This is a genomic window from Olsenella uli (assembly GCF_901212655.1).
In the GTDB taxonomy this organism is placed as follows: Bacteria; Actinomycetota; Coriobacteriia; order Coriobacteriales; family Atopobiaceae; genus Parolsenella; species Parolsenella uli_A.
Genome location: NZ_CAAKON010000022.1, coordinates 7 through 57677 on the forward strand (window position 1 = coordinate 7; position 57671 = coordinate 57677).

Genomic DNA, 57671 nt, shown 5'->3' on the forward strand with positions numbered 1-57671 from the left:
TTCCAGACCAGGAACGCCCGTCTCGATATCAGGCGCGCGGCGTCAGACCCGGAGCGCCCGCCTCGGCGTGAAACGCGCGCTCCGCCCAGAGCCTACTTAGACGTGGAGAGGGCGATGGCCTCGAGGTACTTGCCGTACTCGGTCTTCTGAATCTTCGACGCCAGGCTCAGCAGCTGAGCGCGGCCAATCCAGCCCTTCTTGTAGGCAATCTCCTCGATAGAGGCAATCTTGGTGCCCGTGGACTGCTGCACCACGCGCACGAACTCGCCGGCGTGGAACAGGTCATCGACCGTGCGCGGGCTGAACCAGGCGAAGCCCTCGGGCAGCGTGGTGGCAAAGAGCTTCTTGTGGTCGAGATACATCTGGTTGAGGTCCGTGATCTCGAGTTCGCCGCGGGCAGACGGGCGCAGCTTCTTGGCGTACTCGACCACGTTCTCGTCGTAGACGTAGAGGCCGGTAGCCACGTAGTTGGTGCGGGCCTCCTCGGGCTTCTCCTCGATGTAGGTGACCTTCTTGTCGTCACCAAAGTCCACCACGGCGTAGTTCTCCGGGTGGCGCACCTGGTAGGCAAAGACCGTGGCGCCCTTCTTGCGGTTGATGGCCTCGGAGAGGTTGGCGTCAAAGCCGGAGCCGTAGAAGATGCTGTCGGCGAGCACGAGGGCCACGCGGTCGCCGTCGATGAAGTCCTCGCCCAACAGGAACGCCTGGGCAATGCCGTCGCGACTCTCCTGCGCCTTGTACTGGATGTTCATGCCAAGCTGGGAGCCATCGCCGAAGTGAGCCTCGAAGGAGGGCAGGTCCTGCGGGTTGGTGATGAACAGGACATCGCGGATGTCGGCGCGCATGAGGGTGGAAAGCGCGTAGTACACCAGGGGCTTGTCGTAGATGGGCAGCAGGTGCTTGGAGCCCGAGAACGTCATGGGATAGAGGTGAGTGCCGAAACCGCCGGCAAGGACGATGCCTTTCACAGGGAGAGCCTCCTCGGTCGTGACCAATCACTTCGGCTAAGTATACCCGTGCCAAGCACCATCCGGTCATGTGCCGCGCCTCGGGCACCCACGCGCGAAGCAAAACGCTCAGCGACACTGGCTTCGTTTGCTCGCTCAACGTGCCTCGAGCACCCACGCGCGAAACGAAACCGTTTCAGGAGTCCCTCAGGAATCGGGACACAACCGAAAAGGGCTACCACGTGCTCGAGCCGGGCACCGGCAACGACGAGGTGGCCATCTCCAAGGGCTCCAAGTGGCTCTATGACATCCTGGGCACCACGTCGCTTCCTGAGGTGGCCGGCGCGCACCACCAGGCGGTTGACCCCGAGCAGCTCGGAAGCGGCCTCACGGTGGTTGCCCGCTCATCCGACGGCGTCGTGGAGGCGGTCGAGTACCAGGCGGCCTCCTTTGCCCTGGGCCTACAGTGGCACCCCGAGCGTGACGCGCCCAAGGACACCCACGACGTCGACGTTGACCAGGACCAGTGCAATGCCTTCCTGCGCATGCTGGTGAAGCACGCGGCGGCCAAGATGGACGAGGGCGGCTCCGAGACCCCGGGTGGCGGCGAGGGCGAGCCCGCGATCCCGACCACGCCGGACGTGCCCGAGACCGAGCCCGTCACGCCGGACACCCCCGCGACGACCCCCGACATGCCCGAGACCGCACCGGGAGCGCGGCGCCCGCCGGCCGCACCGGGGGCGCAGCGCCCATCAGCCGAATCAGGCTCTCGGCCCCATCAGGAACGCAGCGCCAGCCAGCGGCGCCGCGAGAGCTTACGCCTCGCCTACCGCGCGGGCGATGGCCCTGCGGTCCACCTTCCCGTTGGGCGTCTGGGGCATCTCGTCCTCCACCACGATGCGGCGCGGCACCATGTAGCCGGGCAGCACATGCCCCAGCCGCTCGCGCAGGGCCTTGCCCCAGGCGTAGGCGTCTGCCGGGCGCTCGCCCACGAGCTGCACGTGGGCCTCGAGGCGGTCGGCCACGCCGTGGCGCGTGCGCACGATCACGGCCACGAGCTCAACTTCGGGCTCGCGCTGGATGGCGCTCTCCACCTCGCCAAGCTCGATCCTGAAGCCGTGGACCTTCACCTGGTCGTCCGTGCGGCCGCTCACCCAGAGCATGCCGTCCTTGTCGACGAACCCGAGGTCACCGGTGCGATACGTACGCACGATGCGACCCTCCAGCTCGCGCTCGCCAAAGACGGCGGCCGTCTTGTCCGGGCGTCCCAGGTAGTCCTTGGCCACGGTGTCGCCGCAGATGAGCACCTCCCCCTTGGCACCGGCGGCCAGCGGCTCGCCGGTCTCGCGGTCGAGCACGAGCAGCGTGGTGCCCTCACGCGGCACGCCCACGGGCAGCGCGCCCTCGCCCGAGAAGCCCTCCACGCGCGTAGCCGTCACGGCCACCGTGGACTCGGTGGGGCCGTAGGCGTTGATGATCGCGGCCTCCGGGAAGCGCTCGTGCAGCGCGCGCACCACGTCTGCGCGCAGCGGCTCACCACAGAAGAAAAAGTGCGTGAGACGCGGCATGAGCTCGGCGGTAAAGCTCGGCTCTGCCAGGCACACCGAGGCAAACGTGGGCGTGGACACCCAGCACGTGGCCTCGGAGGCGTCCAGCTGGGCGTAGAGCTCGCGAGCGTCCTCCATGACGTCCGAGGTAAGGGCCACGACGCGCCCGCCCGTGGTGAGCGCTCCCACGAGCTCGGTCACCGAAAGGTCAAAGGACAGCAGCGCCTGGTTGAGAAAGACGTGCGGCACGGCGGCGTCGGCAAAGAGGCCCTGGTCCCAAGGCATGAAGTTCGCCACGTCCGCGGCCGTCACCTCGACGCCCTTGGGCGCGCCGGTGGAGCCGGACGTGAAGATGATGTACTGCGTGTCGTCGCCGGAGACCTCCCAGGCGGGGTCCGGACGGCGTACCTCGCCCGCACGGGCATGCGCGAGGCAGCCAAGCACCTCGAGCGGGCCCACGGTCTCAACCTCGCGCCCCAGGTCGCGAAGCTCCGGCAGCTCGCCCGTGGCGACCACCGGGGCCTCCGGCAGCTGCGAGAGGATGTTGGTGACGCGGCCCGCCGGCACGTGGACGTCGCAGGGAACGTAGGCGTGCCCGCTCTTGAGGCAGGCGAGGAAGCTCACGGGCATGAGCGGCGACTTGTGGCCGTAGACCAGCAGCGGCGCGTCCTCGGGCGCACGCTCGCGCAAGAGGCAGGCAAGGTCGTCCGACGCGTCCCAGAGCTCGCCGTACGTTATCGAGCGGCCAGAGGTGGCACGCCAGCACTCGCGCTCGGGGTGGGCCTCCACCTGAGCGCGCACCGCCGCGAGAAAGCCGTTCTTGTCCTCCATGGGGATCCCTCCTTGGTAGCGGGGCACCTGCCCCAAGTTGCACTTTCATGGCAGGTTGGCACGCGAGCCCGTGCGGGCGGCCAGGCTCAGACGGCCCCAAGACGCAGGCAGACCGTCGGAGCAGCCCGGCTCGTCCGGCCACGGCCAACTCCGCCCGCCCAAACCCGAGAAGCCGGCCTAGTACTGGGCATACACGAACCCGGCGGGGGCGTTCATGCCGGAGCTGAACACGAACCACCACACGGCAAATGCGGCAACAATCACGACAATCGCCGCCACGGCAACACGGTCAAGGTCCGACATGGCTCACTCCCCCATCGCAAACTCGTAGATGGCGCGGTCGACGGCAAGCCACCCCAGCCAGCCGAGGTGGGTGCCGTCGTTGATGAAGTAGCGCGTGTACTCCTGGTCCGAGAAGTCCGCGAGCTTGAAGCCGTGGTTGGCCACGCACTGGCGAATGAGCTCGTAGCGCTGCTCGCGGTCCTCGCGCGCGAGGCCCTCGTAGTCCGTCCAGTCGCCCGGGAAGGGCTGGAGCACGCAGAGCAGGTCGACTCCGCAGTCGTTGGCCACGCCCAGGCAGCAGTCCAGGTCGGCGTCCTCGGCGGGCGCATTCAGGAGCGTGCGGTTGCGATAGAAGTCCTTGAGCTTGCCGGCGTCGTAGTCGCCCTTGATGTGGTCAAGCCAGATGGAGTCCAGAAAGCCGTAGTCGTTGGTCGTGGTCTGTGCCTCGGCCTCAGCCGTGGCCTCCGCCACGAGGCGGTCCCAGTCGGGCGCGCCGTTCTCGGCCTCGAGTACGCGCTTGGCGAAGGGCATCGTGTCGCCCAGCTCGCGCACGTGAATGAGGTCGCGGCGCAGCTGGTAGCTCTCGGCAAAGCCAAAGGCGAGGTCGTTCAGGGTATCTGGCAGGGTGGCGCGGCGCGCGGCATCGACTTTCTTGGCGTCGATGCCCGCGTTCTTGAGACGCCTGGCCAGGTAGTCCACGCGCGCGGGGTCCACGTGCTCGTTTTGGCACAGGCCCTGCCAAAGCTCGTAGCCAAACTGCGTCTGCGTGGCGTTGTTGGGCACGCCGCCCTCGAAGAACCACTGCGGGGAGATGACGAACACCATCTTGTTGGAGGTGCGCGCGTCAAAGACGCCGTCTGCGAGCGCGCTCGTGGGAGCGTCCGCCTCCTCGATGGCGCGAGCGTAGGCGCCAATGGCGATGGCGTGCCAGAGGCCCTGGTTGTAGCCCTCACCCACCGTCCAGCAGTCCAGGCCGTAGTCGTTCCAGCCAAAGACCGCGTGCGGAACCTGGCGGCAATCCTCCGGCAGAAAGGAGAGCTCGGAGGAGCCAAAGACGGGGATGGAGTCTGCAAGGCGGTTGGCCACCATGAACGAGGGACTCCGGAACTTGGTGCGATTGGTGAGGTAGTCGTACATGTTGCCGCCGCGGGTCCACTCGTTGGGGACCGAGCGGTTGTGCTGCCACGCGGCGCCAGCCGCCACGAGGCCGCCCACCGCAACGCCGGTAAGCCTGAGCGCGGCCCTACGGGAGACCACGGGGCCACCCGGGCGAGCGGAGCCGTCGTCTGGGTCGTTGGCCGTGAGGCCCTCAATGGCATCGCCCAGCCGCGAGGCACCATGGGCAAACGCAGACGCGCCGGCGCCCACGGCAAGCCCCGGCCCCGCCGCTACACCGGACTTCGACGAGCCGGCCTCGGCGGCGCGAGCCCTTGCGGCGCGAGCCTCGACAGTGCCGCCCCCGGCCGAACCCACTCCGGCCGCGCCGGGCGCCTCGGCCTCGGCACCAGTGCCAGGGACAGTCGCCCCGTCCTTGTCCGTCTTGGCAGCCATGTCCTAAAGCCTCTTCAGCACCTGGGCAACGATCTTGTTCACGGTGTTCATCTCGTCGCGCGGCACGGCCGTGGGGGCGATGGAGACGCCAAAGTCGTCCTCGATGGCCACGAGCAGCTCGATGGCGGCCATGGAGTCCAGCAGTCCCTCCTCGAACAGGTCGATGTCGCGCTTATCGCGCACGATGTCGTCGCCGCAGATGTCGGCGATGGTGTCGACGAGGCGGTCCTCGACCTCGGCGTTGTTGTCACTAGCCATGAATGCCTCCAAAGAACGTGAACAGCTGACCAGAGAAGATGGAAAGGCCCAAAACCACGACCTGCAGGGTGACGAACCAGCTCACGAAGCGCACCGGCGCGGTGCCCTTGTGCTTGCGCCAGAACTTCCAGTGGCGGTGCACGTGCTGCTCGACGGCGAGCAGCACGCCGTGGTAGAGGCCGTAGGTGATGTAGGCGGGCGTGACGCCGTGCCAGAATCCCATGAGGAGCATGTTGGCGATGAGGCCCACGCTGGCGCGCACGTCGCGGCTCTTGGGCTTGCGGTGGCGGGCCATGGTGCGCTCGAGCCGCATGAAGACGAAGTCACGCAGCCAGTGGGAGAGCGTGATGTTCCAGCGGTCCCAGAACTCCTGGAGCGAGCAGGAGACGAACGGTAGGTTGAAGTTGCGCGGCACGTCAACGCCAAGGGCCAGGCCTACGCCCTGCGCCATGAGCGAGTAGCCCGCAAAGTCGAAGTAGAGATACGCCGCATAGGCATAGCTCACGCGAACCGCATCAACGAGCTGCTGCCCCAAGGGGCGGGAGAGGTCGAGCGCGGCCGGCGTATCGTATTTCTTGAAGATGGCAGCAAGCACCATCTGCATCACCAGGCCAAGGGCGAACATGAGGGCGCCGCGGCCCAGCCGGTCCACGTACTCCCACCTGGGCAGCCGGCGCTCCACGTCCGCGAAGAACCGACGCGAGCGGTCAATGGGACCAGAGGTGAACGTGGGAAAGAAGGCCAGGAAGTACAGGTAGTCCACGAAGGGAAGTCTGCCGATGAGGCCGTCTGTGACCTCGAGCAGCACCTGGGTGGCGCGGAAGGTGATGTAGGAGATGCCCACGAAGCCCAGAAGGCCGTTGCCGGCGGCAACCGTGACCTTGTAGGTGACGAGCGAAAGCAGGCAGACCACGAGCGCAAGCAGGCGCAGGGCAACGGGCGCCGGGGCCTTCACCGTACCGGCGCCATCGGAATCCGTGCGGGCCAGCACGAGCCGCGTGCATGCGTACGTGGCGAGCATGTAGCCCACGGCAAGGGCAAGCTGTGCCCACGAGCCCATGAAGAGGAAGCCGAGGAACACAGCGGACACCACAAGGCCATAGAGCCTGATGCGGCGCTCGAGCAGCCCCAGGACAATGGCAGGGACGAGTGCCACGCCAAGCGTCATGAAGAAGCTTGGATCTTGGTAGAACTCCATGTCCCTCCCCATCCGACGCATTCCGACAGATAACTATCGCTCAGCGTGGAATTATTGACCTTTGCCCGACCGCATGTCTTTCAAAGGCCTTACAACGCGGCCATATGAACAGAAGGGACAAGACGAATAAAGGTTCCTGAAAACCCTCAGGAACCCTTTGGGAACGGACGCCGCTCTTTGCCGAGCGTGTCCATTCGTCATATCGAAGAGGGAGGATTGGGCGCTGCGCACAACGGACGGGCCCGCTAGACGCTCGCCGCCAGGGCAGCAAGGTCGAGGGCCGCGGAGTTCTCGCCCCGCACGCCCAGCATCAGGAACTCGTGGTTGCCCTTGGCGCCCGTGATGGGGCTGGCGCACGCACCAACCACACCGAGACCGGCCTCGCCCATGGCGGCGTACACGCGCTCAAGGGCAGCCTGGCGCACAGACGCACGGCGCACCACACCGCCCTCGCCCACGTCCTCGCGCGCCGCCTCGAACTGTGGCTTCACAAGCGTGAGAAAGCGGCCCTCGGGCCCAAGGAGCTCGCACACGGCAGGCAGCACCATGAGCACCGAGGTGAACGAGACGTCGCAGACGGCAAGGTCAATGGTGCCGGCGCGCTCGGGCGTGGGAACGTCCACGATGTTCGTGCGTTCGAGCAGCGTCACGCGCGAATCCTGACGCAGCGACCAGTCGAACTGGGCATACCCCACATCCACGGAGAGGACGCTCGCGGCGCCTCGGGACAGCAGGCAGTCAGTAAATCCACCGGTGGAGCACCCAACGTCGAGGCAGGCAAGCCCCGCGGGATCGACGAGGAACTCATCGAGGCCGCGCTCAAGCTTGAGGCCTCCGCGGCTCACATAGGGAAGCGAGCCACGAACGTGCAGCTCGCAGCCGGGCTTCACCTGCGTGCCCGGCGAGTTGTAACGCATGGAGGGGCCGGATACGTCCCCGGCCATGACGGCACGCATCGCGTCATCGCGCGAGCGAAAATAGCCCTGAGCCACGAGCTCGTCGTCGAGCCTGCGTCGGGCCATGCTAGTTCTTGGAATCGGAGGAGGGCGCGACACCCTCGGCAGACGCATCCCCAGCGGGCGCAGCCGTGCCGGAAGCCTCAGCGGCCTCCTCGGCGCCCTTGCCAGACGCCTCCGGCCCCTCGACCATGCGCTCGCGCTCCTCGGGCGAGAAGGCGGCCTTGTCCACGAGGTCAACCGCCTTGGTTCCCAGGGCGATAGCCTCGTCGAACAGGTCGAGGGAGCGCTCGAGGGACGTGTCCTTGTTGCGAACCGCGGAGATGATCTCGTCCAAGCGGCTCGTCACGTCCGAGAAGCGCTCGTATCCGGAGACATCGGGCTTCTTGGCCATGCGCTACTCGTCCTCCCCGAGCGGCGCGTCCTCGGCGGGAGCGGCGTCAGCGGAAGCCTCGGCCATGTCGGCGTCATCGGCAACCGGCTCGGCACCATCCTGCTCGGCACCATCCTGCTCGAAGCCCTGCTCGTAGCGGGCAGCCTCCTCGGCATCCAGCTTGTGGGCGCGCGCGACGATGTCCACGCCCTCGGCGACGTCCGCCGCGATGCGGCCCAGGACGCCGTTCACGAAACGCGAGGACTCGTCGGAGCTGCCAAAGGCCTTGGCCAGCTCAACGCACTCGGAGATGCACACGGCCGTGTCAACCTCGTCCACATAGAGCATCTCGTAGAGCGCGATGCGGAGCAGGTTGCGATCCGTGACGGACATGCGCGAGAGGCTCCAGTTGCGGGCGGAGCGGGACAGGACCGCGTCGAGGTCGGCGATGTGGTCGTAGGCACCACGGGCGACGCGCTCGGCATACTCGTCCAGCGGACCCTCCGAGAGCACATACTCGCCAGCGAGGACGTCGGGCACGGAGCGGTCCGAGACCTCTGCCTGGAACAGCAGCTGGAGGGCCTGGCAACGGGCGAGGGTACGGCCTACGAGGCGACGGGAAGAGGACACGCGCTACTCCTTGGGGAAGACGAGCTCGTCGATGCAGACGTCGATCTGGGAGACGCGAACGCCGATCTGGGCGTCAACCGCGCCGGCGACAGCCTCGCGAACGTCTGCGGCGAGCTTGGTGAACGGGTAGCCGAAGAAGACGGCGAGGTGCACGGTGATGACGAGCTTGTCGTCATCGGAGACCTCGCACTCCACGGCATTGGTGGTGGGCTGCGGCTTGGACGTGAGCATGGCGATGATGCCGCTCGCGATGTCCTGGCCGTAGATGGAGGCCACACCCTCGACTTTCTCGGCGGCGGCCGCCACGATGGTGGAGACGACGCTATGCGACACGCCCATCCCGGCGATTCTCAGCTCGTTGCTCATGAGGTGTACCTCCTGCCTTGGCCGTGCCTGGCACGGCCTGTCGAAAAGGCCGCGCATCACCAGGATGCGCGGCCACACGTAGCGAAGCTAGACGCGGGCGACGAACTTGCCCTCGCGGGTGTCGACACGAATGGTCTCGCCCTCGTTGAGGTACATCGGCACCTGCACCACGGCGCCCGTCTCGACCGTGGCCGGCTTGGAGCCGCCCTGGACCGTGTCGCCCTTGAAGCCGGGGTCGGTCTCGGTGATCTTGACCTCAATGAACATCGGCGGCTGGACCGTCAGCAGGTCGTCGTCGGCGTACATGAGCTGGCAGGTGTCGTTCTCCTTGAGCCACTTGGCGTTGTCGCCGATGAAGTCGGCGGGAACGGGAGTCTGCTCGTAGGTCTCCATGTCCATGAAGTAGTAGTGGTCACCGTCGTTGTAGAGGTACTGCATCTCCTTGGTGGAGAGCATGACGGAGTCGAACTTGGAGCCGGCGTTGCAGGTCTGGTCGCCAATGACGCGGCCGGAGCGCAGGTCCTTGATCTTGTAGCGAACGAAGGCGCCGCCCTTGCCCGGCTTGACGTGCTGGAACTCGACGAGGGTATAGATCTTGTCCTTGATCTTGAGGCCCATGCCGTTCTTGAACTCGGCGGTGCTGATCTGCTGCATCGGTGCTACTCGCTTCCCTGTTAGGCCCCGCGCTCGGGGCTCATACGTTCATGCAGCCTTGTATGATAGCACGCCCGTCAAGCGCCCTAAAAAGACGCACAAGCCGAGGGGTACAGACGAGTGCGACGTGTCGCGTCGCGCAGGGAGGATGAGCCAAATGGGGCGGCCGGGTGACTCACAATCGAAGACGGCGACGGCACCGCGACGCGCCTGCGAGGTCAACGACGCGTCTCACTTGCCGCGCCGGAAGAGCGCGCCCACAAGGCCGGGAACGCTCTTGACGCCAGCAATGAACACATCCTTGAAATCGGGCGAGCGAAGCAACTTGTCCTCCCCCACGTGCTCGCGAATGGCGCGCAGGGTCTGCTTGTTGTCGCGCGTGGAGAAGGTGAAGTGCCCGTTGCCCTTGGTGTATATGGCAAAGCGGGGAATGTGCTTGCCCGCAACCACCGAGGCGGAGACGTGGTCAATCTCGTCCCAGGGAATCTGAACGAAGTCATCGGTATTGCGCTCGTTGTAGAACTCGAACGCCTTGTTGCCCACCATGACGTTGCCCTCGCTCGTGAGACCCATGAGGTTGGTTCCCTTGATGGTGAGCTCCACCTTGCTGTTCTGCGATTGGGCCATGAGATACCTCCGAAGGTAGGAGCGACTGGGATGGGTGGCCATCACCATACCGGGCCGCGCTCGGCATGGGGGCGGTCGCCCGAACGAAAACGGGCCGCACCCATGTAGGATGCGGCCCGCGCAGGCACGCGCCTGGAGCCAAGACCTCGACTTACATGAAGTTGAGGACGCGGCCGATGATGCCGAAGGCAAAGAGGCCCAGGATGATGACGATCGGGCTGACCTTGTTCTTCAGCAGCTTGCAGCAGAGCAGCGTGAGGCCCACGGCGGCAAGGCCGGGAATGAGCTGGTCGAGGTTCTGCTGGAGCGTGGTGACCTTGACCTGGTCGAGGGCGGTGGCGCCGATGGAGCTGTACTGCGTCAGCGCCTCCTTGACGCCCTCAGAGCCGGAGGGAAGGCTGTTCCAGTCGATGTAGGCACCCTCGGACTGCGTGATCTTGGAGACGACCGGGGTGAAGGAAATCGACACCCAGCGCTCGACCAGCGCGCCGATGATGAACATGCCGAGGATGGAAGCGCCCTCGGTGACCTTGCCGAGCAGACCGCCGGAGAGGTCCTTGGCGATGTTGCTACCAACCTTGTAGCCAAACTCCTGCGTGTACCACAGGAACGCCCAACGGATGACGTTCCAGGCCACGAAGAACAGGATGGGGCCCATGATGGAGCCGCTCATAGCGAGCGATGCGCCAAGCGCGCCGAGAATCGGGCGCACGGTGAACCAGAAGGCCGGGTCGCCGACGCCGGCGAGCGGGCCCATCATGCCAACCTTGACGCCCTGGATGGCGGTGTCGTCAATCTGGGCACCGTTGGCCTTGTCCTCCTCGAGGGCCAAAACGACGCCGAGGACGGGGGCGGTCAGGTAGGGGTGCGTGTTGTAGAACTCGAGGTGACGCTTGAGGGCCGCAGCCTGGTCTTCCTTGTTGGTGTAGAGCTTCTTGATCGCGGGGATCATGGCGAAGCAGAAACCACCGTTCTGCATACGCTCGTAGTTCCAGGAGCCCTGGGTGTACTGGTTGCGGAAGCAGACGTCCAGGCGGTCCTTCTTGGAGAGGGTAATCCTATCTGCCATAGTGTTTCTCCTCCTTTACGGCCTAGTAGTTGTTCAGGATGTCGCCGAGCGGGTCGCCGGAGCCGCCGCCGTTGCCGCCACCCTGCTTGGCCAGGTCCTTGAGGCCAAGGTAGATGAGAGCGAAGGCGATTCCGAGCAGGCCGAGGGCGATGAGCGTGAGCTTGGAGATGGCAGCGACCACGAAGCCGATGATGAAGAACGGCCAGACCTCGGGGGTCTCCATCATGTTGATGACCATGGCGTAGCCCACGGCAGCGACCATGCCGCCGCCGACGGCCATGCCGCCGGAGAGCCATGCGGGCATGGCGTTGAGCGCGGCCGTAACGGCCTCAGCGGGGATGAAGCACAGGGCAACAGCCGGAATCATGATGCGGACGCCCTGCATGAGGATGGCGATGATCTGCCAACGGTCGATGGCCGCGAAGTCAGCCTTCTCGGCCGCAGCGTCCATGATGTGGACGATGGGGATGGCGATGGTGCGGCAGACCATGGTCAGGAAGAGGCCAGCGACGGACAGCGGCACGGCCACGGCGATGGACGTGGAGATGGCGGTGGAGGTGTCCGTGGTGCCGCCGTTGAGGGCGAGCACCATGATGATCGCGGAGGCGACGGAGGCCAGGGCCGCGTCAGGGGCGACGGCTGCGCCGATGTTGGCCCAACCAAGGGCCATCATCTGGAGCGAGCCGCCCAGGACGATGCCCTCCTGCAGGTGACCGGTCACGAGACCGATGAGCGTGCAGGCCACCAGCGGCTGGTGGAACTCGAATTCATCGAGGATGCCCTCCATGCCTGCCAGCAGGGCAACGATGGCGACGAGCACAATGGTAATACCTGACATACAGTCCCTCCTCCTTATGCCTTGGCAAGCTCAGCCTTGGCCTTGCTGAGCAGGCTCTCGATGGTGTCCGTGGAATCGGACGGAACCTTGCGGTTCGTGAACTTGACACCCTTGTCGACGAGCTTCTGGAGCGTCTCGACGTCATCCTTGCCCATGGCGATGGCGTTGGTGACGACGACCTTGCCCACGGAGTGGGCCATGGAGCCGATGTTGACGTCCTTGATGTCAACGCCGCCCTCGATGCAGGCGAGCAGGTCCTCCGGGTTCTCGAAGATGACGAACGCCTTGGTGGCGCCGAAGCGCGTGTCGTTGACGACCTCGCACATCTTGGAGATGGGAACCACGTTGGCCGGCACTCCTGGAGGCGCGGCCTGCTCGATCATGGTCTTGCGCAGGTTGTCATGCGCAACGCCGTCGGAGACGACGATGATGCGGTTCGGCTGGAGCTGCTTGGTCCAGGCGGTGGCCACCTGGCCGTGGAGCAGACGGCTGTCGATGCGCACGCCAGCGAACTTGATGTGGCCGTCACCAAGCACCGTCCCCGGCGGGATCGCGCCTGCGGGCGCGGGCGCGGCCGCGGCCGGCTTCTCGTCCTCGGGCTCGAGGCTCTCCGGCTTAACGCGGACGCCGTTCTTGCCCTCGGTCACGAGGTGCGTGGCGATTTCCTGCGCCGTCTTGGATGCGTCGAAGCGCGCGGAGTACGCCTCGATGAGCATCGGCAGGTTGAGGCCCGTGACGATGGCCCAAGTGTCGTGGCCGTCGATGAAGGCGCTCGACTGGTTGAAGGGCGTGCCGCCCCACAGGTCAACGAGGAACAGAACCTGCTCCTGGTCGTCCAGAGTGGCAACGGCCTTCTCGAGCTCGGCCCTGAACTGATCGGGGCCCATGCTCGGCTGCAAGCTCACGACGGCAACATTTGGCTGGTCACCAAAGACCATCGAGCCGGTCTGCTTGATGCCGGCTGCCAAATCGCCATGGCTTGCAAGGACGATTCCTACCATTCCCTACCTCCCATTACTTTCCGAAACTGAACAGAGATTGCATTGTTGGCCTAATCAATCTCCAATCTCTGCGCTTACCAACCACTCCCGATATGGGAGAAGTCCATTGGCGAGTCGTGGACCATTCACGGAGTTGATGGGAACGATTATCAGGCCATGCAAAAGGGCGAGAAAGAATCTCCCTCGCCCGCCTGGTCTTCCGTGTCGTTCGCTCGCTCCACGTGCTCCCTGATTCGCTATGTCATACGTTAACATTCCGAGCACTTAATTTCGCTATTTTTTCGGTTGAATGGTGGATTTTTCTGTTTGAGTTGTATTGAGTTCAATGTTGGTGTTATGATACTAATTTATTTGTTTACTCGGCTTGACTATCATTCTTTAGACAGGTTTCTATAGATAAACGCTTTACCTTCCACTTACAGAGCCAGTTGTATCCTCGCGAGGTAACCACTCACCGATTACCAACGGTTTGTGCCGCACAAGGGACGCCGCAACGCCTACTCGGCGCCCCTTATGCTCGACGCCGCAACGCCAGCCAGACGCCCCGTGCGCCCGGCGCCGCAATGCCTACTTGGCGCCTCTAACAGGGAATCGCCACGAGGTCGTGCGTAGACTCGGTGAACGGCTCGTAGCCCTCCTCCGTCACCAGGCCAAAGTCTTCGAGACGCACGCCAAACTTGCCCGGCAGGTAGATGCCGGGCTCGATGGTGATGACCGCGCCCGCGGGTACCGGCTCGGTGTTCGCGCGATTGAAGTTGGGCTGCTCGTGAATCTCCACGCCCACGCCGTGCCCAAGGCCATGCTTGTAGAAGTCTCCGTAGCCGGCTTCCGAGATGACCTTGACGGAATGGTCGTAGACGTCCTTGCCTACGACGCCCGCCCTCGCCATCGCCGCGCACTCCTCATGCGCCTGGCGAACGACGTCGTAGACGTGGCGTTGCTCCTCGCTCGGCTCGCCGAGGCAGACCGTGCGCGTCATGTCGGAGTGGTAGTCGGACACCACGCAGCCGTAATCCATGACGATCATGTCGCCCCTCTGAACCTTGCGCGGGCCGGGCTGCGCGTGCGGGTTGGCGCCGTTGGGGCCGCTCGCGATGATGGTGCCAAAGGAGAGGCCTTCGCCACCATGCGAGAGCATGTAGTTCTCAAGCTCGGCGCGAATCTCCTGCTCCGTCATGCCCGGCTTGATGTAGCCGCACATGTGTGTGAAGGCCTCGTCGGTGACTTTCTGGGCGGCCCGCATGAGCGCGACCTCCTCTGAGTCCTTGACGGCGCGGAGCTTCACGAGGTCCCCGTGAAGGCGCGGGGTGAGCACGGCTGCGGAGCGCGCGGCGAGGGCGGTCTGGAAGTCATCATAGAAGCCGAGCGTACAGGTGTCCTCGAGGGCCACCACGCGAGCACGGGCGTCACGGGCGCGGTCCGCCGCCCACGCGGCGGCGTCGACAATCTGCTGGTCGATCTCCCACGCCGTGTTTGGCCCAAGGCGTTCGCAGAACGTGTTGTAGTAGCGCGAGTCCGTGTGCAGGAACTGGTGCCTGGCCGTAACAAACGCCGTGTGCGCCACCTCGTCGTCGAAGGTACGCTCGGCGCCAGTGAGCCAGCGCAGGTCGGGGTTGTTGCGCAGGATCACAGCGTCGTAGCCGCGATCTGCCATGATCTTGCGAAGGCGCTCGACGCGCCCGGCACAAGCCGTCTCGTTTGCCATAAACGTGGTCCTTTCTCATTTTTTTGTCACCACGCGAAGCGTGCGCGATACCCCTACCTGTGTTGATTGCCCTCAGGTCTGGGGAGGGGGAGATATATCAGTGCCACCAGCACCATCATTCTAAAGGTACATTCCAGCGACATCCTCGGAAGGGCCATTCGTCGGAGATCCCCGACCACGCAAGCCCGAGCTTCGTCGCCGGCCACAGGCACATTCGCTACATCGGGGACGCCGCCGGAGGCTATTTGCGGCGGATTAGGCGGCCAAGGGCGATGAAGGCGATGCCAGCGGCAAGGGCCAGGGCGATCGTGCCCATAACGAGGTAGTCGCCGGTTTGGGGCATGAAGCCGCGCGAATGGCTGCTTGCGGGGGGTTTCGCGGTGTCATCGTTGCCGGCCTCGTCGCCGGAGCCGGGCTGGTCGGGGGTAGCGGCCCACTCGAACTTGGGGGTGACGGAAACGTCGTAGGTCGCGGAACCGTTCTCAACTTCGGGGACGCTCACCAGCGACGGCGCGCACTTGACGCTGCGATTGCTGTCGGCCGTGCGCGTACGCGCCATAACGTATACACCGGGATCAAGGCCGGAGAACGTAATGGCAGCCTGCCCCTTCCCCACTGTCTGCTCGGCACGGTACAGCTCGCCCAGGGCCGCGATTCGGTTTGCGCTATGGGCGGCATAGCGCAGGTCTTCGGCGGTGGCGTTAGACCAAGAAATGCCGAGCTCGGAGAAGGCGGAATCGGTTGAATAGCTTACCGAGGGCGTCCCATAATCCCAGGCGACCTCGGCGGAGGCGACCTTGGCAATGGCGAAGGTGTCGCCCGTGAGTGTAATCGAGCCGTTGGGGGCTTCGGCCTGGGTGGACACCGTGATGGAGCCGTTTGGTTGGGCGTCGGCCGCGCGGGGCGCGAACACCGCAACCGCCAGCGCCATCGCGAACGCGAGCCATGCCGCGGACCGCCAAAGGCCCTTATCTGAAGTGTTTGCCGCCATGCGACACCTCCTTTTCAGTGCGTTGGTCATGTCGGCCGCCCGCGGCACCACGCCGTGCATCAACATTCCCGCCAACGGCGACGGCAGCGCGGCGGATGGCTTCGTCGTGGCGCCACGCTGCGATGCGCACCACCGCGAGCACCACGGCTAGCACGGCCACGGAAATCATGAGCAGCAGATACGGCAGCGGGATGTTGATCGGATTGCCCACCGTGCCGACCTCGGCGTCCATGTCGGCCGTATACGGTATGGCATGCCCTCTCACCAGCAGTCGGTGAGAATTAATGCCATACGGTGTACAGGTGACAAGGGTCACGTAGTCGTCGCCGGCGGTTATGGTGAGCGACTCGGTCTGGTCGGGCAGGACCGTCTCGATCTGGTCGACCTGATAGGCCAGGGTGGTCTTGAGGACCCGCAGGTAGAACACATCACCTACGACCATCTTGTCAAGATCGGTGAAGAGCTTGGCAGACGGCAGGCCGCGATGCCCCGAAAGCGCCACGTGCGTGGACGCGCCGCCAACGGGCAGCGAGGAGGTCTCGATGTGGCCGACGCCCACCTGCAGCGTGGCCTCCTCGGTGCCGTGGTAGATGGGCAGCGTCTCGTCCAGGCGCGGGATGGTGATGTAGCCCATCATGCCGTCGCCGGTGAGGTTGAGCAGCTGGCTGTATTGCTCGCGCAGCTGCGCGGACGAGACGGTGCCGGCATCCGCGCCGCCATCGGCAGCAGAGATGCCGGCAAGCCCCGCAAGCTGGGCGTTGTACGCACGTGCAGCGTCCATCATGGCCTGGGCGTCCTCGTCCGAGAGGGCCTCAACCGCCTCGCCGTAGGCGCTCACCACACGTGTGGCATTGCGCTCGACGAGGAAGTTCGAGACGGTGGGGTACGCGAGGACCGCGAGCCCCACCATCACGACCACGATGGGCAGTATGTCGCGCAGGCGCTTCAACGGACGACGGCGCTAGTTGTTGGCGCGCTTGCGGACGACGGTCCAGATGATGCCCGCGGCAACAATGGCCACGCCGGCGACCGTGAAGACCACGGTGCCCATGCCACCGGTAGAGGGCAGGAGGGTTCCCTTCTTGTTGACAACGGTAACGGTGGAGTTCGGGGTGCCGTTTGCGGTCACGGTGTTGTTTTTAAGCGTGCCGTCATCGTTATAGGTAGCAGAAATAACAACCTCAATGGGAGCGGAAAGCTTGTTGTAACCAGCAGGGGCTTTGAGCTCGACGAGCTTGTAAGTGCCCTCCTTGAGACCCGTGAACGAAATCCTGCCGCCAGCGGGAGTAGTCACACTCGTCGCGCCGGTCTCGGTGGCGTCCTTGAGAGGACGGTAAGCGCCGCCATCAGCAACAAGAGAAATGGGGTTGCCCTCAGCGTCTTGAAGCTGGAACTCGGCACCCTGAAGGCCGTTGGCGTTTTCGCCCTCGCCGTTCTTCTGAAGGTCGAAGGAGAAGTCATAGGTGTGAGTGATGGAGGGTTCGGACTTGCCGGTGCCCTGCTCGCCGGGGTTGTTGCTGTACTCGACGTAGGCCTCGTTCTTGCCCTGGGTGGTGGTACCGGAGCCGGCCTTCTCGTTCAGCGTGGCGGAGTAGGTGACCGTGATGGCGGAGCCGGCGGTCTGGGCCTTGATCGTGAGGAAGTTGATCTCGACCGAGGTGGTCTCGTCACCGTTGCCGGTATTGGTTACCGTGTAATCGGTGCCCTTGGTGAGGGTGGTGCCGCCAACCTTCACATCAACAGACTCAGCGTTGAAGGTCAGGCCCTTGGACAGCTTATCGTGAACCTTGAACGTATAGGTGTCGTACTCGGTCATGTCGGGCACGGCGGAGGTCAGGGTGAAGTTAACGGTGTCGCCGATTTGCGCACTAGAGTGGTTCTGACCCTCGACCTTCTTCTCGAGCGTGGGATAGACGCTCTTGAGATTGATGTTCGTCTCGGTAGAAACAACGTTGTTGAGAATGGCGTCCGTACCGCGCTGCGTGGAAGTGGATCCGCCCTCCGGAACAAAGACATAGTAACCGTAAGCGAGCGATTCGAAGGTGGCGACATAAGTGTTGCCAGAAGCGACCGCTGCGGCAGACTTACTGGAGGCCAGGCCTTGGTTCTTAGCCCACTTGGCAGCATCGCTAGCAAACGTCACCGCGGTGGCACCGCGATTGCCGTCGGCAAGAGTCTTGACATACTCATAGGCCTTCTCAGAAAGAGGCGCTCCGGTCTCGGTCGTGCTCAGCTTGTCCTGGAAAAACCTCTCCCAGGCAGTTTCGAGCGTGTAGGTAGCAGCCGAGACACTACCATCACCGTTAAAGGCGAAGTTCGAGGCGGTGAACATCTTATAGGCGGTCACGGTCTTGCCCTTGAACTCGCCGTTCGTGCTCGAGATGTTCACTTTGCCCGTCGCAGCATCAGCCGCAAACGCGGGGGTCACGGAGGCGACCGTGGTGAGCACGAGGGCGAGCATCGTGAAGAGCGCCCCGAGCTTCCTTGCTAACTTGTGCATACTATTTCCCTTCTATTCCTTGGGTATGCGAATTGCTATATCGAGCGCGGTGAGTTGCCCCCGGGCCGCGCGTGATGCCTACTTGGAGTGACGGCCCTCGGACTGCGTTCGGCGTTCGAGGCGAAGTGCCGCCCCGCCGCGCCCGCGGACCGAATCCGGCGGCGTCGGTCGTTCGCCCACCACGAGCCGCCCGCACCAATAAGTACGGCCGCAACAAGACCGATGAGCCACAGGCCTTTGCCGCCCGTGTCGGGCAGCGGAGACTGGTGGGTGTTGGTGACCGTCGCGGTGAAGTCGTTGGTCGTAGTCGTGACGCTCGAGGTGTAGTCGTCCGAAGCCGTGACCTCGGTGACGGTGTAGCTGTAGTAGCGCGGCGTCCCATTGTCGTCGAAGGCAACCGGCAGGCCCGAGACGACCGTGCGCCAGGTGTCAGACCAGTTGGACGCGTCGGCGCCCGTGAGCGTCACCTCGATGGGGTTGGGCTGCGTGTAGGTCGTACCGTCGGCGCCCTGACGCGTAATGGAGTCGGGGACCACCACGTTGCCGTCCGAATCCGTGTATGCGGCCTTGACCTTGATCGTCACGCTTTCCGGCCGCACGCCGTCCGCGTTGTCACGATCGTTCCAAACCTTCTGCAGTGTGAGATCAGCGTAGGTGTCGCACGGGTCCTGGCCCTCGCCCGGCTCGGGCGTGAGGGAGCCGGCGTTGTCGGTCACCGCGGTGTCGAGCATGAGCACGGCCTTGGCAGCAGAGACGTACGCGTCGAGGCTCTGCGACCGCGTGCCGTCCGCGCTCTGGCGAACCGCGTCCTTGATGCCAAGCCAGGTGGTGTTCGCGTCGCCCGCCGCACCGCTCGTGGGAACGGTTCCGTCATAGGTGTTGAGCAAGACCTTGCCGGAGGCATCGATGGACTTGAACAGGCTCACCGTGAAGGCGTCCAGGCCGCTCTCGTCATCCGCCGAGCGGGAGGCAAAGGTGTAGGACGTACCCGTACCCTTGGAGCTGTTGGACGAAACCGCGTTCGTGAGGCTCTCGTCCTTCGAGCGATAGATGCGGTACGTGTTGTACGCGCCGCTGCTGGAGACGCCCATGATGTCGGCCATGTCGTTGAAGTTCCACACACTCTTGAGACTCGTGAAGGCAAAGGGGTCCACAAGCCCGCTCGTGCCGCGGATGGTATCGGCGTAGGTCATGGTATTGCCCGCGAGCACGCCCTCGTCGTTCAGGCCAGCAAAGCCGCCGGCGTAACCGGTCGAGAGGCGCTCCGTGCCGTCGAGGTCTTGAGAGGCCCCGCCACCGAAGACGTCGTAGCCCTGCGCGATACCCGTGACCTCACAGTTCTCGATGCGCGTACGGTTGCCCTTGATGAGCTGGACCGTGAGGTTGCTCCTGGTGTTCTCGTTTTGGATGAGGCCGTCTTTGTTGCACGGCAGCTTCACCACGGAGTCGCCGATGGTGATGATCGCGACATCCGTCTGTTGCTGGTTGTCTTCGTCCGCCTTGGAAAGCGCCACGCCCACCTTGAGGCCGAAGAGGTTCACGTAGAGCATCTTGCCGTCTGCCAGTACCTTCAAGTCGATGAACTTGGCGAGGCCGGGGAACAGCTTGCCGATGTCAACGAGGCCGATATCCTGCGCCTTGTTGAGATACAGCAGCTTGACGAGGCCGTTCACCACCTGCAGGAGCAAATCGATGAGCGGGGAGCTTGCCTGGAGGTCCACCAGATACGCGCGCTTCGCCTCGCCGACGAATCCGCCCGCGACCTCCCCGCTCGTGACCTTCTTGAGTTTGGTGGCGGAGCAGTTCTTCACGCGCGCCAGGTCGGCGTAGCCCACAAAACCGCCCGCGACCTCCCGACCCGTAGCGCTGTCCGTGCCGGCGGCGTAGTCGGTGCTGCCGTGGGTCGCCGTCACCGTGTAGCCTGTGGAAACACCCGAAAGCGTGGAGTCTTCCACGTGGCTACCCCAGATGTCGAGCACACCGGCTGTGGCGCCGAGCACGCCGCTCAGGCCCGCGTCTTCGGCGTCCACCGTGCCCGCCTTGCCGAGATGACCGATGAAGCCGCCCGCGTAGTTGACGCCCGCCACGCTGCTCAGGTTCGCAACGCTAGAGTCCTTGACGCTGCCATTGATGAGCGCGCCGCCGAAGCCGCCGGCCGCGCCGGTGAAGCGCTTGGAGTCGAGAATGCCGTGGGTACTGCTGTCGTGCGCACGCACCTGGAAGCCGTCTGCCACACCCGTCACGCTCGCGTGGTAGATGTAGGCCCGGAAGGCGTCGAGCGCAGAGACGTTGCCGGCCTTGAGCAGGCCGAGCAGAAGGCTCGTGTTGCCGTCGCCCTCGTTGGTCCCCGCCACGGACGCGACGCTCTCGATGTCTGCTTGGCCAGCGAAGCCGCCCGCATACTGCCCGGCCTCAACGCCGCGCAGCCCAGAGACGCTCAGCGTGTTGGTGACGTCGTTGACGGCACCCTCCGCGCGGTCCTTGGTTCCCGCGACCACGGCCTTCATGGAGCCAGCAAAGCCGCCGGCAGCTCGCGCGAATTTAGTGGTGTTGCCGTCCTTGTAAGAACCGTCGACCGTGAAGCCCCAGGCGGCGGCGTTCTTCTGAGCGTCGGTTGCGCCCTTCCCTGCCGTTACGGCACTCACGTGTGCGCCGCGCACGGTGGAGACCGTGGCGTCAAGCACGCTGGCAAGGTCGTTCGGGCTGGAAATTAGCGTGTCGAGAATCTTCTGGAGCAGACCCGTCTTGTCCGAAGCGTTGGTGTTGACGTCTGCCGTGCCCGCAGCCGTCATGAGGCCCGCAAATCCGCCGATGCAGTTGGCGCCGGAAACACGCCGCAGGTTGGAGACGTTGCAGCCGGTGGCGGTGGCGCCATCCGCCGCAGAGTCTCCCCAAATCTGCGCACCCGAGGCGTAGCCGACGTAGCCGCCGGCGAAGCCGAGGTCTACGGTATCGCTCACGCCGCTCGCCGCCACCGTCATGCCTGTACGGAAGCCCTGCACGCTCGAGAACTTCACCACGGGCACGAGCACCTTCAGCGCGCTCACGAGCTTGCCGAGGTTGGCGGTGATGAGCGCCGGGGTACCGAGGAAGCCGAGCAGCTTAACGCTGCCGAGCTCGGGGGCGCCGCCCGTCTCCATGCGTCCCGCAAATCCGCCCGCCGCACGCAGCGCGCTGACGGTCTTGGTGTCATACGCCTGACCGTTGGTGATGGTGCCGCCGCGCATAAGGCCCACGTAGCCGCCCGCCACGCCGCCGTCCATGACGATCGCCTGGTTGTCGTAGGAGCCGCGCCCGGCGACGACGTTCGTTCCATAGACGTAGTCGGCGAGAAACTCGTCAAGAGCGGCCTGCGTGGCGAACGTCTGTCCAGCAAACTTGCCGCCGTAGTAGCCCTTGGAAGCCACGTTGGTGGCCCAGCCGTTCCACGTGTCCATATCGATGCCGTGCACGGGGCCGGTGACCTCGGTGTTCTCCTCGGTTGGATAGGCCACCTGCAGGGCGCCGAGCAGGTTGTCGATCTCGACGAGACCGTAGAGCAGGCTGAGGCTGCCGGTCTTTGCGGTGTCGGCCGGCTCCATGAAGCCCGTGAAGCCTCCGGCCATCTCCGCGCCGTAGACGCTGCGGATGCGCTCGGCCGTAGCCGTGCGCCGCGCGCCGTTGTAATTGCCGTCCGCGTCGTTCTCGGACTTCCACTTGTTCGTGTTGTTGCCCCAGATGTGTCCACCGAGGTTGTGGCCCACATAGCCGCCCGCCACGCCGCGCAGGGTCGAGGCGTCGCTCGCGGCTTGCGCGCGCACGGCGCCGCCGCAGGGGATGGACGTGGTCTCGGAGTTGCGGATGGTGGGGACGAAATCCTGCGCCACCGAGGCAAGGCTGCCGGAGGCGGTAAGCAGGCCTTTCAAGATGTTCGTGGACTCAAGCACGTTGGCAACGTCGCCCGGCTCGAGCTCTCCCACGTAGCCGCCGGCCGTCTCCTGGCCGATCACATACGAGAAGTTATAGGAGTTGGAGTCCTGGATGTGGCCGCCGCGGATCTCGCCCGCAAAGCCGCCCGCGTTGCCGACGGCCCCGCTCACAGCCGTGCCGCTCGCAAGCACCGCGAAGCCGCCGATTGTGCCCTCGACATCGGAGTGCTCGATCGTCGAGACGACGACAGAGAGCGCGGAGAGCACGTGATCGAGCACGAGGGCTTTGCCCAGAACCTTGAGGCCGCCGCCGATCGAGGCCGCGTCGCCCACGTCGAGCAGGCCCACGTAGCCGCCGGCGTGCGTGGCGCCCGTCACCGCATAGGAGCTGGTGCCGTTGAAGTAGCTGGGCGCGTCTGCGACCTCGAGGTCGGAAGGCTCGGTCACGCCCGTGTGGCGTAGGCGTGTGACGTCACTATTGGAGACCTGGGCGCCCGCCGCGTAGCCGATGAAGCCGCCCGCGGTGCCGGCGTCGCCGTCAGAGACATCGACCGTGGTGGCCGAGACGGTAAAGCCGTCGTCGGTAGTCGCATCCGTCGTGCCCGCAAGCTGGGAGGAGACGCCCGCGTACGAGACGAGCGGGACGTACGCGTCGATGATGCTCAACAGGTCGTTGGCGCTGATGGAGACACCCGAGAGGCCGCCCAGGATGGAGAGGCCGCCGGAATCCTCCGAGCCGGCAAGCCCACCCGAGACGACGCGCCCGCCGAAGCCGCCGGCGTAGCGCGAGCCGGCGACGTGGTCGATGTTGTAAACGGCATAGGGGCTGGCCTGGGTCTTCTCATAGGACTGGGCCTTTTCGGCGTCACCAGTGCCCGGATCATCGTTGACCTTGCCGGACGTGAGGTCGCCCGCATAGCCGCCCGCGATGTCTGCTTGCACGTAGCCACCGTCAACATACGAGACATCGGTATAGAGGTAGCTCGGGATGAGGTACTTGACGGCGCCGAGCAGGCTGCCCGCGCTGATAAGGGCCTTGAGGGACGTGTCGTCCGAGACCTCGGCAAGGCCGCCCGTCTGCGAGACGCCCACGAAGCCGCCGGCATAGCCAGACTCGTTCGCCGCCGTCACGTACTTGAGGTTCGTGACGTGAGCGTCGGTGACGTCGACCGAGTTGGCGCGGCCGACGAAGCCGCCGGCCACGAAAGCCGTGGAACGGTCGCCCTCGCCGGAAGGTGCGCCCGTTGCCGTGACGGTTACGCCGCCCACGATGCCCGCGACGCTCGCGCCCTCGACGGTGAGGTCGAGCCCCTCGCCCAGAGAGAGGAGGTTGTTGGCCTTGATGAGACCGAGGCCCAGCAGGTCGAGGCCGTCGGTATTAGCGAGCGAGCCGGGGCCGACGGTACCCGCGAATCCGCCGGCGTAGTTGTTGGCGGAGACGGACGCGACGTTCGTGAGGTTGACCTTTGAGACGTCGCCGCCCACGGCCTCGCCGAACGCGCCGCCCGCCTCGTCGGCGCCGGCAGAGACGGCATAGCCCTCCGCAATGCCCTCGACCTCGAAGTTCTCAACCGCAAACGGCATGAAGGTCGCAACGCCCACCGTTGCGTTCACAAGGCCCGCACCGCTGGCGACACCGATCTTGCCGGCGATACCGCCCGCGTAGGACTCGGCGGCCACCACACTCGCGAGACCCTTGATGTAGGAACTACGCTCGGCGGGCGCGGCAAGCACGCTGTCCTTCCAGAACGTAAGCTTTGCGAGTTTTCCGCTCGAGGAGTTGCCAATGACGGTGCCGTCCGCCTTGCCCACGAGGCCACCGGCGTAGTCGTTCGCCGACCTTACCGTCACCTTGCCCGAGAGCTGAGCGCCCAGGATGTCGGACGCCTTGACGCCCGCGAGGGAGAGCAGGTCCTCGGCCTGCTCGGGATGGCTGCTGAGAAGCGAGTCGAGCACGTTGCCCACGCCCGCGAGCAGATTGTCGTTCTTGTCCTCACCCGCGCCGAGCTCGCCCACGAGCCAGCCGACGGTTGCGATGGACGTGAAGCCGCCCGCGTAGGCATGCGCATTGTCGGAATCATCTGAGACGCCCGTCGCCTCGACGGAAAGGACGCCGGACACGCCATCGTTGACCGCGTAGCTGTTGGCCATCGCGCCCGTGAAGCCACCCGCGTAGGTACCGGCCGTGACGGTCACGTCTGCCGTGACCGAGGAGCCGACCACGGTGCTCTGCGGACGGGCGCCACCCGCGAGCTTGGAGATGGCGTCCGCGAGCACGCCGAGGTCGACGCCGAGGTTGGAGAGCGCGCCCTTCATGACATCGTTGCGCATGAGGCCCACGAAGCCGCCTACGTACGACGAGCCCGTGACGCTGTAGGGTTTGGTGCTCGTCACCAAGCAGTCCTCGAGAATCGCGCCGATCTGCACGCCCGCAAAGCCGCCCGCGTAGCTGCTGTTCGCGTTGCCGAGCGTCTCGCCCGCGGCGAACTCGCTGACCGAGCAGCCGGAGACAGTCGGGTTCACGTAGGCGATGGGCAGAAGCTCGCCGGCCTTGATGATGTTGCTGTCGAGCAGCAGCGTGATGAGGTCGCCGAGGCCGAGGCCCGGGATGATGTTGAGGATGTTGGAGAGGAGCTTGACGATGCTGCCGAGCGTCTGGGACAGAATCTCGTAGCGCGTCTCGCCCTTGACGTAGCCGACGAAGCCGCCCGTCATGCCCTTGTTGACATTCGTCACGCTGACGTTGGCAACTTCGCAGGCCGAGAGCGTGACGTCGCCGACGACTCGCCCGGCGAAGGCGCCCGTCGCGAGGGAGGATGGGTCTGCGGCGCGGACGGTCAGCAGGTTCTTCAGCAGACCGCTGATGTCGAGCTGGCCGAAGGTCAGGATCTTGAGCAGCGGCGCGAGGACGATGTCCACCAGCGTACCCAGACCAGAGAGCAGGGCGCTGACGAGCGTTTGGTCGGTGTTGACCTCGCTGGACTCGTTGTGGACCGTCACGTCCTGCAGCTTGATGTTGCGCACGAAGGCAGGCGTCGCGAGGCTGTTGAACGGGTTGGATTCGTCGAGCTTGTTGGTGATGGTGCCGAAGAAGCCGACGCCCGCATGGCTCGTCGGGTTGAGCTTGCCGGACTGCTGGACGTTGACGCCTGTGACGGTTGGACGGCCGGCGGTGTCGTTCACACCCGTGCCGTCGGTGCCGATGGTGCTCCAAAGGGTGCCCGCGGCGTCACCGCTCTTGCTCACCGCGCCGAGCATGGTGCCGCTGAACATGAGCGGGGTCCAGGTGGCGCCCTCGCTCACGCCCGCCGCGGCGTCCGAGGAGACGTCGACGTCGCGGAAGATGATGTAGTTGGCGTCCGCGGAGTAGGTAAGGCCGGTGTTGGGCCCAAAGGTCGCATCGCTGACGTCGAGGCGGTTGCCGGAGGCGTCCTTGACGAAATATTTGGTTCGGGTGGAGCCGGGAATGAGGCTAAGGCCGCCCTCGTGGTCGCTGAAGGTGCCGTCTTTGAGCGTGGAGTCGGCGTCCAGGTCGGCGTCGCCGGCATAGGCGAGCTGCTCGTCGCCGTCGTCTTGCCACTTGTAATTGGGCCGCAGGATTGAGCCGGTGTTGACGACCTTCTGCTGGACCTTGTAGACGCGCCCGACAACCTTCTTGCCGCTGCCGATGGCACGGAGCTGTTGCTCGCTGCCGATGAGGATGTAGGTCTTGCCGTTGATGGTCTTGGCGACCTGGCCCTCGAAGTCGCGGCCGTGGAGGCTGGTCGCCGCTGCGGCCTGGGCGGCACAGGCGAGCTCGTCGGCCGCGGCGTTTGCGTCGGCGTCGCCTGCGGTGGCGTTGGCCGTGCCGTTCGCATCGTTCGCGTCGTTCGAGTTGGCGTCGCTTGCGGTAGCGTCGCCCATGGCCGCGTCGAGCTGCCCGTCCGAGGCGGTCTCGGAATCGGAGGCGTTGGAGGAGGAGTCGCCCGCGGCGGCACCCGCCGTGGGACCCGCGACGGAACCCTCGGCTCCTGTGGATTCGCCCACGCCGGAGGGCTGGGCGGAGCTATCGGAAGTCGCAGAGTCGTAGGCGGCGGCATGGTCCGAGGCAGCGTCGCCCGCTGCGGCGTCTACGGAAGCGGCATCGCCAGCCGTGAGCTCAGAGACGGCCGAGATGCCAAAGCCGGTCGCTACGCCAGTCTTATTCTGCGAAGCCCCCCCCCGAAGTTATTTGCGTCAGGGAAGCATCGGCGGGCGTGGCGTCACCGTTGAGGGCGGCCACGAGATTTCTGACCGAAAGGGCGCGGTCCAGCGTATCGGCATATGCGACAGTCGCCGCCGGAGAGGCGTCGAACAACATAACCGCCGCGAGGGCTATGGCAATAATTCGCTTTAACCGAGTCACTATTAGTCCTTGAATCATGCTGAAGGCCAAAATATTTGTTAATTTAATATCAAGGGCCACAGCTTTTCAAGATAAATGTGGCTCTTCGGTTGTTTGCGTGGGCCGAGATCAAGCAAATACGCTGATGGCCTGGGGCTAATCGCATAGATTGATACACATTAAGAGAGACGGCCCTGCGAGGGGCCGTCTCCGCATGGGGCACGCTGGGATCGAACCGCTAAATACGACCTGTGACTTCGCTACCGAGCCTCGCGCTCCAGTCGGCGCTTGAGCTTGCGGCGGGCGCGGCACCAGCCGGTGAGATGCTGGAGCAGCATCTCGTCATCCACCGCCGTCAGACGCACGCGCCCGTAGCCAAGCGGAAGCGCCGGCATGAGGCGATTGGAGTGACGCAGACCCGTGCACGTAAAGGCCTCGACCAGCTTCTGGGGCGCAATGTCACAGGGCACCTCGGCAAGGCCGAGCTTGTCGAGCAGGGCATCTTGCGCAAAGACGAGTTCCACAAGATCCGTCTCGGGCGCCTGGTGCGCGGCCGCGAGGCGCGCAGAGATACGAAGGCCCTCCGCAAGCAGAGCCGCGTCCGTGGGGGCGCAGGGATCGCCGGAAGGCAGGCACGCCCTAAGCGCCCGGGCAAAGTCCCGCCCGTAGGCAAGACCCTGGCGAATGGCCACGGCGGAGGACGACGCGGTGCGCGCGCGAGCCTTCGTGAGCTCGAGGAGCTCCTCGGTGAGACCATCTACCTCACCCGAAAGCACGGCGTCCGCGTGCAGGGCAAGCTCGGAGAAGCTACGCTCACCCGCCGTCACCGCACCGGCCACCATAACCGCGCGTCCCATCAGATTGCCCTCATTGGATGCGGAGAGATTGGCGGCCGCAAGATCGCAGACGAGCAGGCGCACGTTGCCGCGGGCGAGCACGAGGGCGGGTCCGTTCGGGACGTCGAGGGCGCGCGGGGTGACCGGGATGTCCACCATGCCGTCAAGCGTGGTGGGAACGGCTGCAAGCGCGCAGCCGCCGCACCAGGTAGAGGCCGCGAATACGCAGGCAGAAATCACATTCGCGTCGCCCACGGCAACCATGGCGTCATCGGCGTTAATGCCCGCCGCGTCAAGCTCGCGATAAAGCCCGGTTGCGACCTCGAGGGGACGAGCCGCCCTGCCGGACGGCAACATAGTATGCGTTACGGCAAAGCCCACATCTACGAGCGAGCGGCGAACGCTCTCGACAAGCTCGGCGGAGACGTCCTCTCCCGAGACGAGCAGCGCAGCTCGGGGCTTGCCCACCGTTCCGCGAAGGTCCGTGCCAATGCGCTCGGCCGCCCCCACGCCCACCCGCATGTCGCACGCGCCGGTGCGCAGCGCCAGGGACTGCCTGCGAATCACCGGCGCCTCGACCTCTGCCTTGGCAGAAATAGGGGCCGGCTTCGCAGCGAGGCCATCAGAGGCCGGATCTGCCACCTCAGGCTTGGCATTGGCAGAGCCGGGCTCAGCAGCCTCGTCCCTGGCATCGTCGGCGGCAGATTCGGCCACCGCAGGCTTGGGCGCCACGGGAGCGGCAGCGGACTCAGGGGCCTCGGAAACCGTCGCAGCCCCAATGGCCTGCGAAGCATCCTCGACCGTCTTGTTCTCCTCGCTCACAGCAGTCCCCTCTCCCAAAGCAGCTCGCCCACCTCATAGGCCACCTGCTCGAATGATTTTCCAGAGATTTTCACGCGATAGTCGCACGCCTTCTCATAGAGAGGCCGGCGATGCGCATAGAGGGCACGCGCATGCTCGCGATCTCCCAGGTCCGGCCGCTTGTCAGGGCGGCGAATCTGGCGCAGCGAGTCCTCGAGCGTGCCATCGAGGAAGACCACGTGACCCATCTCGCGCATGATTCGCATGTTCTCGGGACGCTCGATGACACCACCCCCGCAGCTCACGAGCATGCCACGCCGTTCGCGCAGGCTCTCGAGAGCGCGTGTCTCGGCGTCGCGAAACGCCTCCTCGCCCTTGGTGGCAAAGATGCGCGTCACAGTTGCGTGCAGCTCGCGCTCCACCATGTGGTCGACGTCAATAAACCGCCGGTGGAACATGTTGCCGAGGTTTCTGGCCACCGTGGTTTTGCCAGCACCAAGGAACCCGATGAAGAAGACGTGGTCGCAACCACGATGGGCAGCCTTGTTGCGAGCCGGACCCCTGCGCATGCCCGGCTTCGGACGAGGTTCAGCGGGCTTATGCTCGGCCTGGCCCTTGTTCCTGTGCCCGTTGGCGCCCTTCCGCCGACGCTCGTCCTGGCGCCTGCGGCTGCTCTCGCCCTGGCTCCTCCGGCCGCCTTCTTCCTGGCGTCCGCACTCATCCCGGCGGTCCCGACGTACCCGTCCGCCTTCGTCCTGGCGCTGACGATCGCGCTCGCCCTGAGGTTTACGAGGCTGCGTTTCAGGCGTCTGCGACGCATGTGCGCGCGTGCCAGACTTGGACGGGGCCTGCGCGCCGAGCGGGCCGGAAGCAGCTGCGGGCTGCGCGCCACGCTTGCCCCGCGAACGCCTCCTGGAACCACCGTGCCTTGCCATCGCGCATCTCCCCCACAGACTCGAAAACAAACGAGAGAGATTCTAGCAACAAGGAGCCGCTAGGCACTCATGACAACGACTTCGCGAAGGCTCCCGAGGTTCCCCATGCCACCTCAAACGAGGTCAGCCCATGGCGGTGTGGCCGCGCTTCCCAGCCGAGTGCGGACCCATGCCCGCACAAGCGCCCCTCGGCTAGCGCCGCCTATATCAGCGCAGCCGCGCCCACCACGAAGAACGCCACCGTAAGCCAGGGCGCCATGGGAAAGGTCCTCCTGCGCCGTGCAATCGCACACGCGGCGCCCGCAAGACAGGCGACCACGAGGCCATAGAAGACAAGCGGCCCGAGCATGCAGGCCCAGGCGGCGACGTACTTGACGTCCCCCAGGCCCACGAAGGCTCGGCCGGCAACCCGGCGCGCAATCAGCTCCGCGGAGCCACCCAACACCGCAACGCCCGCGGCCGTCACCAGGCAGAGCGCCGGCGGCGGCACGCTCCCGGCAAAAACCTCCCAGAACGCACGGGCCACCTGCAGCACGAGACCGCAGGTGGCTACAAGCACACAACACAAGTTGGGAATCACACGCCGGCGCACGTCCGTCACAGACGCCCACGCGCCAAGGGCAACAAGGCACACGCCCAACGCGGCGATCACTTTCTGCCTGCGATGAGTCGCTCAAACACGCGGAAGATGTGCGTGTACCACAGGTCGGTTGTGCTCTGGGGGTCCACAAGGATCGTGCGGACGCCCGCGAGGTTGCCCGCCACGACGTCAGTGAAGACCTGGTCGCCGATAAGCACGGCCTCCGCAGGCTTGGCCCCCACGAGTCCCAGGGCCCGTCGCACCGCAAACGGCGCCGGCTTCATCGCGTGATGCACCACCCGCACACCAAGCTCTGCCGCACTCGCCTCCACCTCGTTCGTGTGGAAGTTGTTCGAGACCATGCACAGCTTGATGCCAGCACCTCGAGCCTCGTCCAGCCAGGCCGTCACCTCGGGCGGAGCCGCCTTCGTGTCCCGTGGGACCACCGTGTTGTCTCGGTCGAACAGGACGCAGGAGATCCCCGCGTCCTGGAGCTCTCGTACGCTCACGTCCGTGATGGCGCGCTCGGCGCGCGTGGGCTTGAGGACAGGCATGCTACCCCTGGGTCTTGGCGGCCTCGATGGCCTGGAGGTGCTCGTCATACGTGGGCGAGAACCACTCGTCGGTCTGGGTGATGTAGAAGTACAGGTAGTTGGTGTCTGCCGGCGCCATCGCGGCCTGGATGGACTCCATGGAGGGCGAGCAGATGGGCGTGGGCGTGAGGCCCTGGTTGAGGTAGGTGTTGTACGGGCTCGCGGTCTTGAGGTCGTCGGCCGTGACCTCCCCGCCCGTCACGTACATCATCGTGGCATCGCTCTGCAGCGCCATCCCCTGCTTGAGACGGTTGTAGAAGGTCGAGGAGACCTTGGGACGCTGGTCGGACGTAATGGCTTCGCGCTCCACAATCGACGCGAGCTTGAGGATGTCGTAGTCGCTCATGTCGATGCCGTAACGGTTCTTGATGGTGGCCTCTGCGGAGGAGAAGTCGAGCGAGGCCACGTCCTTGTTGTACTGGTCGAGCATGGCGCGGATCACGGTGTCTGCCGTGAGGTCCCCGGCACTCGAGAAGTCATAGGTCTTGGGACAGAGGAAGCCCTCGAGCGAGTCGTCCTGCGCGTCTGCCAAGAACGGGTAGTCCGCGGCGTAGTTGGACGCCTTCGCCTGGGCGAGGAAGTCGTCGGAGGAGATGCCGAGCCCGCTCTGGACCGCCGCCGCCGTTTGGGTGACGCTGAGGCCCTCGGGAATCGTCACCGTCTTGGCCGTGGAGTTGGGACCCTTCGTGAGCTGGGAGATGATGTCATCCAGACCCTGGCCCACCGTAAAGACGTACGCACCGCTCTTGATGGCGGAGTCTGCCTTCTGCCTCCGCGCCTCGGTCACGAACTCGTCCGAGTCGGCCACCACGCCGCTGTCCTTGAGGGCGTTGCCAACCGCGATGGCACCGGAGCCCTCGGGGATGACGACCTCGACGCGCTCGCCCTGGTTGGGCAGCTCGGTCTGCGCGGCATCCCCGCCAAAGAACGTGGGGATGATGAAGACGAAAACCAGCGCCAGCACCACGAGGATGGCAACAACGCCACCCAGAATGGGGCCGAGGTGGTTGGAGTGACCGCCGCGGGCGCGGTGGGCTCGCTGGGCGCGGGTGTGCGGCGTCGCGAGCTTGGTCATGCCCGTGGCGCCAGGACTCACGGCACGCCTGGATGCCGCCGGGCGCCTGCCGTGGGAGACGGAGGCCGCCGGGCGGCGAGGCGTGGCCACCGGACGAGCACGATGTGCGGAGGCCTGGCTGCGATTGCTGGCTGTACGACCGCTACCTGCGGCGAAATGGGAACCCTGGCGGCGCCTCGGTGTCTCTGCCATCGCTACCCCCTTGCCGCGTCGTCTTGGGAGCGACGCGCGTCGAGCCACGCCTGCAGAAAGAGCGAGGCGGCAACCATATCAACCTTGCCGCGCATGTCGCGCTCGCGCAGGCCCTCTTCCCTGAGAATACGCTTCGCCTCCGCCGAGGAAAGCCGCTCGTCGGCAAACTCCAGCGGAAGGTCGCAGGCGTCGGCTATCTGCTTGGCCTGAGCCATGAGGCGCTCCGCCTGCGGGCCGTCCTCGCCTGAAAGGGTCTGGGGACGGCCGCAGACGAGCACGCCGGGCTCGTAGTCCTCGAGGATGCGTCGGAAGGTCTTTGCGTGGCCGAGCACCTCGGCCGCCGGCAGTACCTTCACCGGGCTTGCGATGCGCCCGGAGGCGTCGCTCGCCGCGATGCCCACGCGCACCTCGCCTATGTCCAGAGCCAGGGCCCTCACGCGTGGCGCCTAGGAGAGCAGCTCGCGGGCGGCAGCCAGCGCGGCGTCGATGCCCGCGGCATCCTTGCCGCCGGCCTGGGCCATGTTCGGGCGTCCGCCGCCCTTGCCGCCCACGTGACCGGCCGCGGCGCGCACCACGTCGCCCGCCTTGAAGCCGGCGGAGACGGCCTCCTCTGTGGCGGCCGCGAGCAGCGCGACCTTGCCCTCGGGCGTGGCGGTGGCCAGCACGCAGGCAACCGGGCCGGCGACCTTGTCGCGAATGGTGTCCCAAACGCTGCGGAGGTCTGCGGCCTCCATGCCGTCCAGGCGCGCCACGACGGCCTTGTAGCCAGAGAGCTCGAGCGCGGAGTCGATAGCCTCGGACACGCCGCCGGCGGCACCGCCGGTGAGGGCGCACTTGAGCTTCTGCTCGGCGTCACGCAGGTTGCCCTTGAGGTCCTCGATGCGGCTCACGGCATCCTCGGGACGGCACTTGAGCTCGGCAGACACTGCGTCGAGGGCATCGTTGCGCTCGTCGAGCCAGGAGAGGGCGCCCAGGCTCGTGACGGCCTCGATGCGGCGGACGTTGGAGCCCGTGGAGGACTCGGAGACGATCTTGAAGAGGCCCAGCTCGGCGGTGTTGCGGGCATGCGTGCCGCCGCAGAGCTCGCGGCTGAAGGGCTTGTCCTCAGTGCCGGCGGAGACCACGCGCACCACGTCGCCATACTTCTCGCCAAAGAGCGCCACGGCGCCGGAGGCCTTGGCCTCCTCGATGCCCATGACGGCCGTGACGACCGGCTTGGTGGCGAAGATCTCGACGTTCACGAGGTCCTCGACCTCGTGCAACTGCTCGGCCGTGCAGGCCTCGAAGTGCGTGAAGTCAAAGCGCAGACGCTCGTCGTCCACGAGCGAGCCGGCCTGGGAGACGTGGTCGCCCAGGACCTGCTTGAGCGCGGCGTCCAGCAGGTGCGTGGCCGTGTGGTTGCGGCGGATGAGCTCGCGACGGTGCGCGTCGATGGCGGCGACGAGCGTGTCGCCCACCGCGAGCGCGCCCTCGACGACCTTCGCCGTGTGGGCGTAGAGGCCGTTGTGGGCCTTGGTGTCTGTCACCTCGACGGAGACGCCCTCGCCCTCGAGCGTGCCGGTGTCGCCCACCTGCCCGCCCATCTCGGCATAGAACGGCGTGCGGTCGAGCACGACCTCGACCTCGTCGCCCGCCTCGGCGCACTCGACGGAGGCGCCGTCCTTCACGAGGGCGAGCACGTGGACGCCCTCGAGCTCGTTGTGGTCATAGCCGTCGAACTCCGTGGCGGGAAGCTCGTCGGAGAGAGCCACCCATACGTCGTTGAAGCTGCCCCAGGCGTCGCCCTCGGCGGCCGCGCGGGCGCGGGCCTTCTGCTCGTCCATGCAGCGCTGGAACTCGTCCATGTCCACGTCGTGGCCGGCGGCGGAGGCAATCTCCACCGTAAGGTCGATGGGGAAGCCGTAGGTGTCGTGCAGGGTGAAGGCGCGCTCGCCGGAGAGCGTGGCACCCTCGGCAAGCTCGGCCAGGGCCTCGTCCAGGTAGGCGCGACCGGTCTCGAGGGTGGCGCCGAAGCGCTCCTCCTCGGCGTTTACGATGCCCTTGACGAGTGCCACCTTCTCGAGGAGCTCGGGGTAGGCGTCGCCCATGAGGCGGTTGACCTCATCGATGAACTGCTCGAGGAAGGCACCCTCGATGCCCAGCAGGCGGCCGTGGAAGACGGCGCGGCGCAGCAGGCGGCGCAGCACGTATCCGCGGCCCTCGTTGCCGGGCAGGACGCCGTCGGCGATGAGGAAGTCCACGGCGCGGGCGGCGTCGGCAATGATGCGCAGGCTCACGCTGGGGCCCTCGTAGCTGGTGCGGCCGTAGGTCTTGCCGCAGATCTTCTCCCCCAGGGCGATGAGGCCCTGCATGAGGTCACCATCGTAGTTAGAGCTGGCGTGCTGCATGATGGCAGCCATGCGCTCCAGGCCCATGCCCGTATCGAGGTTGCGGTGGGGCAGCTCGGGCATCGAGCCGTCCTCCTGGCGATCGTACTGGGTGAACACAAGGTTCCAGAACTCGAGGTAGCGGTCGCAGTCGCAGCCGGGCGCGCAGTCAGGCGAGCCGCAGCCAAACTCCTCGCCCTGGTCGTAGTAGATCTCGGAGCAGGGACCGCAGGGGCCGGTGGGGCCGGCGGCCCAGAAGTTGTCGTCCTCGCCGAGGCGGGAGATGTGGTCTGCCGCCACGCCCAGGGAGCGCCAGACGTCGAAGGTCTCGTCGTCGTCCGTGAAGACGGTGAAGTAAAGGCGGTCAACCGGCAGCTTGAAGACCTTGGTGATGAGCTCGAAGGCCCAGGCGCAGGCCTGCTGCTTGGAGACGCCGCCAAAGGAGAAGTCGCCGAGCATCTCAAAGAAGGAAAGGTGACGGCCATCGGAGCCGATGACGTCGATGTCGTTGGTGCGCACGCACTTCTGGCAGGAGCAGGCGCCGATCTCCTTCATCGTCTTCTTGCCCTGGTAATACTCCTTGAACTGGTTCATGCCGGCGTTGGCAAGCAGCAGCGAGGGATCATCGGGCACGAGCGAGGAGCTGGGGTAGAGCTTCAGCCCGCGCTCCTCGAAGAAGCCGAGGAACGCCGAGCGAATCTCGGCGGTGGTCATGGTTGGAAAGTCTGCGGCGCTCATAGGTCTCCCCTGCGGCTCGGTTCATCCCCCGGCGGCGCGGCCGCGCGGGAGCTACGTTCTGTTCAAACCGAATCAGTGTACTACGGCACCGCGGCGGGGCAAAAAGCAGGCGCCCGCCCACACGCGAACTCCGCGCCTGTGGACGGGCGTCCGGCGTCACCAGACGGCGCACGGCGCATCGCGAGCGGCATGCCACGTCGCAAGCAACACGCCGACCGCGCGGCTGCTACAGCGACGTCTGGACCACCGAGGGGCCAAAGCCGGCGGCCTCGAGCGCGGCGATGATCTGGGCCTTGTGCTCCTCGCCGTAGGCTTCGATGGTGGTAGGCAGCTCCACGGCGGCGTTGCGGTTGGTGCTCACGAACTGGTTGTGCTCGAGCTTGATCACGTTGCCGCTCTGCTCGGCGATAATGCTCGCCACCTTCACGAGCATGCCCGGACGGTCCGGCAGGAGCACGCTCACCGTGAAGATGCGACCGCGGCGGATGAGGCCGTGCTGCACCACCGAGCTCATCGTGATGACGTCCATGTTGCCGCCGGAGAGGATCGACACCACGCGCTTGTTCTCCGCCGGCAGGTGCTTGAGCGCGGCCACCGTGAGCAGGCCGGAGTTCTCGACGATCATCTTGTGGTTCTCGACCATGTCGAGGAAGGCCACCACGAGCTCCGCGTCATCCACGAGGATGACGTCGTCGAGGCTCTGCTCGAGGTACGGGTAGACCCTGTCGCCCACCTCGAGGACGGCCGTGCCATCGGCAATGGTGTTTGCCGAGGGCAGGCGCACGGGATGGCCCGCGTCGAGCGCGGCCGTGAGGCTGGGGGCGCCCGACGGCTCCACGCCGATGACCTTGACCTTGGGGTTGTACTGCTTCACGAAGGTCGAGACGCCCGTGGCGAGACCGCCGCCGCCCACAGGCACGAGGATGACGTCCACGAGCGGCAGCTCCTGGACGATCTCCATGGCGATGGTGCCCTGGCCCGTGGCAACAACGGGGTCGTTGAAGGGATGCACGAAGGTGAGGCCGCGCCCCTCGGCAAGCTGGAGGGCGTAGTCGCAGGCCTCGTCGTAGACGTCACCCTTGAGGACGACCTCGGCGCCGTAGGCCTTCGTGCGCTCCACCTTGTTCTCCGGCTTGAGCCAGACGCGGTTGCCGCAGGCGGCGGAGAAGCTGGGGCTCTCGATGAGCTTGGTGTCCTGGGTGACCTCGCGGACCTTCTCGGAGGCCTCCTCAAAGGCCTCAAGCGTGAGCATGTCTGCCATGGCGGCTCCTATCATGCGGGCGGGTTTCACGCGAATTGGTTCGAGGCCGGCTCGCTCACGCTCGAGGTGTCCGACGACGAGCTCGCCCGGCGCCGCGCTGCCTGGCAGCCGCCCGCACCCAAGTACACCCACGGCGTGCCCTCGCGCTACGCGAAGCTCGTCACGTCCGCAGACAAGGGGGCTTACCTCTCATGATGACGCTCGAGGAACGGCTCGACCGCAAGCGCTGCGCAATCGAGGGCCATCCCTTTGGCCTCGGCAGCAACACGGAGCACGAGGGAAAGACCATGACCGGCGCCCAGGCCATCATCGCGAGCCTGGAGGCCGAGGGCGTGGACACGATCTTTGGCTACCCCGGCGGCCAGGCCATCAAGATCTACGACGTGCCCTATGACTCCAAGAAAATCCATCACGTGCTCGCCCGTCACGAGCAGGGCGCGGCGCACATGGCCGACGGCTACACCCGCGCCACGGGCAAAGTGGGCGTAGTGCTCGTCACGAGCGACCCCGGCGCCACCAACACCGTCACCGGCATCGCCACCGCCTTCATGGACTCCGTGCCCATGGTGGTCATCACGGGCCAGGTCACGCGCGGCGTCATCGGCACGGACGCCTTCCAGGAGGCCGACATCGTGGGCATCACGATGCCGGTGGTGAAGCACAGCTTCCTGCTGCAGTCCACCGACGACCTCACCCGCACCTTCCGCGAGGCCTTCTACATCGCCAGCACCGGCCGTCCCGGCCCCGTCCTCATCGACATCCCAAGCGACCTCTCGGGCTCCGAGATGGTGTTCCACTATCCCGACACGGTGACCATCCCCAGCTATCGCCCCACCTACAAGGGCAACGCCAAGCAGGTGCGCCAGGCCGTGAAGCTTATCGAGGCCGCCAAGCGCCCGCTCATCTACGCCGGCGGCGGCATCGTGGCGAGCCACGCCTGCGTGGAGCTCACCGACCTCGCCGAGCGCATGCAGATTCCCGTGGTGACCTCCCTTATGGGCAAGGGCGCCATGCGCTGCTCCAATCCGCTCAACCTGGGGCCCGTGGGCATGCACGGCTCCAAGTACGCCAACATGGCCGTCATGGAGTGCGACCTGCTCATCGCCGTGGGTGCGCGCTTCTCAGACCGCGTGACCGGCAAGGTCTCCGAGTTTGCCCCAAACGCCAAGGTCATCCACATCGACATCGACCCAGCCGAGATCGGCAAGGTCATCGACCCGGCCGCCCCCATCGTGGGCGACGCCCGCGTGGTGTTGGGCGCCATCAACGAGCGCCTCGAGAAGATCGACGCGCACGCGGCGTGCGGGGACTGGACCCGCGAGGTGTTCGAGTGGCGCGAGCGCTGGCCCTTCTACACCGAGGACTTCGCCGACTACCCGGACAAGATCGCGCCCGAGGTGGTGCTCTCCAAGCTCTCCGAGAAGCTCGACCCCGAGGCGAGTGTCGTCACCACCGAGGTGGGCCAGCACCAGATGTGGGCTCATCAGAACATCCACCGCGAGCACGCCCGCACCTTCATCTCCAGCGGTGGCCTGGGCACGATGGGCTTCGGCTTCCCCGCGGCCATCGGCGCCAAGGTGGGCTGCCCGGAGGACCAGGTGGTCTGCGTGGCGGGTGACGGCTCCTTCCAGATGAACTCCCAGGAGATGGCCACCGCCGCCATCCAGGGCGTGGCCGTGAAGGTCCTCATCCTGGACAACCGCGCCCTGGGCATGGTGCACCAGTGGCAGCGGCTCTTCTACCACGAGCGCTACGCCTTCACCGAGCTCGCCGCCAACCCGGACTTCGTGAAGCTCGGCGGCGTCCGCGTCTCCGAGAAGGGCTTCGGCGAGGGTGCGCTGCACGCCAAGGCCAATGCGTCGGGCACCCACGTACGCAAGGGAGGTGAGTAGGATGCGCCACATCCTCTCCGTTCTCGTCGAGAACAAGAGCGGCGTGCTCTCGCGCGTCACCGGTATGATCAGCCGCCGCGGATTCAACATCGAGTCGCTCACGGTGGCACCCACGGAAGACGAGGGCCTCTCGCGCATGACCGTCATCGTCGAGGCTGACAAGATGGGCTTTGAGCAGATCACCAAGCAGCTCCACAAGATCGTGAGCGTCTACAAGGTGAGCGACTTCACCGACACAGATACCGTGGAGCGCGAGCTCGTCCTGTTCAAGGTGATGGTCTCCCCCGAGCGCAGGCACGAGGTCATCGAGATCACCAACGTGTTCCGCGCCAACATCGTGGACGTGGGCAAGAGCACCCTCACCATCGAGGCCACGGGCTCCACGAGCAAGCTCGACGCCCTCGAGGACCTCTTCCGCGGCTACGGCATCCGCCAGCTCACCCGCACCGGCAAGATTGCCATGAGCCGCGGCGGGCACGACTAGCGCCGTCCGGCGCGTCCGGCTTGATGTCGGCCTCGCCGCCCCGGAGCGCTCGCCGAAACCACCCGCCATCCGGAGGTTAAGAACAGGCACCACCCGCCACTCGGCGGTTTTCATAGCAGTCAAGGGGACACGATGCCCCGATCGACACGAAGGAGCACACGAATGGCCGTCACGATCTACTACGAGAACGACTGCAAGCCCGAGGTCATCCAGGGCAAGAAGGTCGCCATCATCGGCTATGGCTCGCAGGGCCACGCCCACGCGCTCAACCTCATGGACTCCGGCGTCGACGTGCGCGTTGGCCTGCGCGAGGGTTCCGCCTCCGCCGAGAAGGCGCGCGAGGCCGGCCTCAAGGTCGTCGACATGGACACGGCTGCCGAGGAGGCCGACGTCATCATGATCCTGACGCCGGACGAGACCCAGCCCAAGGTCTACGCCGAGCACATCGAAAAGCACCTCAAGCCGGGGGACACCCTCGCCTTCGCCCACGGCTTCAACATCCACTTCGGCTATAGCAAGCCGCCCGCGGACGTCAATGTCATCATGGTTGCCCCCAAGGGCCCGGGCCACATCGTGCGCCGCCAGTACACCGAGGGCTCCGGCGTGCCCGACCTGGTCTGCGTGCAGCAGGATGCCACGGGCGACGCCTGGGACATCGCGATGAGCTACGCCTGGGGTCTCGGCGGCGCGCGCTCCGGCCTCATCAAGTCCACGTTCAAGGATGAGACCGAGGAGGACCTCTTCGGCGAGCAGGCCGTGCTCTGCGGCGGCCTCGTTGAGATGATCAAGGCGGGCTTCGAGACCCTCACCGAGGCCGGCTACCCCGAGGAGCTGGCCTACTTCGAGGTCTACCACGAGATGAAGATGATCGTGGACCTCATGTACGAGAGCGGCATCCACTTCATGAACTACTCCATCTCCAATACGGCCGAGTACGGCGAGTACTACGCCGGCCCCAAGGTCATCAACGAGGAATCCCGCAAGGCCATGAAGGAGATCCTGCGCCGCATTCAGGACGGCTCCTTCGCCCAGGAGTTCGTTGACGACTGCAACAACGGCCACAGTGGCTGCTCGAGCAGCGCGAGGCCATCAACGAGCACCCGATCGAGAAGACCGGCGAGCGCGTCCGCTCCATGTTCTCCTGGATCAAGAAGTAGCATCGCCCCCGTGCCGTCGACCTGGGCCGACGGCACGCCCCATGCGCTCAGGTGCCACGCGCGCCCAGGCGGTCTGCGCTCAAGCTCCCAGGCGCCACAAAGGTTCAGGCGCAACATGTGCACAGGCGCTCAGGCACCGCAAGGCAGCAGGCCCGCATCCCTCGCAGGATGCGGGCCTTCTTTTGCATGTGCCTATGCTTGGGGCGGAGCCACAGACCCACATGACTCGCCAATTCGCGCGGGCAATAGCCTCGACCCAATAGTCCGAGAACACGGGACGGGCCACCTGCTCGCAACATGGCCCGCGCTAGGGCTTGGACATCACGACGTCGGGGTCGATCTTGTCCTGGACCTTGCGCAGCGTGCGTCGCAGCAAACGCGAGACCTGCACCTGGGAGACGCCAAGGCGGCATGTCCGGGCACGCTCCTGCACAATCTTCGAAATTGTAGCGCTCGCCCATGCCGCGCCCGGCGGGAAGACGTCGGTCACCCAAATTGATGGACGGATGCTGGCATCATTTGCGGGCCACCGCGCGCCACGCCTGGCCGGGCCGCACCCGGGGTTCGGGCCCCGATGTGGAGCCGGCGTTTTCTCGTGGCGCGGGCGGCTGCCGCGCGTACAATGATGCCGCATTTCCCAGAACCGACCCGTAATGAGACGGGCGGGATGAAAGGACGCATATGGCACGCAATACGGTGCTCTCACTGGCCAAGAAGGTCGGCGAGGGCCACAGGGTGACCATGGTCACCAGCTACGACTACACCATGGCGACCTTGGTGGAGGAGTCGGGCATCGACATGATCCTCGTGGGCGACTCGCTGGGTATGACCATGCTCGGCTACGAGGACACCATCCCGGTGACCCTTGACGACATGGTCCACCACACCCGCGCGGTGACGCGGGCGACCCACGACACCTTCGTCGTGGGAGACCTCCCGTTCGGAACGTACCAGGGCTCGCCCGAGCAGGCCCTCTCAAGCGCCACCCGCCTCATGAAGGAGGGCTGCTGCCAGGCGGTGAAGCTCGAGGGCGGCACCCGCGTCGAGGCGCAGATCCGTGCCATCGTGAACGCCGGCATCCCCGTCGTGGGTCACATCGGCATGACCCCGCAGTCCTCCAACGCCTTCGGCGGCTTCAAGGTTCAGGGCAAGACCGTCGAGGCGGCCCGTCGCCTCGTCGACGACGCGCTCGCCGTCGAGCGCGCGGGCGCCTTCGCCGTCGTGCTCGAGTGCGTGCCAAGCGAGCTCGCCGCCTATGTGACCGAGCGCCTCACCTCCTGCTTCACGATTGGCATCGGCGCCGGCGCCGACTGCGACGGCCAGGTCCTCGTGTGCCAGGACCTCCTCGGCATGACCACCGGCGGCTTCAAGCCCAGGTTCGTTCGCAACTTCGCCCAGGTGGGACAGGTCATCCGCGACGCCTATCACGACTATGCGGCCGCGGTCGAGGACGGGAGCTTCCCCGCGGCGGAAAACGGGTTCAAGATCGACGCGTCCGTCATGGACGAGATCAGGGAGGTCTAGCCATGCAGACGGCAACGACGAAGGCCGAGGTTCGCGCCCAGGTCAAGGCGTGGAGGCGCGAGGGCCTCACGGTGGGGCTCGTCCCCACGATGGGATACCTGCACGAGGGGCACAAGAGCCTCATCGTCCGCGCGGCGTCCGAGAACGACCGCGTGGTGGTGTCGGACTTCGTGAACCCCACGCAGTTCGGCGCGGGCGAGGACCTCGAGAGCTACCCGCGCGACTTCGGGCGTGACTGCGCCCTGTGTGAGGAGGCGGGCGCGGCGCTCGTGTTCCACCCGGACCCCTCCGAGATGTACGCGCCGAACGCCTGCACCTACGTGAACATGGACGCCCTTACCCACGAGCTCTGCGGCCTCTCGCGCCCCATCCACTTCCGCGGCGTCTGCACCGTGGTCTCCAAGCTCTTCAACATCGTCAAGCCCGACCGCGCCTACTTTGGCCAGAAGGACGCCCAGCAGCTCTCCGTCATCCGTCGCATGGTGCGCGACCTCGACTTTGACGTGAAGGTCGTGGGCTGCCCCATCGTGCGCGAGGCCGACGGGCTGGCCAAGAGCTCGCGTAACACCTACCTCTCCGCCGAGGAGCGCACCGCGGCCCTGTGCCTGTCGCGCGCCATCTTCGCCGGCCAGAGGATGGTGGAGGAGGGCGAGCGCGAGGCCGAGCCCGTGCTCGCGCGCATGCGCGAGATCATCGAGGCAGAGCCGCTGGCCCGCATCGACTACGTGAAGATGGTCGACCTCGACGACATCGTGCAGGTCAAGCGCATCGAGGGGCGCCCCGTGCTCTGTGCCATCGCCGTCTACGTGGGCAAGACCCGCCTCATCGACAACTTCATCTTCGACCCTGCGGCCTAGCGTGGGCGAGACGCGACAGGACGCGCGCCCGCTCAGGCTCGCCTTCGTCGGCGCCGGCAAGGTGGGCTGCTCTCTCGCCCGCTTCCTTGCCGACGCTCGCGCCGGGGACGCGGCCTCGGCAGAGGAGGGCCAGCCCACGGGCGCCCCCGACCCTGCCCCCTGCGAGGTGGTCGGCTTCTTCAGCAGGACGCCCGAACACGCGCTCGAGGCGGCCGAGTTCGCGGGCGGCGTGGCGTTTGACTCCGCCGCCGACGCGGCATGTGCCGCGGACGTCCTCGTCGTCACCACCCCCGACGCACAGATCGCCCCGGCCTGGGAGCAAGTCGCCGACGCGGCGCGGGCAGGCAAGCTCTCGCTTGCAGGCAAGGTCGTGGCGCACTGCTCCGGGGCGCTTCCCGCGAACGTGCTCACGGGGGCGCACGAGCTAGGGGCACGGGCCTGCTCGGTCCATCCGCTCTATGCCGTGAGCTCGCGCTTCGGATGCTGGCAGGAGCTCGCCCACGCCTGGTTCTCGGTCGAGGGCGACGAGAGGGCCTGCGCCCTCATGGAGCGCCTCCTGGCCGCGCGGGGCGCCAGGTGCGGACGCGTGCGCTCGGAGGAGAAGGCACGCTACCACGCGGCTGCGGTCATGGCCTCGAACCTCGTGGCGGGCCTCTACGCGCGCGCCGCGGCGGAGCTCGAGCGCGCCGGCTGGCCCACCGGCCAGGCCGAGGTCGCGCTCGCCCCGCTCTTCGAGGGCAACGCGCGCCACGTCGCTCGAGACGGCGTCGCCCGCGCGCTCACCGGACCCGCCGCCCGCGGCGACAAGGCCACCATCGCTAGGCACCTCGACGTGCTCGAGGGAAGCGACCGCGAGATCTATCGCCTGCTCACCGATGCGGTGAGGCAGGTGGCACGGCGAGGCCGCGACCAGGCGGACCCGTCTGGACGCAAAGACGGCTGAGGGGCCACATCCGAGCGGCCCGCACATATGCCGCCGGCGGGCAACCGCAGGCGGCCCACACACGACAAGGAGTCGAAGCCATGCTTCTCACGATGCTCAAGGGCAAGATCCACCGCGCCACGGTCACCCAGGCCGAGGTCGACTACGTGGGCTCGATCACCATCGACCAGACCCTCATGGATGCCGCAGGCATCCATGAGTACGAGCGCGTCCAGGTAGCCGACGTCGAGCGCGGCACCCGCCTGGAGACCTACGTGATCTCGGGCGAGGCCGACAGCGGCATCATCTGCCTGAACGGCGCCGCCGCACACCTCGTGGACGTGGGCGACAAGGTCATCATCATGTGCTATGCCCAGATGGACGAGGTGGAGGCACGCTCCTCCAAGCCGCGCGTGGTATTCGTGGACGGCGAGAACTGCATCGCCAGGATCAGCCGCTACGAGCGCCACGGCAGACTCGAAGACCTGTAGGGCGCCCGCGGGGCCCTCAAGGACCTGTCGGGCGTTCGGACCCCTCCGGAGATCCCCTCTCCCGAGACTCGCAAGGCACCCGCACCGCCTATTTGTCCCGTCTGTGGCCCAGTCGCTCCCGCACGCGCCTGGCAAGCGGCTCGTGCCGGGACTCGGCCTTGACGTCCGGCGCCACATCACGCATCTCGTCTACCGCGATGAGACGTGTGCTCGCCGGGAACCGCTCGTCGTCGACCGCGTCGACGGAGGGCACTGGTGTGCCATCGGCGTGGTGGTAGGGCGTGCCCCGAAAGAACGCCCCGTCGAAGCTCACGAGCTGGCGGCCGGTACGGGTCTCGAAGTAGTAGATGAACACGCCCTTGACGGCCGCCGTGAGTGGGATGGCGAACGCCATGCCCAGGGCACCGCCCAGGCTCGCGCCCACCGTGATGCCGATGAGGCTCATGGCAGGGTGGATGCGCACGGCCGAGCGCATGACGAGTGGGCTCACGAGGTTGTCGGTCACGTTCTGGGCCACGACGCAGAGCACGAGCGTCCAGAGCGCCATGACCGGGCTCGTGAACAGCGCGATGAACGTGGCGAGCGCCGCCGAGCACATGGGCCCCACGACGGGAATGAAGTGCAGGATGGACGTGAGGATGGCCATGAGGCCCGCGTAGGGGTGGCTCACCACCGTGAGGCACACGAAGATGAGCACGCCGTTCACCACCGAGGTAACCACCACGCCGCTCATGTAGCCGCCCATCGAGCGGCTGAGCACCGTGAGCAGAAGCGCGAGGTCGTCGGCGTGGCGCGGGCCCACGATGACGCCGAGCTCGCGGAAGATGACCGGGTAGTCCTTGGCGAACCAGTAGGCCATGACGAGGCCGAGGAAGAACATCACGACGCCGTTGGCGAAGCCCATGATGTTGGGGATGATGCCGCCGGAGAGCAGGGAGGCAAGGTCTCCCGCCATGCGGCTGCCTACGCTGGAGAGTCCCTCGACGAAGCCCTGCGCAGAGGTCTGGAGCTGCGACGAGCCACCGCCGCCGTAGGAGTCAGCGAGCCCCTTCACCATGGGCTGGAGCTGTCCCAGGTAGCCGGGGATACGGCCCAGCAGCTGCACGAGCTGGTCGAAGAAAAACGGGAGCAGCCACAGAAGGACGCCCGCCCCCACCGCCACCATAACGGCGAGCGAGACGAGCGCCCCGAGCGCCCGTCCCACGCCGAGGCGCTCGAGGCGGTTGGTGATGGCGCTCATGATGAAGCCCACGATGGCGCCGACGAGCACGCTCTCGAGCGCGGCGCCCACCATGCCGAGCGCGCGCACGCAGATCACAAAGACGGCCACGCAGCCCACGACAGCCCAGGCGCGGACGGCCACCAGGCGCGCCCGCTCGTAGTCGTGCCTGCCCGCCTGCCCGCTCATGACATGAGCCCCTCGGGGTCGATCTTGTCCTGGACCTTGCGCAGCGTGCGTCGCAGCAAACGCGAGACCTGCACCTGGGAGACGCCAAGGCGCTTGGCGATCTCCGCCTGCGTGAGGCCGTCGTGAAAGCGCATCTTGAGCACCTCGCGCTCGCGCGGGGAGAACTCGTGGAGGGCGTCCGCGATGACCATACGCGTGTCGGAAGCGGCAAGGTCCTCGTCCACGCTCGCATAGTGGTCGATGACCGCAGGCGCGTCGTCCTCGTCCGAGCCGCCTGCCTCCAGCGGCACCGAGCTGTAGGCGCTGGAAGACTCGATGGCCTCGAGCACCTCGTCTACCGAGACGTTCAGGCGCTCGGCCACCTCCTCGGTGGAGGGCGAGCGCTGCAGGTCCTTGGTGAGCTGGTCCGTAGCCTGGTTCACCTTGGCGGAGAGCTCCTGCAGGCGCCTCGGCACGCGCACGCTCCAGCCCTTGTCGCGGAAGTGGCGCTTGATCTCGCCGAGGATGGTGGGCGTGGCGTACGTGGTGAACTCGAGGCCGCGCTCGGGGTCGAAGCGGTCGATGGCCTTTATGAGGCCGATGGTGCCCACCTGGATAAGGTCGTCGAGGGGCTCTCCCCTGTTCTTGAACTTGCTCGCGAGGAAGCGAACGAGGTTGAGGTGGCTCATGATGAGCTCGTCGCGCGCGGTCTCGTCACCCGCACGGTACTTGGCAAAGAGGTCGCGCGTGCGTGCCTTGTCCCACGCCAGGCGGCCCTTGGGCGGCGCGGGTGCCTCCTTGAACTTGGCCTGGGCGGCATGGCGCGCCGCGGCACGGGCGCGCGCGGCGGCGTCCTTGTCGCCAGCGCTGGCACCCTCATGCGAAGCTGCGCCGCCCTCCGCGGGAGCCTGCTGTCCGGCGCGAGGGGCCACAGCGTCTCCCTCCAGGGGAGCGTCGGCCAAAACACCGGGTGCGACGGCACCCTTCTCGTTGGCGTCTATGCGATCACTGGGCATCGATGACATCCGTACTCTTTCTGAGTCTGAGTGTGCCGGCCTTGCGGTCCATCACGCACTCATCGCAAACCGCGGTGAGGATGAGCTCAGCATAGGCCGAGGTCTGGTCGTCTTCGGGCAGCTCTGCCTCGCCAAGCGAGAACTCCATCGCAAGAGTGCCCTCTACGCCGGAGAACGTGACGTCGCAGATCTGGGGCTTCGTGGCGCAGCACCACACGAAGCCCTCCTCGGCGGCCATGCGGGCGTCTTCGACGGCCTCAAGCGAGAGGCCGGCGAGAACGGCGAGGTTTGCCGCCAACATGCGAACCGGCCTGGCATAGGAGGGTTCGGCAGGCACTGACAAGCGAACGACCTTGGAATCTGTAGCTTCTTGCATGTTGTAACCTCTATTCGTTCGCACTGTCGGCAACACCATCGGCGGCAGCATCCGCAGAGGGAACGGCCCCACCCTCGGCATCCACCGGATAGGTGAAGTACCCGGCGTCGCCGGAGACCCGCTCAACGGGTTGCTCGGAAGCCTCGGGCCTAGCCTGAGCCGTGGCACCCGCGGCCTCAAGGCGCCCGTGCTTTGCCACGTCCCCGAGCTTGGCCTGCGACTTGGCGCCCCCGGCAACCTTGCCGGCGACGCGGCCCACGGCCCCAGCCACACCGGAGGCCACCGCGTCGACGGCGCCGGTCACGGCGTTGGACGCACGGGCGCCCGTGTCGGTGACGGTGCCCACGTCGGAGAGGATGCTCTCGATGCGGACGAGGTCCACGTTCACGAGGTCCACCGAGGTGGCGGCCTTCTCGAGGATGGGCTCGATGCGCTTGGAGGCAGGAACGAGCTCGTCGGCGGCTCCGTCGAGCTTGGTGATGACGGGGCGGAGCTCGTCGAGCGTGCCGTTTACGGACTCGGTAAGCTCGCCCACGCTCTTGCGCGTGCGCCGCAGCACCAAGGCAAGTTCGACCACGGCCCAAACGCCAACCACAACCAGCACGATGAGGGCAATCGTCAGCGGTTCCATCAACTTCCTCCAAAGCACTCAGACTAAGGCCGGCCGCAGCATTTTGGGGCCGGCTATCTTGCACGTGTGCACACCATTCTACCCGCCCGGGCACAAATCGGCCTACGCGCCTGCCGAGCGCCCGCGACCCTGTCGGTCCCGCTGGCAGGTCTCCACGCGCCAGGCTTCCCAGCCGCGCGTGGGCTTCCAGAAGGCCCCGCGCTCAAGGCCCTCTGGCAGGTAGCGCTGCTCCACCCAGCCCTCCGGATAGTCGTGTGGGTAGAGGTAGGGACCATAGGAGTCAGAGCCCGGACGATGGCGGTCGCGCAGGTAGTTGGGCACCTCGCGGCGCGGCCCGTGGCGCACCTCGGCAAGCGCCGCGTCGATGGAGGACTCGGCAGAGTTCGACTTGGGAGCCAGCGCCAGGTACTCGGCAGCCTGCGCGAGGTTGATGCGGCACTCGGGGTAGCCGATGACCTCGGCCGCCTTGAACGCCGCCTCGGCCACAAGGATGGCCTGCGGGTCTGCGTTGCCAATGTCCTCGGAGGCGCAGATGAGGATGCGCCGGGCGATGAACTTGGGGTCCTCGCCGGCATCGATCATGCGCGCGAGCCAGTAGACCGCGGCGTCTGGGTCACTGCCGCGCATCGACTTGATGAAGGCCGAGATGATGTCGTAGTGCATGTCGCCAGACTTGTCATACGGGAGCCCGCGGCGGGGATTGGCCTCCAGCACGTGCTCGCGCGTGATGACGAGGCGCGCGGGACCCGCCGTGCGGGCGCGGGGCCCCGCAGTCTCAGAGACGTCGGCGCCGGCTCCAGGCACCTCCCCGCCACCGGAAGCGATGACGTCACGCGAGCCGCCGTCTGCCACGAGCTCCGCCGCATCGGAGGCACCTTTGGCCGGCAGCGCCATCTGGCTCGCAAGCTCCAGAGAGGTGAGCGCCGCGCGTGCGTCTCCCCCTGCCAGCTGCACAATCTCGGCCAATGCGTCATCCTCCAGCGCAAACGCGCCGGCAAGCCCGTGCTCGCTCGTCACCGCACGGCGAACGAGCTCGGCGATGGCCCCATCATCGAGCGGCTGGAGCTCCACCACGCGGCTGCGGCTGATGAGCGCCGAGTTCACCTCGAAGTAGGGGTTCTCGGTAGTAGCGCCGATGAGGATGACGATGCGGTCCTCAACTGCGTGAAGCAGGGCGTCCTGTTGGGAGCGGCTGAAGCGGTGGATCTCGTCAACGAACAGGATTGTGCGCACGCCACGCGTCATGAGGCGGCTCTCTGCCGCGTCGATCTCGCGGCGGAGGTCCTTGACCGTGCCCGTGATGGCGCTGACCTCCACGAACTCCGCGTGCGTGGTGTTGGCGATGATGCGGGCAAGGGTGGTCTTGCCCGTGCCGGCGGGCCCGTAGAGAATCACGCTCGAGAGCACGTCGTGCTCAATGGCGCGACGCAGCCACGAGCCGGGCCCCACGGCCTGCCCCTGGCCCACGTACTCGGCAAGCGTCTGGGGGCGCATGCGCACGGCGAGCGGGGCATTCATGTTGCGCTTGTAGCGCTCGACTTCAGAGAAGAGAGTATCCATAGCGAGCAATCATCCGAACTTCTAGCAATACAACGAAATGTCACCGTGGAAATACCCTCTCCACCGATTACAAATCTCCTGTCCCTCCGTTATCGAACTATTGTACGACATTTTGGATGATGCGTACGGGGCGAGGGCATCGGGCATCAGCGGAAGTAGCCCCGGCGCCGAAACACCCTCTCGGACTCTGGGAACAGCCACTCGCACAGGGCCACGAAGTAGTCGTCCGTCATCGAGGAGATGTAATCCACCACCGTGAGGTCTGGACTCGACTCCCAGTCGTAGGTCTTACCGTAGTAGCCCAGCGCGCGCTCGATGTCGAAGATGTGGTGACGGAAGATGGGACTCGTCTCGTCCCCCGTCTCAAGGTCCGCAAGCATGCGCTCATACACGCGGGCGAAGAGCTCGGCCACCTCGTTCGCAAGCTCGCCGGTCATCTCGCTCGCGTTGTAGATCTTCTCGTAATTCTCGCGCTTGGCGCGGCGCATCTCGGCAAACGCCGCCTCACTCATCTCGATGTGGTCATGGCCGAAGCTGTGCTCCACCACGTCTGAGATGAACGCCCCCAGCGCCCAGGAGTTGTAGGCACCACCGAGGCCGTCGTCGAATGCGTCGGGCGTCACGAGCCCGGCGGCGATGGCATCCTGGCGGTCCTTGCCGACGTAGGCGATGATGTCGCTCACGCGCACGACGCACCCCTCGAGCGTCATGGGGCGAAGGCGCCCGATTGCGCCCTCCCCCGTCTCCCAGCAGCCCGACACCACGCGGTCGAAGGTGTCGAAGCTGTTGAGCCCGCTCGTCTCGAAGACCTGACGCTCGCACTCTCCGTTGTGGCAGATGACGCCATCGAGGGTCTGAAGGGTGAGGTTGCGCCCATAGAGCGCATCCAGCACGCGTACGCTCTGGACGTTGTGGAAGAACCAACGCCCCGTGCGCGCGTGGTACACGTCATTCAGGAAGTGCTCGCCGGCATGGCCAAAGGGCGTGTGACCGATATCATGGCCAAGGGCAATGGCCTCGATGAGGTCAAGGTTGAGACCAAGCGACAGGCCGATGTCGCGCGCGACGCGGCTCACGAGCTGCACGTGCAGGCCGCGGCGCGAGATGTCGTCGTTGGCACGAAGGGAGAAGACCTGTGTCTTGCCGGCCAGGCGGTTGTAGGCCGGCAGGTGGATGATCTTCTCCGAGTCACGCACGAACGCCGGGCGCTCCGCGGTATCGCGGTCGCGCTCGGCGTCCAGACGGCGAATGGCCCCTGCGTTGGCGGTGGCATAGGGACTGAGGTGCCCGTTGGCCCGCTGCTCCAGCACGGCCCTCGCCACCTCGGGCGACAGCCCCTCGCCAAGCTCGGGCGCACAACGATTGATGCGGTCAGACATGAGCCCTCCTCCGTTGGGCGGACCCAAGGCAGACCGCCCCTCGTCTTTTGGGCACTCTACCCCACCTGTCTGACATTAATTCAGCCGAGCGACCAGCCTCGCCCCTTCGCCCGAGCCTACCGCTCGAAGAAGGCCGCCATGTTCAGGCGGCTCGTCCACTCGCCAATCGTGTTGGCAAAGCCGCAGCGCGTGTACACGCCCGCAAACTTGCCGTTGAACAAAAACAGGCCCTCCATGTTGGAGGCGTCCGCAAAGCCCAGCTCGTCGGCGTCGGTCGGCTTGCCGCGGTGCTCGCCCTCCACAAGCGTGCCGCGCAGAACCGGTGTGCGGTACTGCGGCGCGTAGCTCTGGATCACGCCGCCGCGCTCGGCCGTCTTGGCAAGCGCGTCCGCCCAGACCTCGTCGGTGGCGTCAAGGCCGGCCAGCACGCCCACGGAGTTGTAGCCGCCGCTCGGTTTCACGATCCACTTGTCCTTCTCGGAGAAGCGCGCAAGGTCCGTCTCGGCACCCATGACCTCGGTGTACGGCACGTGCGCGTGAACGAACTCGATCTCGGCCGGCGTGAGGACATCGGCCATCGCATCGCTCCAGAGCACGGCGAAGACCGTCTTGGTGGCACACGGCCAGGTGCGGAAGCCACCGATGACGCAGGCGATGTTCTGCTCGGCCGCGCGAATGAGGGCGTCGCGCCCCTCGCACTGCTTCTCCCAGAGCTCACCGGTGACGGCGCGACGCCAAACGCAGGCGATGGGACCGTCGGCGTCGACGAGGCGCAGGCGACCGGGCTTGACCTCCTCGATGCGCAGGTCGCGGATGTCGGCAAAGCGCGCGTGCACGCCGCGGTCGCGGAAGAGCGACACGAAGTGGGCCACGTCGTCCTCGTCGATGCTCTCCTTGTAGTCCACGATGGCGAGGCTCATGGTCTCGTCGCCGTAGGTGTAGTCCTCGCCGGGGTTGGTGTCGGGAAAGCCTGGGCCATACCAACCCTTGTAGGTCTCGATGAGGGCGTCTGCCCAGGCATTGCAGATGTCGTACGACTTGAGGTTGGGGTGCGCCTGCTCGAACTCGCGGAACGACGGCGTGAGACGCACGGCGCGCGTCACCTCGTCGGTGGTCACCATGCCGGCCGAGCCGTCCGTGTTGAGCTCGCAGAACTGGAACTCGCCCGTCTCCTCGTTGAGGAAGATGTCCACGCGGGCGAGAGGAATCTGCTGCTCATAGCCCGTGTCCAGGCAGCAGAGGCGAGCAAAGGCGGGATCGAGGGCAAACTGGTTGCGCACGGCGTCGTTGTTGCGGAAGGCACGCGTGAGCTTGTCCATGATGGAGCCCATGGTCTCGGCAGACTCGCGCAGGAGCTTGGTGGTAGCCGCGTCGAAGACCTTGGGCGTGAGGGCCCAGGGCGTCGGGGCGCCGTGGTAGAGGGCATGTGTGCCCGCGAGGTAGGCGTCTGCGCGCTCGCGTCCCCCCTTGTCGCCGTCCAGCTTGCGCACGATTGCGTTGAACTCGTCCTCGAGGGCGCGGGAACCAAGCTTCTTTGTGGTTGCCTGCATGTGGAGCCTCCAAACATACGGAGTTGCCACGACCGACCCCATCTCGCAACCGAGCATGCAACAGCAGTCATGGCTCTCATCGAGCGGCCAAACCTCGACCGCGCTTTCACCTTGTCTTTCACCTTGTGCGACCGAGAAATAATCGGACACAAGAGGAAAGTCTATCCAAACTCAAGGAGTTCTATGCAAGCCTCATGTAAGAGCAAGGGAGGATGTGCCGCATCCAAAGAGCCCCGCACGCCCCTGGTGTCGGGACGAGCGGGGCCCGGTCGTGCGGCGGAGTTCTGGCCTTACACAAGCGGCGGCTTGCCAGACTTGGGCGCAACGGGCGTCGCCACGGGGACAGGCGCTACCACGGCATGTGCCACCGCCGCCGAAGTGATGGGCGATGCCGCGGTGGAGGCAACGGATGCCGCGGCGGCATGTGCCACGGCCGCGGGGGCAGACGCCGCCACGTCTTTCACGGCAGAGCCTGCCGCCTTCACCGTGCCGGCGGCATCCTTCACCACCGCGTGGGCCCCACGCGCAACCTCACGCGCCTCGGCCAGGTTGGAGACCTCGACAACCTTGCCGTCGGCAATAGCCACGCCCAGCGTGGTGACCACGTCGGCACCCACCGGCGACACAGGCAGCTCCTCGATCGTGGCAGGCGCCACAACCGGAGCCTCCACCTTGACGCCCCGCTTGAGGCGACGAATGGCCAGAGGCGAGAAGATGAGGCCGGCGGCGAGGTAGACCGGGCCACGGAACGTGCCGAGCATCTTGTAGCCCTGGTTCACGAGCGTCTGAATGCCAAGCTGGGCCAGCAAGAGCGAGATCGTGAGCAGCGCGATGCCAAGCACCGCGTCGATGACCACCTGGTTACGGCCGCCGTTGGGGTTGAAGAGCACGCCAAAGCGCGACGTGGCCGCCACGACGTCGGCCGTGGAGATGTAGGCCAAAAACAGGCTCAGGGAGTAGAAGCCAAAGAGCGGGCTCGCGGAGCCAAAGTGCTGCTGCACCAGGGTGAGGATGGGAATGTCCTCGCCCACGACGCCCGGCATGCCCGAGAGCACCGCGGCCGTTACCAGCACGAGCATGCCCGTGTTGGTGACGATGCCGGAGATGGCCATGACCTTGTTGTCTTCCTTGCAGCCAAACTGGCCGGCAATGGCGATGTAGGCGCTCGTGAAGCCCGTCTGGAAGAAGGTGTAGAGCACCATGTTCTTGAGGGCGTCGCCCGTGCCCATGCCAAAGGTCTCGCGAGTGCTCACGATGGTCTCGAGATTACCGGCGTTGGCGCCGATGATGGAGACCGCGATGACTAGCAGGCTGCCCACCAGCGCAATCGAGAGCGGCAGGTTGAGCTTGGCGAGGAAGCGCGCGCCAAACATCGAGATGACCACGATGGCCGCCGAGAACAGCACCGTGGCCAGCACATAGTTGATGCCGAGCGTCTGGTTGAGCAGCGTGCCGGCGCCGGCGATGGTGGTGCTACTCGTCACGATGACGCTTGAGAGCACCACGAGGTCGAACAGGGCCAGCAGCGCGCGGCCCGCCCACTTCTGGTTGGGGAAGAGTGCCAGCGCCACATCCTTGTAGCTGCGCGCCTTGATGCGGCGGGCAAACTCGCCAATGAAATAGAAGCTGAGCCCAATGATGGTCATGGGCACCAGCGTCGTGAGCAACGAGAGCCAGCCCGCATTCACGAAGAAGGAAATCTCCTGCAAACCCGAGGCGAAGCCAGCACCGCAATGTTGTCCGAACCACGCACCTGCCGCACCGAGTGCCACCGTCCATTGAATCTTGCTGCGTTTGGTACCCATGTTCACCACCACTTCTCACCGAGAGGCTGACACTTGCATGTTCAGCATGCGGCCTGGCGTGAACACGAGAGGCACGAGATGGCCATTGGAAACTGTTCATCTACGAACGATTTCCCAAATGGACACACTATTCATGTAAAGTCGTTTTTTACTCTGCGTCGGAGTCCATCTGAGGCAGTCTCATCGTCCCGTTGGCAAGCTGGTCCTCAGGCTCCATGGCAGACGCCGCCGGCTCATCGATGGGCACTTTCGAGGTATTTTTCTTGGTCCGACGCGTCTGCCGCTTCTTGGGCTTGGCGGCGGGCTCCTCCTTGGACACTCCCACTAGCAGGTTTCCCGCAGGCCCCACGGCAGACGCCGCCGGCTCGCCGGCAGGCTCCTTGGCCATCCGCTTCTTTGCCGGCTTCTTCTTCGCGCGGCGGCGCTTGGGGGCGGGCTTTGGGGCCACTTCCTCGGCGGGAAGGTCGAAGAGCACAAGAGCGGCGGGCTCGGGCTCCTCCGCCGCGGGCTCAGCCTCCGGAGCGGGCGCCGTGACGACGCACGCACCGCAGCGGCCAAAGGTCCCAAAGTCGCGCAGGCAGCGGCACTCGAGCTGCTCGATGGCAGCCATGACTACGCCCGCCAGCTCCTCGGCGCCGGCGGCAGTGGGGTGTCCGTCCGGGTCGAAGACGAGCTTAGAGCCCTCAAGTGCAGGATTCTCCGCCATGGCGAGCGCCGCGTGACAGGCGGCGACGCGTTGGGAGCGCAGGCGCGCCGCGGCTTCAGCAACGATGTCGGGCACCTGCGCATAGCAGCTTCCGCGCACAATTTGGCTGTCATTTGCCGGGGCGGGCGGCAGCACCACAAGCCCCGCCTCGGGCCACAGGCGGTCCACCATAGCAAGGAACTCGGCGACCTCACGCCGCACGACGCACTCGCCGCAGCGCCCATAGCGATAGTTCTCGCCCAGCGCCACCACCACGAGCGTGGGAGGCTCGATGCCCTCGAGGCCCATGAGCGCCGTGGGCTGAAAGACCTGGGCCCCAACGCCCTGGTTCAGAAGGTCTGCGCCAAGGCGGGAGGCAACGAGGGAGGGCCACGCCAGCGCCGGGTCCTCGGCAACGTAGCCCTGGGCCACGGAATCGCCCAGCACCAGCAGGCGAACGGGCTTCTTGTCTGCCTGTCCAGAGGCGGCCGTAGCAGGGTCAACAGGCCGCACATAGGTGCCGTTGCCGGCAATGCGCCCAAGCTCACAGCCACGAAGCGCCGGCAGCCAGAGACGCACGCGATGCACGTCCCCAAAGCCGGGCAGCTGCAAAAGACCCCCAGCATCCACGCCATCGGCAAGCTCGAGGGTCACGGACGGTCCCCACTCCTCGCGCGGGTTGCCCGCGAGTTCGCCAGGCTCCGGCATGGGAAGCGCCACATGCCGGCCATCCACGTCGTAGGAAAGGCCGTCATGCGCCAGTTTTGCCCCCGAGCCATCGACCGCCTCGAGCACCTTGCGCGTGGCGCGTGGCTCCTCGTCTACCCGCAGCTCCACGAGTACCTCGGAGGCATCCGTCTCGAACTCGAGGCGCACGCCCGCCGTGCAGGCAACCATCTGCCGGTAGATGCCGGGATACCACGCCAGGCAGCTCTCGAGCGCGCGGCGCTGCCTTGGCAGAAAACGCCAGGGCCTCACCCACTTGTGCGGAAGCTCCTCGACATGGACTGCACCCCGGATGAAGTCTCTCGCGAGCTCGCAGCAAATCTCAGGTACGGCGGCCGATCCGTGCGTGCGGATCTTGGCCACGCTACTCGCCCTCCCGAACCTCGGCGTACCACGCCTTGTGATCGTCGAGGCGCAGGATGCCCACACGCCCGATGCCAAAGCCGCCGGCGGCAGCGCAGTCGATGTCGACGCGGTCTGCGATGCCGCCCGTCAGCTCCCGGGCGCCAACCTCCACGATCATGCCATGGCCGTCGTCGGTGGCGCACACGAGGTTGGGGTCGTCCACATAGAGGCTCAAGTAAGGCGAGGGGGTGTGGCCGGCAATGACCACCGGGCCCGCCCCCTCGGCATCGACGAGTCCCGTGGGGGCGCCCCAGAACTCCTCGCGAATCCAAAGCAGGTCCTCGGCGTCCTGGGCAGCCAGGAGCTCGGCCAAGGTTTCCGTGCAAGAGAGGTCCGCGTCCTCGTGCTCGCCGCGCCAGGCGGCCGAGCGCTTGGGGTCGATGCCGGCATGCACGATGGCATAGGCCCTGTCCGAGGTCTGGGCGACCTTGAAGAGCGGCAGGGCGCGCACCCAGGCCTCGAAGTCCTCGAACTCCTCCGGGCTCAACGCCTCGAGCTGGGTTGCCGTCACGCCGCCGCCATTGAGCATCCAGCCCGTCCAGTCGCCAAACTCCTCAGGGCCAAAGCCCGAGGTGTCGAAGGCCCCGTCCTTGGGCGCGCCGGAGCGGGAGAGCGCGGAGAGCATGAGCTGCTCGTGATTGCCCATGAGCACCTCGGCGTTGGGCAGGGAGCGAACGAGGGAGACCACGCCGAGGGGGTCGGGGCCACGGTCGATCATGTCGCCCACAACGAAGAGCTGGTCGTCCTTACCAATCGAAGCGGCGTTGAGTACCTCGTCGAGCGCCTTCACGTGTCCGTGAGCATCCGATGTGACGTACACCGCCATTGCATGCCTCCCCTGACACCGGCTGGCGACGCCAGCGCGAGCAGCTACTTCCTTCGCCCGGCACCGTGCGTGCGCGCGCCGCGCGCACGGCCGGATTTGCTCATACCACTATGACGCATGCGGAGCCGCTCCGCGAATTGTCCACGCCGCCAGACGGGCATGGAACCAATTTCCACGACACGCCCCTCGAGCGTCCAGGCAAAATCCGGCCCGGTCAGCGGGGCGGCTGTCTGGGCCGCTCCCCTACGCAGGGCCCGGGCATGGTCGCGAACCTCCTGTGCGCGACGCACCTCGTGCACGATGGCCTCCATGGAATGTGCGAAGCGCCCCTTCTTGAGCCGACACTCCCACACCACGATGACGGTCCAGCCCGCAGCCACGAGCAGCTCGCGGTCCTTGCGATCGCGCGCACGATTGCGGGCAAACTTGGCCTCCCAGAAGGCGGCGTTGCTCTTGGGGTCTGGCAGGGCGCAGTAGGGACAGCGATGCCAGAAGCAGCCATTGACGAAGATGGCCACCTTGCGACCCGGATAGCAGATGTCTGGCTTGCCGGGAGCCTTCTTCCAGTGGAGGCGGTAGCCGGAGAGGCCCGCCTCGCGCAGAGCGGCACGAACCTTGAGCTCGGGCTTGGTGTTCTTTGACTTGTTGGCCTGCATGACGCGGCGCGTCGCCTCAGAAACCATGGCCCTCCCCCGCGTCTTCCTCGCTCCTTGCGGCCAGCACTCGCACGACCCCCGCACCTCGCAGCCATCCGCGGCAACGGAGCGCGGGCTACCTTGTCGGCACGCCAACAATGCGCACCGCAGTCATCCGCGACCGGGGGCGTCCCTTGCCCCCGCGGCAAAGGCGGGGCTAGTGTACCCTCATTGCATGCAGGGCGCGCCCCCGCAGCACCAGGGAACGCGGCCGCCGCAAAAGTGCCCTCATTGCCTGCAAGGCGTAGCCCCAAAGCGCCGTAGCGCAGCAACCACGTATCCAAGGGAAGGGAATCCCATGGCACAGCAAACCGGCCCAGGCAAGCCAATCGTTCGCGTTGCCGCCGCCATCATCTGCCACGACGGCAAAATCCTCGCAGCCCAGCGCAGCTACGGACCCATGAAGGACGGCTGGGAGTTCCCGGGCGGCAAGATCGAGGAGGGCGAGCAGCCCGAGGACGCCGTCCGGCGCGAATGCGCCGAGGAACTGGGCCTCAAGCTCGGCGTGCTCTGGCCGTTCTCCTCGGTTGAGTACGACTACCCAGACTTCCACCTCTCGATGGAGCTCTTCATGGGCGCTCCGGCATCCGGCCAGGAGCCCCAGATGATCGCGCACGAGGCCCTGCGGTGGCTCGACCGCAACAACCTGCTCTCCGTATCCTGGCTGCCGGCAGACGAGGAGCCCGTGCGCGCCCTCGGGCTGGCGTGGGACGAGCTCTTCGACGAGATGCACCTGTAAAATGGACGGCACGCAGCCAACGGGAGGGGCATCCATGGAAGACGAGCGCAAAGACGAGTTCAGCCAGCAGCCGGTCCCCGGTCAGGCACCGGAGCAGCAGGCAAACTCGGGCTCGCCCAAGCCAGAGCCGCAGATGCCCCAGGTTCCCGCAGGTGCGCATGCGGCGCAGCAGGGCGCTCAGCAGCAGGCGTCACAGCAGGCCCAGACGCCTGGGCAGACGGCGCAGCCGCAGCAGTCTGCCGACCTCGCTCCCGCGCCGCAGGTCATCGAGAGTGCCAGCGCCACCACCTCGCCAGACAACAGGTCAGGCGCAGCCCCCTACCTCATCGTGGTCGCGGTCCTCGCCCTCGCGCTCATCTCCAGCCTCGCCTTCACGGGACTGCTTGCCAGCGTCGCCTCCGATATCGAGGATGAGATCAGGGACCAGGGCCTCGAGCTCAATTATGGTGGCCAGAACCAGCTCGGCGGCAACTCCGACGGTTACCTCGACAACGGCCTCGGCGCCGGCAACGGATACGCCAATGGCTACGGCTCATCAAACGCAGACCTCACGGCAGACAATGTCCTCGACTTCGACTACCGGTGCTTTGAC

General features: G+C 66.1%; 49 protein-coding genes and 3 pseudogenes (1 of these 52 running past the window's edge). 11 read left to right on the forward strand and 41 right to left on the reverse strand.

The features are described from left to right. Nucleotides 1-92 precede the first annotated feature (92 nt). Entirely contained in the window at nt 93-968 is an 876-nt protein-coding gene (rfbA, locus tag EFAMC2_RS04630) for a glucose-1-phosphate thymidylyltransferase RfbA (RefSeq protein WP_154027583.1), read from the reverse strand. A gap of 68 nt (nt 969-1036) precedes the next feature. On the opposite strand from rfbA, the pseudogene EFAMC2_RS10530 reads away from it, so the two are divergent. Further along, a pseudogene (locus EFAMC2_RS10530) lies at nt 1037-1414 on the forward strand (gamma-glutamyl-gamma-aminobutyrate hydrolase family protein); the annotation flags it as partial. 348 nt (nt 1415-1762) lie between these two features. Here the strand turns inward: EFAMC2_RS10530 and EFAMC2_RS04640 are convergent. The 28 genes from EFAMC2_RS04640 to EFAMC2_RS04770 all read right to left on the reverse strand — a co-directional run bounded on the left by EFAMC2_RS04640 (nt 1763) and on the right by EFAMC2_RS04770 (nt 35972). Then, nucleotides 1763-3325: an amino acid adenylation domain-containing protein gene (locus EFAMC2_RS04640; protein WP_154027585.1), complete on the reverse strand. Its 1563-nt coding sequence runs from the start codon at nt 3323-3325 to the stop codon at nt 1763-1765. Nucleotides 3326-3502: 177 nt separating this feature from the next. After that, a complete protein-coding gene (locus EFAMC2_RS10305; protein WP_261980079.1) occupies nt 3503-3628 on the reverse strand; it encodes a hypothetical protein in 126 nt (41 codons plus the stop codon). A gap of 3 nt (nt 3629-3631) precedes the next feature. Beyond that, the gene (dltD, locus tag EFAMC2_RS04645) at nt 3632-5158 is read right to left on the reverse strand and encodes a D-alanyl-lipoteichoic acid biosynthesis protein DltD (protein ID WP_154027587.1); all 1527 of its coding nucleotides are present in this window, start codon (nt 5156-5158) and stop codon (nt 3632-3634) included. Between the two features lie 3 nt (nt 5159-5161). Next, nucleotides 5162-5416, reverse strand: a complete 255-nt coding sequence (gene dltC, locus EFAMC2_RS04650) for a D-alanine--poly(phosphoribitol) ligase subunit DltC (protein WP_154027589.1) — start codon at nt 5414-5416, stop codon at nt 5162-5164. Beyond that, on the reverse strand, nt 5409-6614 hold the full coding sequence (gene dltB, locus EFAMC2_RS04655; protein WP_154027591.1) for a D-alanyl-lipoteichoic acid biosynthesis protein DltB: 1206 nt from the start codon (nt 6612-6614) through the stop codon (nt 5409-5411). Before dltB ends, dltC begins: the two co-directional genes overlap by 8 nt. A gap of 245 nt (nt 6615-6859) precedes the next feature. Beyond that, nucleotides 6860-7636, reverse strand: a complete 777-nt coding sequence (locus tag EFAMC2_RS04660) for a TlyA family RNA methyltransferase (RefSeq protein ID WP_154027593.1) — start codon at nt 7634-7636, stop codon at nt 6860-6862. A gap of 1 nt (nt 7637) precedes the next feature. Continuing rightward, complete coding sequence (locus tag EFAMC2_RS04665) at nt 7638-7964, reverse strand: exodeoxyribonuclease VII small subunit (RefSeq protein ID WP_154027595.1); 327 nt, start codon at nt 7962-7964, stop codon at nt 7638-7640. Between the two features lie 3 nt (nt 7965-7967). Next, nucleotides 7968-8573, reverse strand: a complete 606-nt coding sequence (gene nusB / locus EFAMC2_RS04670) for a transcription antitermination factor NusB (protein ID WP_154027597.1) — start codon at nt 8571-8573, stop codon at nt 7968-7970. 3 nt (nt 8574-8576) lie between these two features. Further along, nucleotides 8577-8939 (reverse strand): Asp23/Gls24 family envelope stress response protein, encoded by a 363-nt coding sequence (locus EFAMC2_RS04675; RefSeq protein WP_154027599.1) that lies wholly within the window; start codon nt 8937-8939, stop codon nt 8577-8579. Nucleotides 8940-9026: 87 nt separating this feature from the next. Further along, entirely contained in the window at nt 9027-9593 is a 567-nt protein-coding gene (gene efp, locus EFAMC2_RS04680; protein WP_154027601.1) for an elongation factor P, read from the reverse strand. 231 nt (nt 9594-9824) lie between these two features. Further along, nucleotides 9825-10220, reverse strand: coding sequence for a DUF956 family protein (locus EFAMC2_RS04685; protein ID WP_154027603.1), 396 nt, complete (start codon nt 10218-10220; stop codon nt 9825-9827). A gap of 151 nt (nt 10221-10371) precedes the next feature. Further along, entirely contained in the window at nt 10372-11289 is a 918-nt protein-coding gene (locus EFAMC2_RS04690) for a PTS system mannose/fructose/sorbose family transporter subunit IID (RefSeq protein WP_154027605.1), read from the reverse strand. Between the two features lie 22 nt (nt 11290-11311). Continuing rightward, on the reverse strand, nt 11312-12127 hold the full coding sequence (locus EFAMC2_RS04695; protein WP_154027607.1) for a mannose/fructose/sorbose family PTS transporter subunit IIC: 816 nt from the start codon (nt 12125-12127) through the stop codon (nt 11312-11314). A 14-nt stretch (nt 12128-12141) separates the two neighbouring features. Next, nucleotides 12142-13128, reverse strand: a complete 987-nt coding sequence (locus EFAMC2_RS04700; protein ID WP_154027609.1) for a PTS sugar transporter subunit IIB — start codon at nt 13126-13128, stop codon at nt 12142-12144. A gap of 580 nt (nt 13129-13708) precedes the next feature. Continuing rightward, nucleotides 13709-14833, reverse strand: a complete 1125-nt coding sequence (locus EFAMC2_RS04705; RefSeq protein WP_154027611.1) for a M24 family metallopeptidase — start codon at nt 14831-14833, stop codon at nt 13709-13711. A gap of 241 nt (nt 14834-15074) precedes the next feature. Beyond that, nucleotides 15075-15824, reverse strand: a complete 750-nt coding sequence (locus EFAMC2_RS04710; protein ID WP_154027613.1) for a hypothetical protein — start codon at nt 15822-15824, stop codon at nt 15075-15077. Beyond that, entirely contained in the window at nt 15802-16773 is a 972-nt protein-coding gene (locus EFAMC2_RS04715) for a class C sortase (RefSeq protein WP_261980084.1), read from the reverse strand. Before EFAMC2_RS04715 ends, EFAMC2_RS04710 begins: the two co-directional genes overlap by 23 nt. Before the next feature lie 12 nt (nt 16774-16785). Further along, nucleotides 16786-18324: a SpaH/EbpB family LPXTG-anchored major pilin gene (locus EFAMC2_RS04720; protein WP_154027615.1), complete on the reverse strand. Its 1539-nt coding sequence runs from the start codon at nt 18322-18324 to the stop codon at nt 16786-16788. Between the two features lie 35 nt (nt 18325-18359). Continuing rightward, nucleotides 18360-26258, reverse strand: a complete 7899-nt coding sequence (locus EFAMC2_RS04725; protein WP_154027617.1) for a Cna B-type domain-containing protein — start codon at nt 26256-26258, stop codon at nt 18360-18362. 154 nt (nt 26259-26412) lie between these two features. Beyond that, entirely contained in the window at nt 26413-26676 is a 264-nt protein-coding gene (locus EFAMC2_RS04730; protein ID WP_187325151.1) for a hypothetical protein, read from the reverse strand. A 179-nt stretch (nt 26677-26855) separates the two neighbouring features. Further along, on the reverse strand, nt 26856-28253 hold the full coding sequence (locus tag EFAMC2_RS04735) for a 3-dehydroquinate synthase (protein WP_154027618.1): 1398 nt from the start codon (nt 28251-28253) through the stop codon (nt 26856-26858). Beyond that, entirely contained in the window at nt 28250-28801 is a 552-nt protein-coding gene (locus EFAMC2_RS04740; protein WP_154027620.1) for a shikimate kinase, read from the reverse strand. Before EFAMC2_RS04740 ends, EFAMC2_RS04735 begins: the two co-directional genes overlap by 4 nt. 568 nt (nt 28802-29369) lie before the next feature. Next, the gene (locus EFAMC2_RS04745) at nt 29370-29819 is read right to left on the reverse strand and encodes a prepilin peptidase (protein WP_154027622.1); all 450 of its coding nucleotides are present in this window, start codon (nt 29817-29819) and stop codon (nt 29370-29372) included. After that, on the reverse strand, nt 29816-30301 hold the full coding sequence (locus EFAMC2_RS04750) for a YqeG family HAD IIIA-type phosphatase (protein ID WP_154027624.1): 486 nt from the start codon (nt 30299-30301) through the stop codon (nt 29816-29818). Before EFAMC2_RS04750 ends, EFAMC2_RS04745 begins: the two co-directional genes overlap by 4 nt. A 1-nt stretch (nt 30302) precedes the next feature. Continuing rightward, on the reverse strand, nt 30303-31607 hold the full coding sequence (mltG, locus tag EFAMC2_RS04755) for an endolytic transglycosylase MltG (RefSeq protein WP_154027626.1): 1305 nt from the start codon (nt 31605-31607) through the stop codon (nt 30303-30305). Between the two features lie 2 nt (nt 31608-31609). Then, a complete protein-coding gene (ruvX, locus tag EFAMC2_RS04760) occupies nt 31610-32044 on the reverse strand; it encodes a Holliday junction resolvase RuvX (protein WP_154027628.1) in 435 nt (144 codons plus the stop codon). 9 nt (nt 32045-32053) lie between these two features. After that, nucleotides 32054-34711, reverse strand: a complete 2658-nt coding sequence (alaS, locus tag EFAMC2_RS04765) for an alanine--tRNA ligase (RefSeq protein ID WP_261980088.1) — start codon at nt 34709-34711, stop codon at nt 32054-32056. Between the two features lie 226 nt (nt 34712-34937). Continuing rightward, entirely contained in the window at nt 34938-35972 is a 1035-nt protein-coding gene (locus EFAMC2_RS04770; RefSeq protein ID WP_154027630.1) for a threonine ammonia-lyase, read from the reverse strand. A gap of 66 nt (nt 35973-36038) precedes the next feature. Here EFAMC2_RS04770 and EFAMC2_RS10445 point away from each other — a divergent pair, with 66 nt between their 5' ends. From EFAMC2_RS10445 to ilvC, 4 genes and pseudogenes are all read left to right on the forward strand, one after another. Further along, nucleotides 36039-36167 (forward strand): hypothetical protein, encoded by a 129-nt coding sequence (locus tag EFAMC2_RS10445; protein WP_315985353.1) that lies wholly within the window; start codon nt 36039-36041, stop codon nt 36165-36167. Then, nucleotides 36164-37864: a biosynthetic-type acetolactate synthase large subunit gene (ilvB, locus tag EFAMC2_RS04780; protein ID WP_154027632.1), complete on the forward strand. Its 1701-nt coding sequence runs from the start codon at nt 36164-36166 to the stop codon at nt 37862-37864. The genes EFAMC2_RS10445 and ilvB overlap by 4 nt, the downstream gene beginning before the upstream one ends. Nucleotide 37865: 1 nt before the next feature. Then, complete coding sequence (gene ilvN, locus EFAMC2_RS04785) at nt 37866-38348, forward strand: acetolactate synthase small subunit (protein WP_154027672.1); 483 nt, start codon at nt 37866-37868, stop codon at nt 38346-38348. 162 nt (nt 38349-38510) lie between these two features. Then, nucleotides 38511-39505 (forward strand): annotated as a pseudogene (ilvC, locus tag EFAMC2_RS04790) (ketol-acid reductoisomerase). Nucleotides 39506-39812: 307 nt separating this feature from the next. Here the strand turns inward: ilvC and EFAMC2_RS10315 are convergent. After that, nucleotides 39813-39914: pseudogene (locus EFAMC2_RS10315) on the reverse strand (RNA polymerase sigma factor SigF); the annotation flags it as partial. 272 nt (nt 39915-40186) lie between these two features. Between EFAMC2_RS10315 and panB the strand changes: the two are divergent. The 4 genes from panB to panD all read left to right on the forward strand — a co-directional run bounded on the left by panB (nt 40187) and on the right by panD (nt 43299). After that, the gene (gene panB / locus EFAMC2_RS04800; RefSeq protein WP_154027634.1) at nt 40187-41029 is read left to right on the forward strand and encodes a 3-methyl-2-oxobutanoate hydroxymethyltransferase; all 843 of its coding nucleotides are present in this window, start codon (nt 40187-40189) and stop codon (nt 41027-41029) included. A gap of 2 nt (nt 41030-41031) precedes the next feature. Then, a complete protein-coding gene (gene panC, locus EFAMC2_RS04805; RefSeq protein WP_154027636.1) occupies nt 41032-41886 on the forward strand; it encodes a pantoate--beta-alanine ligase in 855 nt (284 codons plus the stop codon). Nucleotide 41887: 1 nt separating this feature from the next. Then, complete coding sequence (locus EFAMC2_RS04810; protein ID WP_187325153.1) at nt 41888-42829, forward strand: Rossmann-like and DUF2520 domain-containing protein; 942 nt, start codon at nt 41888-41890, stop codon at nt 42827-42829. Between the two features lie 80 nt (nt 42830-42909). Next, the gene (gene panD, locus EFAMC2_RS04815; protein ID WP_154027640.1) at nt 42910-43299 is read left to right on the forward strand and encodes an aspartate 1-decarboxylase; all 390 of its coding nucleotides are present in this window, start codon (nt 42910-42912) and stop codon (nt 43297-43299) included. 88 nt (nt 43300-43387) lie between these two features. On the opposite strand, the gene EFAMC2_RS04820 is transcribed toward panD, so the two are convergent. The 11 genes from EFAMC2_RS04820 to EFAMC2_RS04870 all read right to left on the reverse strand — a co-directional run bounded on the left by EFAMC2_RS04820 (nt 43388) and on the right by EFAMC2_RS04870 (nt 56328). Beyond that, entirely contained in the window at nt 43388-44707 is a 1320-nt protein-coding gene (locus EFAMC2_RS04820; RefSeq protein WP_154027642.1) for an AI-2E family transporter, read from the reverse strand. Continuing rightward, entirely contained in the window at nt 44704-45456 is a 753-nt protein-coding gene (locus EFAMC2_RS04825) for a SigB/SigF/SigG family RNA polymerase sigma factor (RefSeq protein WP_154027674.1), read from the reverse strand. The genes EFAMC2_RS04820 and EFAMC2_RS04825 overlap by 4 nt, the downstream gene beginning before the upstream one ends. A 235-nt stretch (nt 45457-45691) precedes the next feature. Beyond that, complete coding sequence (locus EFAMC2_RS04830; protein WP_261980090.1) at nt 45692-46003, reverse strand: ATP-binding protein; 312 nt, start codon at nt 46001-46003, stop codon at nt 45692-45694. 85 nt (nt 46004-46088) lie between these two features. Next, nucleotides 46089-46709 carry a hypothetical protein gene (locus EFAMC2_RS04835; RefSeq protein WP_154027646.1) on the reverse strand — a complete coding sequence of 207 codons (621 nt, stop codon included), beginning with the start codon at nt 46707-46709 and terminating at the stop codon, nt 46089-46091. Between the two features lie 102 nt (nt 46710-46811). Then, nucleotides 46812-48269: a replication-associated recombination protein A gene (locus EFAMC2_RS04840; RefSeq protein ID WP_154027648.1), complete on the reverse strand. Its 1458-nt coding sequence runs from the start codon at nt 48267-48269 to the stop codon at nt 46812-46814. A 146-nt stretch (nt 48270-48415) separates the two neighbouring features. Beyond that, nucleotides 48416-49648 carry a deoxyguanosinetriphosphate triphosphohydrolase family protein gene (locus EFAMC2_RS04845; RefSeq protein WP_154027650.1) on the reverse strand — a complete coding sequence of 411 codons (1233 nt, stop codon included), beginning with the start codon at nt 49646-49648 and terminating at the stop codon, nt 48416-48418. A gap of 116 nt (nt 49649-49764) precedes the next feature. Beyond that, on the reverse strand, nt 49765-51198 hold the full coding sequence (locus tag EFAMC2_RS04850; protein ID WP_154027652.1) for a hypothetical protein: 1434 nt from the start codon (nt 51196-51198) through the stop codon (nt 49765-49767). A gap of 290 nt (nt 51199-51488) precedes the next feature. After that, nucleotides 51489-53003, reverse strand: a complete 1515-nt coding sequence (locus EFAMC2_RS04855) for a hypothetical protein (RefSeq protein WP_187325154.1) — start codon at nt 53001-53003, stop codon at nt 51489-51491. Nucleotides 53004-53151: 148 nt separating this feature from the next. Further along, nucleotides 53152-54777 carry an SGNH/GDSL hydrolase family protein gene (locus tag EFAMC2_RS04860; RefSeq protein WP_154027654.1) on the reverse strand — a complete coding sequence of 542 codons (1626 nt, stop codon included), beginning with the start codon at nt 54775-54777 and terminating at the stop codon, nt 53152-53154. Between the two features lies 1 nt (nt 54778). After that, nucleotides 54779-55645: a metallophosphoesterase family protein gene (locus tag EFAMC2_RS04865; RefSeq protein ID WP_154027656.1), complete on the reverse strand. Its 867-nt coding sequence runs from the start codon at nt 55643-55645 to the stop codon at nt 54779-54781. 44 nt (nt 55646-55689) lie between these two features. Further along, nucleotides 55690-56328 carry a very short patch repair endonuclease gene (locus EFAMC2_RS04870; protein WP_154027658.1) on the reverse strand — a complete coding sequence of 213 codons (639 nt, stop codon included), beginning with the start codon at nt 56326-56328 and terminating at the stop codon, nt 55690-55692. Between the two features lie 310 nt (nt 56329-56638). Here EFAMC2_RS04870 and EFAMC2_RS04875 point away from each other — a divergent pair, with 310 nt between their 5' ends. Both EFAMC2_RS04875 and EFAMC2_RS04880 read left to right on the forward strand, forming a co-directional pair. Next, nucleotides 56639-57079, forward strand: a complete 441-nt coding sequence (locus EFAMC2_RS04875) for a (deoxy)nucleoside triphosphate pyrophosphohydrolase (protein ID WP_154027660.1) — start codon at nt 56639-56641, stop codon at nt 57077-57079. A gap of 34 nt (nt 57080-57113) precedes the next feature. Next, nucleotides 57114-57671, forward strand: partial view of a hypothetical protein gene (locus EFAMC2_RS04880; RefSeq protein ID WP_154027662.1) — the 5' portion only. It continues 456 nt past the right edge of the window; 558 of the gene's 1014 nt are visible here — the first part of the coding sequence; the start codon lies at nt 57114-57116; its stop codon lies off the right edge, out of view.

Coding starts and splice junctions, on each gene's coding strand:
- EFAMC2_RS04870 (WP_154027658.1), bottom strand. CDS start 56,328: ATGGTTTCTGAGGCGACGCGCCGCGTCATGCAGGCCAACAAGTCAAAG.
- dltD (WP_154027587.1), bottom strand. CDS start 5,158: ATGGCTGCCAAGACGGACAAGGACGGGGCGACTGTCCCTGGCACTGGT.
- panB (WP_154027634.1), top strand. CDS start 40,187: ATGGCACGCAATACGGTGCTCTCACTGGCCAAGAAGGTCGGCGAGGGC.
- mltG (WP_154027626.1), bottom strand. CDS start 31,607: ATGGCAGAGACACCGAGGCGCCGCCAGGGTTCCCATTTCGCCGCAGGT.
- ilvN (WP_154027672.1), top strand. CDS start 37,866: ATGCGCCACATCCTCTCCGTTCTCGTCGAGAACAAGAGCGGCGTGCTC.
- EFAMC2_RS04845 (WP_154027650.1), bottom strand. CDS start 49,648: ATGTCTGACCGCATCAATCGTTGTGCGCCCGAGCTTGGCGAGGGGCTG.
- EFAMC2_RS04850 (WP_154027652.1), bottom strand. CDS start 51,198: ATGCAGGCAACCACAAAGAAGCTTGGTTCCCGCGCCCTCGAGGACGAG.
- EFAMC2_RS04720 (WP_154027615.1), bottom strand. CDS start 18,324: ATGCACAAGTTAGCAAGGAAGCTCGGGGCGCTCTTCACGATGCTCGCC.
- dltB (WP_154027591.1), bottom strand. CDS start 6,614: ATGGAGTTCTACCAAGATCCAAGCTTCTTCATGACGCTTGGCGTGGCA.
- EFAMC2_RS04835 (WP_154027646.1), bottom strand. CDS start 46,709: ATGGAACCGCTGACGATTGCCCTCATCGTGCTGGTTGTGGTTGGCGTT.
- panD (WP_154027640.1), top strand. CDS start 42,910: ATGCTTCTCACGATGCTCAAGGGCAAGATCCACCGCGCCACGGTCACC.
- EFAMC2_RS04705 (WP_154027611.1), bottom strand. CDS start 14,833: ATGGCAAACGAGACGGCTTGTGCCGGGCGCGTCGAGCGCCTTCGCAAG.
- EFAMC2_RS04865 (WP_154027656.1), bottom strand. CDS start 55,645: ATGGCGGTGTACGTCACATCGGATGCTCACGGACACGTGAAGGCGCTC.
- EFAMC2_RS04770 (WP_154027630.1), bottom strand. CDS start 35,972: ATGGCAGACATGCTCACGCTTGAGGCCTTTGAGGAGGCCTCCGAGAAG.
- EFAMC2_RS04690 (WP_154027605.1), bottom strand. CDS start 11,289: ATGGCAGATAGGATTACCCTCTCCAAGAAGGACCGCCTGGACGTCTGC.
- EFAMC2_RS04750 (WP_154027624.1), bottom strand. CDS start 30,301: ATGCCTGTCCTCAAGCCCACGCGCGCCGAGCGCGCCATCACGGACGTG.
- EFAMC2_RS04685 (WP_154027603.1), bottom strand. CDS start 10,220: ATGGCCCAATCGCAGAACAGCAAGGTGGAGCTCACCATCAAGGGAACC.
- dltC (WP_154027589.1), bottom strand. CDS start 5,416: ATGGCTAGTGACAACAACGCCGAGGTCGAGGACCGCCTCGTCGACACC.
- EFAMC2_RS04875 (WP_154027660.1), top strand. CDS start 56,639: ATGGCACAGCAAACCGGCCCAGGCAAGCCAATCGTTCGCGTTGCCGCC.
- EFAMC2_RS10305 (WP_261980079.1), bottom strand. CDS start 3,628: ATGTCGGACCTTGACCGTGTTGCCGTGGCGGCGATTGTCGTGATTGTT.
- EFAMC2_RS04695 (WP_154027607.1), bottom strand. CDS start 12,127: ATGTCAGGTATTACCATTGTGCTCGTCGCCATCGTTGCCCTGCTGGCA.
- efp (WP_154027601.1), bottom strand. CDS start 9,593: ATGCAGCAGATCAGCACCGCCGAGTTCAAGAACGGCATGGGCCTCAAG.
- EFAMC2_RS04660 (WP_154027593.1), bottom strand. CDS start 7,636: ATGGCCCGACGCAGGCTCGACGACGAGCTCGTGGCTCAGGGCTATTTT.
- EFAMC2_RS04710 (WP_154027613.1), bottom strand. CDS start 15,824: ATGGCGGCAAACACTTCAGATAAGGGCCTTTGGCGGTCCGCGGCATGG.
- EFAMC2_RS04640 (WP_154027585.1), bottom strand. CDS start 3,325: ATGGAGGACAAGAACGGCTTTCTCGCGGCGGTGCGCGCTCAGGTGGAG.
- alaS (WP_261980088.1), bottom strand. CDS start 34,711: ATGAGCGCCGCAGACTTTCCAACCATGACCACCGCCGAGATTCGCTCG.
- panC (WP_154027636.1), top strand. CDS start 41,032: ATGCAGACGGCAACGACGAAGGCCGAGGTTCGCGCCCAGGTCAAGGCG.
- EFAMC2_RS04675 (WP_154027599.1), bottom strand. CDS start 8,939: ATGAGCAACGAGCTGAGAATCGCCGGGATGGGCGTGTCGCATAGCGTC.
- EFAMC2_RS04840 (WP_154027648.1), bottom strand. CDS start 48,269: ATGGATACTCTCTTCTCTGAAGTCGAGCGCTACAAGCGCAACATGAAT.
- EFAMC2_RS04820 (WP_154027642.1), bottom strand. CDS start 44,707: ATGAGCGGGCAGGCGGGCAGGCACGACTACGAGCGGGCGCGCCTGGTG.
- EFAMC2_RS04855 (WP_187325154.1), bottom strand. CDS start 53,003: ATGGGTACCAAACGCAGCAAGATTCAATGGACGGTGGCACTCGGTGCG.
- EFAMC2_RS04700 (WP_154027609.1), bottom strand. CDS start 13,128: ATGGTAGGAATCGTCCTTGCAAGCCATGGCGATTTGGCAGCCGGCATC.
- EFAMC2_RS04830 (WP_261980090.1), bottom strand. CDS start 46,003: ATGTTGGCGGCAAACCTCGCCGTTCTCGCCGGCCTCTCGCTTGAGGCC.
- EFAMC2_RS04740 (WP_154027620.1), bottom strand. CDS start 28,801: ATGCGCAGGGGTCCGGCTCGCAACAAGGCTGCCCATCGTGGTTGCGAC.
- ilvB (WP_154027632.1), top strand. CDS start 36,164: ATGATGACGCTCGAGGAACGGCTCGACCGCAAGCGCTGCGCAATCGAG.
- EFAMC2_RS04665 (WP_154027595.1), bottom strand. CDS start 7,964: ATGGCCAAGAAGCCCGATGTCTCCGGATACGAGCGCTTCTCGGACGTG.